We start from the raw sequence: 56,236 nt of genomic DNA, 5'->3' as shown, positions 1-56,236 counted from the left end.
TACGGGCCGCGCAGCAGCACCGATTCCAGCGCCTCCACCTCCCGGCCGCCGGCCGCCGGGGCGGGGTTGTCGACGCGTACCCCGGGTAGTGGGTCGCGCAGGCTGGTCAGGGTGCCCGCCGCCACGTTGCCGGTGGGTCCGCCACCGGCGCGGTACCAGAGCCGGATCTGTCGTCCGGTCGGCGGCACCGCCGCGACTGTCACAGTGCTCGCCGGCGTGGCCGTGTCGGCGGTGACCTCGCCGGGCGGGGTCGCCCCGGCGGGGGCCCGCAGGTCGAGGGCCGGGGCGAAGATGACAGTGCCCGAGCAGCGGTCGACCAGGTACGCCTTGGCCTGCGGGCCGAGCCCGGCGAAGCTCTCCACCGGCTGCCAGATCTCGAACGTGCGACCGTCGTGCTCGCGGGCCGCCGCGCCCAGCTCGACAGTGCCGGCCGGCACCTCCACCCCGAGCAGCAGGTCCAGTGCCTCGGCGGTGTGCGTCAGCGGCGCGTGCGCCGCGCGCAGCACCTGCCCCGGCTGGCCGGTGCCCACCCCGAGCAGCTCCGCCTCGACCGGTTCGCAGTGGTGCATCCGTACCGTCACCGACGTCTCGTCGGCGGGCAGCAGCGTCGGTTCGGTGGTGACGAACACGACCGGCCGGGGGTCCGCGCCCCGGGCCGCCGCGACCCGCAGCCCGGCCGGGATCCGGACCGCGCCGCGGTCGGTGCCGGTACGGGTGAACCGGACGTCCGCCCAGGCCGCTGTCGGCGCGTGCCGGGTGACCCCGAGCAGGTTCAGGAACGAGACGTACGCCTTCTCCGGCAACTGGTTCAACCGGTAGATCATCACCTCGGTGAGGTGCGCGAACGTCTCCACCAGCGCCATGCCGGGGTCGTGCGCGGACAGGTCGGTCCACGCCGGGCAGGACTGCCGGATCCGTTCCCGGGCCTCGGTGACCAGGTCGAGGAAGCCGCGATCGTCCAGGTGCGGCACGGGCAGCGTCATGAGGGTCCTCCCTGGGCGGGCTCGTCGGCCGGGAGCAGGTCCACGGAGAAGACCAGTTGCCCGGGTGTCAGGCTGGCCCGCACCCGGTAGTCCAACCGGATCACCAACCGCCACGCGTCGTCCGGGTCCGGCCCGGCGTCCACGTCGATCACCTCGACCCGGGGCTCCCACCGGGCGATGGCCTGCCGGACGTAGTGGATGGCCAGACCGGCCGTGGTGTCGTCGTTGGGCGCGAAGACCAACCGGTGCAGCCGGGAGCCGTACCCGGGTCGCATCAGCCGCTCGCCCGGCGTGGTCGACAGGAGCAGGAACAGCGCCTGCCGTACGCTCTCGTCGCCCTCGGTCATCGCCAGGCCGCCGGCCGCGGTGAGCGCCAACCCGCCGGTACGGCCGGCGTCGAAGCCGGCGCCGACGAAGCGGAACGCCCTCATCGGTCCGCCCCCAGGAACTGCTGGCGGGGGTCGCGCACCGTGTGCTTGACCAGCCCCGGCGGTGTGCCGTTGGTGAACCCCTCCAGGTGCGACAGCACCACCCGGTGCCCGTCGATCCGGAGCCAGTCGCTGTAGCCGACCCGGACGGTCAGCGTCGTCGTGCACGGCTTGATGGTCGGGCCGTAGTTCGGGCAGGCGGTGATCGTGCGTCCCTCCGGGTCGTCGTCGACGAGCACGGGCACGCCGGTGACCGTCACCCACTGCCGCGAGGGTCGGTTCTCGACCCGGCCGTCGTGATCGCAGGTGATCACGGAGTCACTGTGGATCCAGCGCATCAGCCGCCTCCTTGGTGGTGGGCGCGGGCGAGCGAACGGGCCTGCTCCGCCGCGGTGGTCGGGTCCTCGGTCGAGTCGGCGTGCAGGAAGTCCACGCTGCGGGCGCGTACCACCATGGCCCGGCCGGGTGCGGAGATCACCAGGTCGGACGCCGCGTGAAGGGTGGCCAGGTCGGGGGTCAACTCCAGGAAGCTGCCGCCCTCGGTGGCCAGCCGCAGGCTGCGCCGCACGTCGTCGACGACTATCGACTGCCCGCCGGCGGTGCGCATCGTCCAGCGGCGGGCCTTTCCGTCGTCGATGCCCGCGTCGTACGGCTCGACGGCGCCGAACAGCGAACCGAGCACGATGCCCGAGGCCGGCTCGCCGCCGGGCAGCACCACCAGCACGGTGTCACCCGGATCGGGCAGCGCCACCAGGCCCTTGCCCGGCCCCGCCCCGGGGCAGAGCACGGCGAGCCAACCGGCGTCCAGGTCCCCGTACGCCGGCAGGGTCAATCGGACCCGGCCCAGCCCGTCCGGGTCGGCGACGTCGGTGACGGTGCCGAGGGTGACCACCGCCCCGCCGGTCGGGGTGGCCGCTGTGGCCGGCGGCACCGTGGAGAAACGGGTCAGGTGCCCGTTGCCGTCCACCGTGTGCACCACCTCGGTCAGCACGTACGTCCCGGAGACCGGGTCGGGCACCCCGCCGATGTCGACGCGGCGGCCTGGCCGGAGCGCCGGATCGCCCTCGGTCACCCCCTCGGCCGTGACCAGCGTCGCCGCCCGGGTGTCCAGGCGGGCCTGGGCCAGCGCGGCCAACTCGTCGTCGCTGCGTCCGGGCTGGTCCACGGCGGTGCGAACGCCGTCGGCACCCACGTCGGCCGGGTCCGGGCGGTCCTCGGCGGGCCGGCCGCAGCGCGCCTCGTCGACCTGCTGGCTGATCACCTCGGCCCGCTGCGGGTGCCAGCCCAGGGCCGCGCTGGCGCCGCTGGCCTGGTCGGTGTTGGTGGACAGCCGCAGGGTGTGCACCTCCGCGCCGAGCGTCAACGCGACAGGCTCCCCGTAGCCGGCGAGCGTGACCAGCCGGACGCCGTCGCCGTCGGCGACCAGGTGCAGCCCGGCCCGGCCGGCCACCTCGCGCAGCAACTCCAGATCGCTGTGCCGGTGCTGGAGCAGCCGCTCCAACCGAGGGCCGTCGGCCTCGGCGGTCACCGCCAGCCCCACCGCGCCGCACAGCTCCCGGGCCAGCTCGACGGCGGTCACCGAGGTGAAGACCCGCAGCCCCTGCCGCTTGCGCAGCCGGTGCAGCGGGTCGTACGCCCGCAGCCGCAGCACCGCCGCCCCGTCGGCGGCGTACTCCACCTCCACGCAGGTGACCTCACCGGTGAACAGGGCGTCCGCGTGGTCGGCGAGCCGTACGTCGAGCGTCGTGCCGGGGCGTACCGCCGGGTCGAGCGCGCCGGGCCCGACCGTGGTGGCGAGCACCAGCTCGGCCTGGGTGGGCTGGTCGAGGCGGGCCGCCACCCGCAGCGAGCGGACCCGCTGACGGGCCGCGCCGACCAGTTCGGCACCGTCGAGTGCGACGATCAACGCCCGGGGCGCGATGCTGGTCACGGCGTACCGCCGGGGTTTCCGAAACCACTCGCGGTCGGGCCGACGGCCGCGTCCCGCGGCGTGCCGGCGATCGAGGCGCCCACGGACGACGCTCCCGCGCCCACTGCACCGGCCACCGCCCGCGCCAGCCCGGTCACCGCTCCGCCGATGGTCGACCCGCCGCCGGTGCCGGCAGCCGGTGGGACGGCGAGGGTGGTGCCGGCCGGCACGGCGAGGGGATCGGTGATCCGGTTGTGTTCGGCCAGCAGTCGCCACCGCAGCGGCGAGCCGAGCGCGTCGTTGGCCAGCAGGTCGAAGCGCACACCCGAACGACCCGGCTCGGCCGCCCCGTCACCGGCGGCGATCACCGCGCTGCCCGGCGCGGCGGTCGGTGTGCTCGCGGCGGCCAACTCCTCGGCGAAGCCGGCCTCGGCCTGATCGGCCGTCTCTGCCGCGCGGATCAGTTTGAGCCGCAGCCAGGACCGTCGCGGCGACCCGGTGCCGGTGAACGCGTCGAACCGTTCCGCCACCGCGATGATCACACCGGGCACGTTCCAGGTCTTGCCCCAGACCAACCGGACCAGCGGCGGTCGCAGCCAACCGTGCTCGGCGGTGGAGTTCTCCGCCAACATCCACAATGGACGGGTGAGCACCCGGACGTCGGCCGGACGCAGTTGCGCCTCCACGAAGTCGACATCGAAGAGCAGGTCGAGCACCAGTTCGGTGCGGCCACCGCCGGTGAAGACCAGCGGGTCGTCGGCCAGGCCGGCCCCGGTGAGCTGCCCGCCACCGGCACCGCGTTGGCGTACGCCGGCGAGCCGGGTCACCTGAACGGTCTCCGGGTTGAGCAGGCAGTCCACCCTCTCGCCGGAGGAGTCGATGAGGAAGGCGACGCGTTCCATCAGTCGCCCGCCTGTTCCCGGTCCAGCCGGGTCAGCTGGGCGGTGTCCACCGCCGCACCGGCGACCGACCAGAGTGCGGTGTCGTCGGGCAGCGCCGGCCACGGGTCGAGCGCCGTCGTGTCGGCCTGGAACGCCGCGCTCTCCGGCCCTCGCCCGACGCCCGGATCGCGGTGCGCCCAGCCAGTCCAGGTGACACCTGCGGCCCTCGCGGCTGACCCGTTCCGGTCTCTGGCGCCTGGTCCACATCGCTCGCCGACCCGCTGCCCCGACCGTGCCCGATCGTCCGGAAGGGCCGGCCACAGGCCGTCGCCGGTCACCGCCACGCCGCCGGCCGCCGTCATTCCGCCCTCGGTCGACCCCCAGCCTGTGTCTGCCTCGCCGACAGTTGACCGCCCGTGCCGACCCACCCCCCGGTCGGGACTCGCCCCGGCGACGCCGGCGGAGTCAGTCGTGGACCTTGGAAGGTAAGTGCCCCTGGAAGGGCCGAAATCTTCCAAGATCTCGACAGGGGCGGTATGGGCGGTGGGGGTCGGAGGGCTCGCCGGGGAGGTTGGCTCCCCGATTCGGGGCAGCCCTCTCGAGTCGGCGGCCGGGGTGCCGTCCCGCGCCGGTCCTGTCGCGGCGACCCGTCCGAATGGCGGGCGCAGACGCCAACCGTCCAGCAGCCGGCCCGGCGAACGTCGGTCCCCATCCGACGCGAGCGGTACCTCGGCGGTCAGCGCGACGGCGAAGGCGTCGCTGCTGCCCCGTGGGGGGCCGGCACCGCTCATGCCTGGGCCGCCGGGCCGGTCGGCTGCGCTCGACGCGTGCGCCGACCTCCCGGTTCCGCTCGTCGAGTGTGACCCGTCCGGCCCTCCACCCCCGGTCGCCATCTCCGGCCCGTCGACGCCGTACGCCGTGTCCACCGTTGCGCCGTCACCCACCGTGGCGCGCGTGGCGGACGCCGCGCGGCCACGCCCGTCGGGGTGTCCGGCCAGGTCAGTCCCACTCGTGCTGGTTGCGCGGCCGGGCCGACTACCTACGGTGCCGGGGGCACGACGACCCACGGTGCCGGGGGCACGACGACCCACGGTGCCGGGGGCACGACCATCCATCGAGTCGGCGGGGAACCCGGCGTCCTCCCCGACGGGATGCGCCGGTCGGGTCGCCGCGGTCCACCGGTCCGGACCGTCCTGATCGAGCCGATCGCCGAAGCCGGGGCCGCCGGCGGGTTCATCGCGCCCCTCCGCCGGTTCCGCACCGGGCGGGTCGAGGTCCAGGTCGTGCAGGAGGCCGGGCGCGTGGGCGGCGACCAGGTCCAGCCAGTGCTGCGGAGGCTCCCCGAAACGGCGTGGTGTCGCCACGGGCGCCTGTGACGGCGTCGGAAGGTGGCCGGCGGGCTCGACCCGCCCGGCGAGGCGCTGCACCACCCCGGCCGCCGAGCGCAGCCGGCCGGCCAGCCAGCTACGCGGGCGTCGGCGCGGTGGCACCGCCGGTCTCCAGCTCCAGGCCCTCGTAGCGCAGGGTCAGCGAGGCGATGGCGATCTCGTGGCTGAGGGTGTTGAGGTGCGCGCCGCGCCACCGGGTCGGCCAGGCGTCGATCAGGTTCCAGCGCAGCACCTCGGCGGTGCCGACAGAGTCGAGCAGCACCACTGAGACGTTGCGACGGTTGAGGGTGCCCTGGGCGGTGGCGTTCACCCAGTCCCACAACTCGCGGGAGGCGGTGAGGCCGAAGTGCAGCGTCACCGGCTCGTACTCGGCCTGACCGGGCACCATCCGCATCCGACCCAGGCCGTGCTCCCGGTACGGCTGCCCGGGGATGTTCACCTCCAGGCCGGTCATCTCGGTGAAGTGGCCGTTGGTGACGCCGTTGATGAGCAGCCGGAAGTTGTACGCCCGGTACGGGTCGACCGGGGCCCCTGGTTGCGGGGTGGCGGTGGTGGGCATGTCAGCCTCCGATCGTCTCGGTCTCGGTGCCGCCGGCCCACTGGCTCAGCTTGAACACCACGAATTCGGCGGGCTTGACGACCGCGATGCCGATGTGGGCGATCACCATGCCCGCGTCGCGGACGTCCACCGGGTTGGTCTCCTCGTCGCACTTGACGAAGAACGCCTCCTCGGGGCTGCGTCCCAGCAGCGCGCCGTCCCGCCACACCCGGGTGAGGAACGCCCCGATGTCGCGCCGGATCGAACGCCAGAGAGTGAAGTCGTTGGGCTCGAAGACCATCCACCGGGTGCCGTTGGCGATGGCCTGCTCGATGGCGATGCTGAGGCGTCGGACGTTGAGGTAGCGCCACTCGCTGGCCTCGGCGGCGAGCGTACGGGCGCCCCAGACGCGGATGCCCTCGCCGGCGAAGTAGCGGATCACGTTGACGCCCTTGGGGTTGAGCACGTCGTGTTCCGGTCGGGTGACCAGGTAACCCAGGTCGACGGCGCCGCGCACGGGTTCGTTGGCCGGGGCCTTGTGCACCCCGCGCAGGGCGTCGGTGCGGGCCCAGATGCCCGCCAGGTGCCCGCTCGGCGGGGTGAGTTCCAACTCGCCGCTGATCGGGTCGCGGACCCGCAGCCACGGGTAGTAGAAGGCGCCGAACTCGGACTGTCGCGGCCGGTACGCGGCCCCCTCGTGGCCGCCGGAGCCGCCCGGCTGGGCCGCGCCGCCACCGGGGCCGGCCGCGCCGCTGCCCGTACCCTCGGCGGGCTTTGGGGGTTTGCCGGAGGACGGCGTGGCGACCCGGGTCAACGCGGAGATGTCGTCGATGTCCGGTGCCGGGTCGCAGATCGCGACCATGGTGCGGGTGCGCTCGGCCATGCTGAGCAGCGCCTCGTGGGACACCACGTCGTGGAAGCCGGGCGCGGCGATGATGGAGATCTCGTCGACGGCCTCCAGCAGTTGCAGGCCGCCGCGCCGCTGCCCGGTGCCGGTGATCGCGCCACCCTCGCCGACGTTGACCACCCAGCAGCGGGCACCTCCGTTGTCCAGGAAGCCGAAGACCGCCCGGGCCAGCGGGGTGCTCTCCACCCGCTCCCCACCGGCGAAGAGCCGCAGGAACTCCGTCCAGTTGTTGACCGGCACCGCCTTGCCCAGGTGGGCGGAGCGGTCCGGGGCGACGCCGACGAAGGCGGCGATGCTGGTGCTCGCCGGCCCGATCGGTCGGGCGCCGCTGGGGACCTCCTCGACATAGATGCCGGGGGAGAAGTAACTGGGCATCGGTCCTCCTGTGCCTGTGGGTGTCAGTGGGTCGGTGGCGCGCAGACGATGACGATGTCGTCCTCGGCCGGGTCGACGTCGGCGGTGAGGACGAGCCCGCGTCCGGTCAGCCGCAGCCGTACCGGGCTCGGGTGCTCGGGGTCGTGCGGGACGCCGACGATCAGGAACCGGCCCTCGGTGTCGGTGCGGGTGGCGGACCCGGTGGCGGGCAGCTCGACCCGCATCGCGGCCAGTGGCTGCTCCTGGGGGCCGACCACCCGCCCACCGAGACTGCGCACGTCGAGCTGCCGCAACCGCAGCGGTTGCAGCACCGGCGGCGCGGCCGGAGTCGGGTGGTCCACCTGCGCCGCCACGTCGATCAGCAGCGCCGGTCGGGGTGCCGTGCCGAAGGCCGTCCACAGTGGGTGGTCGCCGGCCTCCAGTACGACCGGGTAACTGCCGTCGCTGGTCGCGGCGGTGAGCACCCGGTCCAGCCGGGGCAACCCGGCCGGCCCGGTCACGCAGAGCAGGTGGCGGACCGTGAACCGGTACGGTTCGCGGACCGCGCCGCTGGAGCGGGTCTGGCGGGCCGGGCGCAGCTCCATCGGCCAGAGGGTGAGCCCGTCGGCGTCGTCGCACGGGCGGGGCGGACCGACCGGGACGGGTTCCCCCGCCGCGCTGGTCACCCAGGCGACCAGTTCGGCGGTGGCGGTCTCGATCGGTCCGCGCCCGTGGGTGCTCATCGCGGCGGCGTCCCCTGGATCCGGTACGCGATGGCCTCGTTCCACACGTGCGGGTAGACGCCGATCTCGAAGTACCGGGTGAAGCGGTTGATCGGCGCGTTGGTGTGGTCGTGGTAGAGCAGCCACACCGGCGCGATGGTGAACAGGACGTAGTTGGCGAGCACCAGCGGGATGTAGAGCGGCCCGAGCAGGCGACCCTGGAAGATGTGCACGTCCTCGTGCCGCTGGATGCCCGAGCTGGAGCCGGCGCAGACGGTGCCGATGGTGGTGGCGTACCGGGGGGAGACCCCCTCCACCACGCTGACCCGACCGCTGTTCAGTGACGTGGGCCGGTCCAGTGAGTGCCCGAAGATCAGGTGCACGGTCAGGTAGATGGCGCCGACGACCGTGTTGAGCAGACTCCAGGTGTGGTCGACGACGAAGAGGAAGATGCCGCGGGCGTCCGAGCCGTACACCCCGGCGGAGGCCACCGACCAGCCGAAGACCGCGCCGACCACCAGGCCCACGACGGCGCCGATCAGCAGCCCGATGGGGCCACCGGCGAGGAAGCCGAGCAGGGCGCCGAAGCCGACCTGAACGGCCGCGCTGAGAATTCCGAAGACCATGACGACACCCCTCAGACCCAGGAACGGAAGACTCGGGGTTCACGACCCTGTGCGACCTGGGTCGGCGACGGTTGGGTCGCCTGCCGGTTGCCGGGCGGGAACTGGTTGACGCCGAGCGCGGCGGAGAAGATGACCAGCGCGTTGAAGAACGCGATGACCCACTTCTCGCCGCCGGCGTCGTCGGCGAACGCCGCGGTCAGGTAGGACAGCAGCAGCGCGATGGCGATGGCGATCCACTTGCGGAGCTTGTCGCCGCTCGGGCCGATCAGCCCGCCGATGACGTTGGTGGCCAGCAGGGTGGCGGCGCTCGCGCCGGCGATGGTCCCCAGGGCTGCCCAGGTGAAGAGATCGTTCATGACGATCCCCCTTCTGCGATGGTGCGACCGGGATGTGGTGGTGGTGAGGTCCGGTGCCCCGCGGGGGAGCACCGGGACCGGTCGCCGTCGTTTCGGGGGCGGCCGGGGCCGGGCGTGGCCGGCTGAGCCGGCCACCAGATGGATCAGCCGGGCCCCGGGGCGCCGGCGGGTGGGCCCGGCGGCGGGGTCGGACCGGGCGCAGCCGGCGCCGCGGGGTGACGGCGGCGAACCAGGAGTACGCCCACCGCGGCGAGCACCAGCAGGAGGAGGACACCGCCGACGAGCAGCAGCCAGGGGAACCCGTCGTCCTCCTCGCCGGCGGCAACCGGCGAGGTGGACGGTCGAGGTGGCGCCTCGGCCACGGCCCGCAGTTCGGCCGGCTTCTCCTGGTTAGGGTCGACCTTCCAACTGACCGAACGGCCGTTGACGGTGCCATTGCTGTCGATCACCCGGCCGGGAAATGTCACCGAGATCTCGAACGACATGAGCTTGAGGAACGCCTGTTGGTTTTGCGGATTCTGCTCCGCGACCTTTCCGCCATATTTTTTCGGGTCGAGCGGCAACGTGAAGCGGTACAGATCGCCATCCCTGACCAGTTTCACGCTCTCGGTGTCGAAACCGGCCAGCGGCGCCTTGCGGTAACTGATCTGGGAGCCGTAGAAAGTGTCGTCCTGGTAGAGGGTCTCCTCGCCCGCCGGTAGGGCGGGGATGTTCTGCCGCAACTCCGCGAAGGCCAGCGGGATGTTCTTGTTCCGGGCGGTCAGCACGGACTTCTGGGCCGTCAGCAGGAGCTGACCGTCGACCGTGTCGTCGGCGTTGACCGTCAACCCCATGTTGAGTTGCATGCAGCCGCTCAGCGCGGCGAGAAGAAGGAGGCACACCGCGACGCGGAGTGCCCTACCGCGGTTGACTCTCCTGTTCATGGGCTCAGTGTGTGTGATCGCTTTCACCATCAGCAGTCAGCGATCGGTCACAACGAAGTCGCCGATTGTACCGGCGCACTGTCGCCTTTGATTAGCCCCGACGACGACCAGAATGACTATTCTGGAGCTTTGGGGCCACGACGGTTCCTCGTCGGCCGTAGTCTGGTCGGATGAGAATTGTCGCGTGCGTCATGCTGGTGGATCCCGACGGGCAACTGCTGTTGCAACTGCGTGACGGCGACGCGACGCACCACCCGAACGTGTGGGGGCTGCCCGGCGGCCACGGCGAGCCGGGGGAGACGCCGGAGCAGACCGCCGAACGGGAGCTGTGGGAGGAGACCGGCCTGCGGGCCGACGGGCCACTGCACCCGGTCGCCGTGCAGACGCTGCCCGAGCTGGACCGGGTGAAGCACTACTTCCTCGGCAGCACCCGGGCCCGGCAGGAGGACGTGGTGCTCGGCGAGGGCGCCGCGATGCTCTTCGTTCCCGGTGCCGAGGTGCTCGACGGTCGTCAGTGGACGCCGGGCACCGTGGAGGTGTTGACCGAGTTCCTCGCCTCAGCGGAGTACGCCGCCCTGGCCAGCGGCCGGATCGCCGGGCCGGCTCAGCCCGCCGGCGGTCGCCAGTCCGCGTAGCGGGCCATGCTGCGCAGGGCCACCCGGCCCGGGATGAGTCGCAACGCGATGGTCCGCATCGCGAAGGCGATCGGGTTGTGCAGCTGCTGTCCGAACCGCCCGGCGACGTAGGAGGCACGGGCAACGGACTGACTGCGTGGTCGACGCTGCTCGTCGTACGCGGCCAGGGCGGCGGGCACTCCCTCGGCGCCGCCGGCGCAGACCGCGCCGAGCACCACCGCGTCCTCGATCGCCTGCCCGGCGCCCTGCCCGAGGTTGGGTGTCATCGGATGAGCGGCGTCGCCGAGCAGCGCCACCCGACCCCGCACGTACGAGGGCAGCGGCTCGGCCAGGTAGTGGATGTCGTTGCGCAGCACGACGTCGGGTGGGGTTGCCGCGAGAAGCGCCGGGATGGGGTCGTGCCATTCGCCGAAGTGCTCCCGCACGGCCGCCAGCTCGTCGGGGGCTTGGCCGCCGGGCGGGGCGTTCAGCGCGCCGTACCAGTAGAGCTGGCCGTCGCCGATCGGCACCATGCCGAACTCGGCTCCCGGCCCCCAGGTGATGGCGGCCGGGATCGGATCGGGAAACGCGATGGCCGCCCGCCACGTCGTCGAACCGGCGTACACCGGGCCGGGGTGTTGCGGCCAGAGCTGGGCGCGAACCTGGCTGCGCAGGCCGTCGGCCCCGACCACCAGATCGGCGGTGAGGGTGTGCGGGCCGTCAGGCCCCTGGTAGCGCACCTCGGCGCGGTCCGGGCCGGACTCGACGTGCTGCACAGTGGCGTTGGTGTGCAGTGACGAGGCGGGCAGGGCCTCGCGCAGGGTGCGGTGCAGCGTGGCCCGGTGCACGCCGAGCGCCGTGGTGCCCAGCTGCCGGATCATCTCCGAGGCGTCCACCCGGGACAACCACCGCCCGTGCCGGTTGCGGATTCCACCGGGCGCCTCGCCGTGTCCACCCCGGCGCAGGGCCGGGCCGAGGCCGAGGGCGTCCACCCCGCGTACGGCGTTGGCCATCAGGCTCAGGCCGGCGCCGACCTCACGCAGCTCCGAGGCGCGCTCCAGCACGGTGACCCGCCAGCCGTGCCGGTGCAGGGCGAGCGCCGCGCTCAACCCGCCGATGCCGGCGCCCACCACCACCGCGTGTGAGTCGTCCATGGCGATCCTCCTTCTACATCTGTAGAAGAGCGATACTACCTGCGGACCCCGGAAAGGAGGAGTGCCATGACGGCGCGGGCGAACCGGATCGCGACGCTGACCGACGCGGCCATCGAACTGATCGCCGACGGTGGCATGAGGGCCCTGACCCACCGGGCGGTCGACGCCCGCGCCGGGATGCCGCCGGGCACCACCTCCGCGTACCTGCGGACCCGTCAGGCCCTGATCGAGGCGGTGGTGGGTCGGCTCGCCGAGCGGGACCGGGCCGACCTGGCGGCGTACGACCTGCCGACCGGCCCGCCACCCCCGACGCCGGCCCCCCGGCTCGACGGCGACGACCTCGACGCGCTCGCCGCCGGCGTCGCCGAGGTGCTCGACCGCTGGTTGAGCGTCGGACGCAGCCGGAGCCTCGCCCGCTACGCCTGCCTGCTGGAGGCGGTGCACCGGCCCGAGCTGCGCGGCATCCTGCAGCACGGCACCGGCCTGCGGGTGCAGGCCAGGGACCTGCTGACGCGGGCCGGGGCGACCGACCCCGAGCGGCAGGGCGACCAGTTCGTCGCGTTCGTGGACGGGCTGCTCTTCGACCGACTGGCCGGCGCGGGCGCGCTCAGCGCCCCACAGCCCGGCAGCGCGGCCAGCCGCGCCGACCTGAGCGCTGCCGTCCGTACGCTGCTGCGCGCCCTCACCGGAACCTGACCCGACCGCCGCTGGTCGTCGTCGAGCAGGGGCGGGGAGCGGCCCGGTGATCAGGTCCGGCGCGTGATGGGAGACGATCGCCCAGGGATGCCGTGGGCCGCGGCATGGTGCCATGGGCCGGCCCTTTGGAGCTGAATCGTTTACGACATCGAGCCTGATGCGTCTACGGCATCAGCTCGAAAGGGGGAGCGGACCCCATGCTGCCGTAGACCTGCGGCGCGGTGTCGCGTTGGCGGTGTGCCGCCGTGAGCGAGTGTCTGTTGCGACCTGACGGTGCCGTGCGTGATGCGGCGGCGGCGGTGCGGTGGTGTGGTGTCGCGGGTCGGCGGTGTGCCGGCGTGAGCGGGTGGCGAGTGTGGTGAGCTGGCGGCTTGGTGTCGGGCCGGGGCGGGCCGGCCGGCGGGGGCGGGAGAGGTTGGGCGATGGTGCGGTTCAGCGGCCTGCGGACGGCCGGCGGGCGGTTGCGGCACGGCTGGCGGCCGGTGCTGGAGGCGACCGTCGCGGCTACCGTGGCCTGGCTGCTGGCCACCCGGCTGCTCGGGCACCCGCAGCCGTTCTTCGCGCCGGCCGCCGCGCTGATCGTCCTCGGTCAGGCCCGGGGGCAGCGCATCCGCCGAGCCGTCGAGGTCGTCCTCGGGGTCGCCGCCGGGGTGCTCGTCGCGGACCTTGTGGTGCAGGCGCTCGGCCCGGGCAGCACCTGGACGGTCTTCACCGTCATCCTGCTCACCGTCCTTCTCGCGGTGGCCTTCGGCGCCACCGGCGTGACGCTGGTGCAGGCGGCGGTCTCCGCGCTCTACCTGGTGGTGGTCGCACCGCCGGACGGGTCGTTGGTGCCGTTCCGCTTCGTCGACGCGCTGGTCGGCGGCGCTGTCGCGCTCGCGGCCAGTCTGCTGGTCGACGCCCGGCATCCGCTGGCCCCGCTGGTCGCCGAGGTGCGGCGGACCTTCGACGAGTTGGCCGGGCTGCTGGGCGGGATCGCCGACGCGCTGGACGACCGCGACGAGCCGGCGGCGGTCGCCGCGCTGAGGCAGGCCCGGGGGATGGACGCCCGGGTGGACGGGCTGCGCGACGGAGTGCTGGCCGCCGGTGAGGCGCTGCGGCTCAACGTCCGTCGACGCCGGCACATCGGTCGCCTGCGCTCGGTGGACGAGTCGATCCGGCAGATCGACTACGCGGTCCGCAACGTCCGGGTGCTGGCCCGTGCGGGCGTGACCCTCAGCCGGCTGCACACCCCGGCGCCGGCGGAGCTGGGCGCCGCCCTGCGGTCACTGGCCGAGGCGGTCCGTCAGGCCGGTGCCGCACTCGCCGCCGACCTGAACGGGCAGGAGGAGACCGCCGACCAGCATGCCACCCGGGCCGACGAGTCGGCGTTGGCCGCGGTGCACACCGCCGGGCAGCTCTTCGGCTCCACGCAGACCCTCCCCCTGGCGATGATCATCGGTCAGGTCCGGGCCACTGCCATCGACCTGCTGCGCGGGGTCAACCCGGAGGACGACGCCGCCGTCCTCGCCCGCGTCGACGACGCCCTCGGCCTCCCGCCGGTCTGACGTCCGCACCGCTCAGGGGTGGTCCGCTGCCCGTGGGGGATGGGCGGTGAGCCAGGCGATGGCGGAATCGCGGATCGGGGTGGGAATGTCGTGGCCGCCGGGGAACTCCTGGTAGGTCACGTCGTAGCCGAGGTCGTGCAGGCGGGGGACGAGGCGGCGGCTGCACACGTCGATGGGCAGCACCCGGTCGTCGACGCCGTGCGAGATGAAGATCCGTGGCTGGCCGTGGGTGACCGGTGGCGCGGCGAAACCGGGGGAGAAGGCCAGCACCGCGTCGACCAGATCCCCGTTCGCCAGGCCCAGCGACAGCGCGTACGAGGCGCCGTCGGAGAAGCCACCGACCGTCACGTCGGACACCGGATAGGTGTCGAAGACGGTCGCCAACAGCCCGTCGATGCGTCCCACGTCCGCCCCGAAGCCGCCGGCGATCAGGTCCCAACTGGCCGCCGACGAATCCGGGGCGACCAGCAGCAGGTGCTGCGCGTCCGCGACCGGCAACAGCAGGTCCAGCCCCTGTCGCGCCGAACCGCCCGCACCGTGCAGGAGCACCACCAACCGGTACGCCGAACCGTCGCTCGCCGACTCCGGGGCGTACCCCAGGGCCAGCCGGTCCCCGGCGGGGCCGGTCATCGGCACCAGCCCGGTGCGGCCCGGCGCCACCGGCGGGTGGCGGCGGGCGGTCAACCGGCCGTCCCGGGGGCTCGGCGCCGGGTCCCAGTGCGACGGCGCGGAGTCGGACACGGGTCGGCGCTCCTCGCTGTGGACGAAAGGTCCGACGCGGTTACCCGGCCGGTGCGGGGTTAACCGTCGGCGTGCCCAACTGGGCGTCGACTCAGGCGCTGGCCCGCGCCACCAGAGCGGAGGGGAAGAGGGTCACCGGTGCCGCCGGGCGACCGTCCAGCAGAGCGGAGGCCGCAGCGACGGCGATCCGCCCCACCGGATGACTCGCCGTGGTCAGCGCCGGTGCGGTCATCCCGGCCAGCGGAATGTCGTCGAAGCCGGCCACCGCGACGTCGCCGGGCACCCGCGCGCCGACGTCCCGCAGGCCCGCGATCACCCCGAGCGCGGTGTCGTCGCTGATCGCGTAGATCGCGTCGATGTCCGGCCAGCGGCGCAGCGCCTCGCCGGCCGCCGTCCGGCCGCGCGCCGCCCTGAAGTCCCCGGGCAGTATCCGCTCCGGTAGACCGGCCTCGGCCATGAGCCGGCGGTACGTCTGCACCGGGCGTTGTGCGCAGGGCAGCCACCGGGGGCCGGTCACCATGGCGATCCGGCGGCGACCCGAGGCGTACAGGTGGCGCAGCACCGCTTCGGAGCCGGCGGCGTTGTCGACGTCGAACGACGGCACTGTCGCCGAGCCGACGCCGATCGAGACGACCCGACCGCGTAGTGACGGGGGCACCGCCTCCAGCAGATCCTCGGTCGTGTTGACCAGGATCACCCCGCACACGCTGCGATCGCCGTCGAGTTGGTCGAGGCTGCGGGGGTCGCCGAACGGCAGCCAGTGCAGCGCCACCCCGACACCGGCGGGCGTGCACACCCGGGCGGCCGAGCCGACCACCTGGTGCACGTACGGGTCGTCCAGCACCGCGGCGCTGGTCCCCTGGACGGCCACGACAAGGCGTACGCCGACGCCGCGGACCAGCGCCCGGGCGGCCGGATTGGGCACGTAGCCGAGCTGGTCGACGGCTGCCGTGACCTGTTTCCGGGCGGCCGGCGAGGCGAACCCGGTGCCGGCGATCACGCGCGACGCCGTGGACCGGGACACCCCGGCGACCCGGGCCACGTCCTCGAGGGTGGCCGCTCGGTGTGCCGCTGTCGTCATCGTCGCCTCCTGCGGCGGCCCGTCCGGTCGGACCAACGCCTGCTCACATCATGCCCCGGCCGCACCAACAGCGGTAAGGGGCGGTTGCCGGTTGCGGTGGTAGCGCTCTCAGGTGTGCGATCGTGCCAGGAGATCACCCCGAGAAAGAGGACCCACCCCCGTGAGCGCCCCCACCAGTCGACCGGTAGCCCCGGACATCGCAACGCCGACCCTGCGGACGGTGCGGCTCGCCCGCAACGGCGTCGCCGTCACCTTCACCCTCAACGGGCTGGCCGTCGGCAGCTGGTTCTCCCGCGTCCCGGCGGTCCGTGAGGCGTTGGACCTCTCCGCCGGCCGACTCGGGTTGCTGCTGCTGGCGATGAGCGTCGGCGCGCTGCTCGCCATGCCCACCTCCGGCCTGCTCGCCCAGCGATTCGGTGCGGCCCGCACCGTCACCATGGCCACCGTGCTGGTCGCGGTCGGCCTGACCGTGGCGGGGCTGGGCGCCACGATGACCGGGTCGTTCGCCATCGTCGCCCTGGGACTGGTCGCCCTCGGCTACGGCTCCGGCGCCTGCGACGTGGCGATGAACGTCGAGGGCGCGGCGGTGGAACGACGGCTGGGCCGTACGATCATGCCCCGTTTCCACGCCGGGTGGAGCCTCGGTTCGGTGGCCGGAGCGGCGCTCGGCGCCGGGGCGGCCCGGTTCGACGTGTCGGTCGGCGCGCATCTCGTCGCGGTGGCGGTGGTCGTGTTGACCGGCACCGCGCTCGCCGCCCGGACGTTCCTGCCCGTGGGCAGCGATCACACCGGCGACCCGGCGGACGCCACCCCGGCCGCCCGTCGCCGGGCGCAACTCGCCGCCTGGCGGGAGCCGCGCACCCTGCTGATCGGGCTGTTCGTGCTGGTGGCGGCGTTCACCGAGGGTGCCGCCAACGACTGGCTGGCCGTCGCGTTCATCGACGGACGGAACCTCAGCGAGGCGGCCGGAGCGGCGGTCTTCGCCGTCTTCGTGGTGGGCATGACCGTCGGGCGCACCGCCGGCACCATCGCGCTGGACCGGTGGGGTCGAGTCCCGGTGCTCAGCGGCACCATCGGCCTCGCCGTGGTCGGCGCCGGCCTGGCCGTGCTGGCGGGCTCCGGGCCGGTGGCCATCATCGGCGTCGCTCTGTGGGGCCTCGGCGCGTCGCTGGGCTTCCCGGTCGGGATGAGCGCGGCGGCCGACGACGAGGCGCACGCGGCGGTGCGGGTGAGCGTGGTCGCGGTGATCGGCTACACCGCGTTCCTCGGTGGCCCGCCGTTGCTGGGGCTGATCGGCGATGAGGTCGGCACCCTGCGCGCGCTGCTGGCGGTGCCGCTGCTGCTGCTGCCGACCCTGCTGCTGGTGCCGGTGCTGCGCCCGCCGCACCCCGCTGAAACTGCTCCGTCGGTAGATAAAAACTAACCCATTTCGCCGCCGGGCGGTATCGGGTGCGCGGCCGACTGCGCCGCGCGCCCGTGCTGGTTACGGTCGCCCGATGCCAACCGACGAGATCACCGCCGCCGCAGCGGGTAGCTGGACCCTGGGCGACCGCACCGTGCACCGGATGGGCTTCGGCTCGATGCGGATCACCGCCAACCCCGACAGTGACCAGGCAGGGGCCCTGCTGCGCCGCGCCGTGGAGTTGGGCGTCAACCACATCGACACGGCCGCGTTCTACGTCTCGCCCGGCGGCACCCTGCGCGTCGGCACCGGCCCGGCCCGCTACGCCACCGAGCTGATCCGCGCGGCGCTCGCCCCGTACCCGGAGGATCTGGTGATCGCCACCAAGGTCGGTTTCGGGTACGACCCGGAGGCGGGTTTCACCGAGGCGTTCACCCCGGCGCAGTTGCGGGCCCAGGTGGAGGAGAACCTTCGCCGGCTCGGCCGCGACCAGCTCGACGTGGTGAACCTGCGCCTCGGCCGGGGGCCGGGTGCGGTGCCGGTGGCCGACCGGTTCGGCGCGCTCGCCGAGTTGCGGGCCGCCGGGCTGATTCGGCACCTCGGGCTCTCCAACGTCCGGCCGGAGCAGCTGGACGAGGTGGCGGGCATCGCGCCGGTGGTCTGCGTGCAGAACAACTACGGGGTGGACGCCTACCGGGAGCAGGACGCGCTCGTCCGGCTCTGCGGTGAGCGGGGCATCGCCTACGTGCCGTTCTTCGCGCTGGCCGGCACCGGTCGGGAGGCGGGCGCGAGCACCGCGTCGAGCGAGGCCGTCGAGGCGGTCGCCCGCCAGCACGGCGTCACCCCGCAGCAGGTACGCCTCGCCTGGACCCTGCACCAGGGCCCCCACGTGCTCGCCATCCCCGGCACCTCGGACCCGGAGCACCTGGCGCAGAACATCGCCGCTGGAGCCCTACGCCTGACCCCGGAAGACCTGACCCGTCTGCACTGATCGTCCACCCGTCACCGCTCAGGCCCGCACGACGTGCACCACAATCTCCTGACCGTCGCCCACAGTGCCGGAGAACCCCTCCGACAACGCGTCCGCAACCGTCAACTGGAGCGCGAGGGTCTCGTGCGCGATGAGCTTCTGATGCGTGGAGATCGCCGCCGCGACGTCAGCGGAGGCGGCGATCGACACCGTGATCCGGTCGGAGACCTCGAAGTCTGCGTCGCGGCGGGCCTGCTGGATGATCCGTACGACGTCGCGTGCGACGCCCTCGGCTGCCAGTTCGGGGGTGATCTCGGTGTCCAACGCGATCGTCACGCCGCGCTGGGACTCCACTACCCAACCGCTGCGCGGCACCTCCGTGATCAGGATGTCGTCCAGGCCCACCTCGACCTGCGCACCGTCGACCGACAGCGGGTACGTCCCGTTCGCCCGGAGGCCGTCGACCAGGTCCCGGGGGGCCACGGCGGCGATGGCCTTCGCGACGTGCTGGGTGCGGTTGCCGAACCGGCGGCCCAGGGTCCGGAAGTTCGCCTTGACCTGCACGTCGATGACCCCGCTCTGCGGATCGAGCGGCTGGAGGACCTTCACGTTCAACTCGTCGCCGATGTCGTCCAGCAACGCCTGCGGGAGAACCGTGCCGGCCGGCAGCCCCACGAGCGCCCGGCTCAACGGCTGACGGATCCGCAAGCTACTCGCCTTACGCGCGGACCGGCCCGCCTCAGCCAACGCCCGCGCCATGGCCACCTGGGCCGACAACTCAGTGCTGATCACCGTGGTGTCGGGTGTCGGCCAGGTCGCCAGGTGCACCGACTCCGGAGCCGACGCGGACCCCCGCCGGACGACCTGCTGCCACACCTCCTCCGTCACGAAGGGAATGAACGGCGCGAGCAGCCGCGTGAGGATGTCGAGGCACTCGTACAGGGTGGTGAGCGCATCGGGGTCGCCCTCCCAGAAACGCTGCCGCGACCGCCGTACGTACCAGTTCGACAGGTCGTCGATGAAGTCGGCGAGCAGTCGGCCGGCGCGCGCCGTGTCGTAGTTCTGCATCCGTTCGTCAACGGCTGCCGCGAGGGCGTGGACCTCGCCGGCGATCCACCGGTCCAACACCGGTCGCTGGGCGACCGGCTGCGCCAGATGCGGCGCCCACGTCGAGTTCGCCGCGTAGAGGGAGAAGAACGCCGCGGTGTTCCAGTAGGTCATCAACACCTTGCGGACGATCTCGTCGAGCGGGCCGGGCCCGATCCGGCGCGGCGACCACGGTGAGCCGGAGCACGCCATGAACCAGCGCACCGCGTCGGCGCCGTGGGTGTCCATCAACGGGATCGGCAGCAGGATGTTGCCCAGGTGTTTGCTCATCTTGCGGCCGTCCTCCGCCAGGATGTGCCCGAGGCAGACGACGTTCTCGTACGGGGACCGGTCGAAGACCAGCGTGCCCACCGCCATCAGCGTGTAGAACCACCCCCGCGTCTGATCGATCGCCTCGCAGATGTACTGGGCCGGGTAGGTGCGCTCGAAGATCTCCCTGCTACCCGGCACGTGGGGGTAGCCCACCGACGCGAACGGCATCGCTCCCGAGTCGTACCAGGCGTCGATCACCTCGGGGACCCGGGTGGCGACCTGACCGCAGTCCGGGCAGGCGACGGTGATCTCGTCGACGTACGGGCGGTGCGGATCCAGCTCGGACAGGTCGGCGCCGGCCAGCACTCCGAGCTCCGCACGGGAACCGACAGCTGTCACGTGGTTGTCCGGGCATCGCCACAGCGGCAGCGGGGTGCCCCAGTACCGGGAGCGGGACACCGCCCAGTCGATGTTGTTCTTCAGCCAGTCGCCGTAGCGGCCGTGTTTGATGTGCTCCGGGAACCAGTTGGTGTTCTCGTTCTCCCGCGTCAGTTCGTCACGGACCTCGGTCGTCCGGATGTACCAGGATGGCTGCGCGTAGTACATCAGCGGGGTGTGGCACCGCCAGCAATGCGGGTAGGGGTGCTCGAACGGTTCGTGCCGGAACAACCGGCCAGACGTCCGGAGACGGTCGATGAGCAACGCGTCGGCGTCCTTGAAGAACACCCCACCGACCAGGTCGATGCCGTCGTTGAACCGCCCGTTCGGGGCGACCGGGTTGACCAGCGGCAACCCGTAGGCGCGGCAGACGGCGAGGTCGTCCGCGCCGAAGGCCGGCGCCTGGTGCACCAGGCCGGTGCCGTCCTCGGTCGTGACGTACTCCGCGAGGACCACCCGGTGCGCGTCCGGGATGTCCACCAGGTCGAACGGCCGCTCGTACCGCAAACCCTCGAGGGCCGACCCCGGTACGGTCGCCAGGATCTCCGCCTCGTCGCCGAGGACCCGCCGGGTCAGCGGTTCGGCGACGACGAACGTGCCCTGCTCGGTGCGGGCGAGGGCGTACGTCACGGTGGGGTGTACGGCGACGGCGGTGTTGGACACCAGGGTCCACGGGGTGGTGGTCCAGATCAGCAGGTCGACACCGCTGTGTCCGGCTACCGCCCCGCGCACCGGAAACCGCACGTACACGGAGGGGTCGGTGACGGTCTCGTACCCCTGCGCCACCTCGTGGTCGGAGAGGGTCGTGCCGTCGCGGGTGCAGTACGGCGCGACTCGGAAGTCCTCCACCAGACGCCCGCCGTCGTGGATCTGCTTCAGTGACCACCAGACGCTGTCCACGTATTCTGCGGACATGGTCTGGTACGGGTGCTCCAGGTCGATCCAGTAACCCATACGTTCGCTGAGCTGGACGAACTCGTCCACATGCCGCAGCACCGAGGTGCGGCACCGGGCGTTGAACTCCGCGACGCCCAGTTTTTCGATGTCGGGCTTGCCACTCAGCCCCAGTTCCTTCTCCACAGCGAGCTCAACCGGCAGGCCGTGGCAGTCCCACCCGGCACGGCGCGGCACCGAGAAGCCCCGCATCGTCCGGTATCGGGGAAAGAGGTCCTTGAAGACCCTCGCCTCGATGTGGTGGGTGCCCGGCGTGCCGTTGGCGGTCGGCGGCCCCTCGTAGAACACCCACGGCGGACCGTCGGCCGTCTGCTCCAGACTCCGGTTGAAGACGTTGTTGGTCTGCCACCACTCGATGACCGCACGGTCCATCCCGCCGAGGTCGATCTTGGTGGGCAGTGGCACGAATGGCGACTTCGATGGACCGTCCGGCACCGACGTTCTCCCTACACTTCACATCCGCTCGCAAGGGCATCAGCTCACTGCCCATGCGGGGACGAAGCGCCGGGCGTATGGCCAGGACTCCGCGGTACCACCCCGCTTGCGCCTCGACGGTGCAGGCGCCGCTCACTTTCGCGACGTGACGTGCCGCTACGTCCGGTTCTACTGGGGCGGCGAACCGCCCGTTCTTCCGGAGGCTCCCCGGTGATGGCCGGATCGGTGCCGATGCCGCCCAGCATAGCTGTCCGCGCGCAGAGCCAGTGGCCGGAACACTAGGCGTGCAACCAGACGCGGAGAGGGCCGGTGGCGGTGAAGCCAGCGGAGAGCGCCGACGGCAGGTCAGCGCTGGTTTCATAGCCGACCAGCGGCGCGTTGGGCACTGTGGCACACACCGCCCGCCAGATGTCCCGGGAGTCGTCGGTGCGGGTGAACAGGTTGGAGACGCCGTACGGGCCGCAGCCGCTGAGCACCGCTCCACCGGTGAGCACACCCCGGTCGTCGTGGCGGGCGAGGATCCGTACCCGGGGGTCGGTCAGGAGCGCGGGGCGGAACAGCTCCCCACCGCCGTGCGCCGCCGCCCAGGCCGCCAACTCGTCGGGTGTGCTGACCGGGGTGAGCGGCGGGACGGGCGGCGGGGCCGACGCCGGCCGGTGGATCCACTGGGCGTCGAAGAGCACCCGAAACCCGTACCCGGACAGGTCGACGTCGGCGAAGCTGTCCTTCACCGACGCGCCGGGACCCACGTCGATCCGGGCCAGCAGGGCCTCGGCGTCGACGCCCGGCCGCACTGTGACAGCGTCCGGGTACCACCGTGGCGAACGGTGGGGGACCGACCAGGCGGCGGCGTCGGTACGGCCGGCCAGTCCATGGCTGCCGCAGACGATGTCGCACCATTCGGCGTTGTTGCGGGCCGCCGCCACCCGCTCGTCCTCCAGCACGCCAGGCAGTCTAGACAGCCGGGGCGCCGGCTCAGGGGGCGTAGACCAGGTCCATCGTGTCGGTGTGCCCGGACCAGCGCAGGTCGAGGCGCCAGCAACCGGCCTCGGGCAGGTCGATGATCGACGGGCCGGGGCCGCCGGCGACCTCCCGGGTCACCCGGGTGTCGGTGCCGTCCAGCCTCGCGGTGATCACCAGGGTCGCCGGCGCCGTCGGGTCGGGCGAGGTAGTGGCGGCGCGGGCCACCCAGAGGATCTTGTTGTTCGACCCGTCCTTGCGAACCTGGCGCAGCGGATGGGCGAACAGCACCGCCACGATGTCACCCTTCGCGCCGAAGACGTGCGGAACCCGCGCGTCCCCACTGAACCCGGCGTCCGCCCAGTCGGGCAGGGACCCCGTCTCGACCCGCGCCGCGCAGGCGGTCGCGGTGCTCGCCGTGGTGGCCGTGGTGGCCGTACCCGCCGCCGGCGAGGCGCTGCCGGTCGTGGGCGTGCACCCCGCCAGCACGATCATCGAGGATGCCAACATCAACCTGCCCCAGGAACCCATCTCGCCCCTTCCGGTACGCGTCGACGACTCGTCGCACCCTTCCGACACCGCCCGCGCCCGCCAGGTTCCTAGCCCAGTGAACGCGCGATCTCGATCGCCTCGGCCTTGGTGAAGGTGCCCTCCAGCCGGTAGCTCACGTCGTCGTCCTGCCAGATCAGGGTCGAGGCGGCCAGCCGGGCGGTCTCCCTGCGGATCTCGCCCGCCCGGTCCACGTAGGACAGGGCGTGTGGGCCGTCGACCCAGACGGCGAAGTGGTCGTTGACCTGGACCCAGTTCGCGCCTGGTGGGGTGACCTCCTTGTGGAAGGCCAGGTCGAGGTGACCGTCGAACGCGTCGACGCGCAACGTGCCTCCGTCGTAGAGCAGCGTCGCCACCCGGTACCGGCCCGTGGCGTCCGGGTCGGCGACCAGCACCTGCTCGGGCGGGCCGAGCCTCGCCGGCAGGCGGATCGGGAACCGCACCGCCCGTTGGGCCTCGTCCAGGGCGACGGTCCGCTGCCCGGGCAACGGTGACGCGGTGCCGGCGGGCGGCATCGGGGTGGGTGAGGTGGCGATGCTGACCCCGGCGAAACGCAGCAGCCCCGTGACGACGTCGGCGATCGCGGCCCGCGTCGGCGGCAACAGCGCCACCAGCAGGGTGACGAGCGCCACCGCGGCGAGCGACCGCCACCGGCGCCGCCGGGGCGCGGGCGTGCTGAGTCGTACGCGGACGCGGGCGGTCACGTCGGGCGGATCGGGGGTGTCCAGCCAGGCGGAGAGGTCACGCAGTTCCCGTTCGAGGTCACCCATGCCGGACCTCCTCACGGTCGAGCAGGCTGCGAAGCTTCGCCAACGCCCGGGAGGTACGCGACTTCACAGTGCCCCGGGGCCAGCCCAGAGCCGCCACCGTCTCCTCCTCGGTGAGATCGAGGAAGTACCGGCAGACGATCACCTCGCGGTCCCGTACCGGCAGTTGCCGCAGCGCCTGCACCAGCGACGCCCGGCGCTCTCCGGCGAGGACCGCGCCGACCGCGTCGTCCTCGACGATCTCGGACGCCGGGTCCGCTGCCGCCGCCCGCAGGACGAGCCCGTCCCGCCGGCCCCGGGAGCGGTGCAGGTTGCGGGTTTCGTTGGCGACGATCGTGAGCAGCCACGATCGGAAGGACGCGTCGCCGCGAAAACGGGACAACTTCCGGTACGCCTTCACGAACGCCTCCTGGATGACGTCCTCGGAGTCCGAGCCCGCGCCGAGCAGCACCGCCGTCCGGTACGCGGACGCGGTGTGCCGGGCGACCAGGAGGTTGTACGCCTCCAGGTCACCTGCCCGAGCGCGGATAACGAGCGCCTGGTCGTCCAGGGGAAAGACCTCCGTTCGGATCACTGTCATGACACCGCTCACCCGCCGCGGGTTCCACAGGACTTTTCGGGGCAGGTCAGCTGTCTCCCATCCGGCGTGCAGCGTATTGCCAGGAATCGGTGCTGCACTGGAGGGGCGTCGAGGAGAGGGGTGGGGCATGAGCTGGTTCAATCGGCGGTCACGGGGTGCCGAGGCGACCCCGACGAAGCTGGACCGGGAGGCGACCCGCGACGACCTCGCGGCGCTGGAGGCGTTCGTGGCCACCCGGCGCGGGGTGGAGTTCTACCTCGAGCCGGAGACGACCGCGACGGACACCACGGTGGTGGCGATTGCCCACGACGGCGAGTGGATCCGTCGTCGTACCGGAACGCCCCGCGCGGCCGGGACCATCGCCCGTAAGCACGCGGTGCCGCTCTACGAGGCGGCGCGCACCGGCTACCCGCAACGGATGCGGACCTGGAGCCGCGCCCACCCGGAACGCCACGCCCGCTGAGGCTCGTCCGCTCAGGCAGCCTCGACGGCTGAGCGGGCCTGCTCGAGCGTCATCGGCTCGGCGTGACTGGAGACGTACCAGTGGTAGGTGTCGTCCAGCAGCCGCCGGACCAGGTCGAGATCGAGGCCGTCCTCCGGCCGGCGCAGATGTGCCGGCGGCGGGTAGAAGCAGTCGCCCAGAAGCATGACCCCCGAGTCGGGCACCAGCACCACTGTCGAATCCGGCGCGTGCCCCCCGCCGACGTGGCGTAGCCGGACCCCGACCGGCAGCTCGTCCACGTCGGTGAAGGTCCGGGTCGGCGGCAGGATGGCGAAGCCCTCCCAGGACGCCATGGCGCGCGCGCGTGCCCGAAAGCTCGGGCGGAGGCGGGGATCGGCGCGTACCTGCTCCTGCAGGTAGTGGTGGCTCCACGGCCGGGTGGCCTCGGCGCGCAGCAGCGACACGGCCGTCTCGTGCCCGACGATCTCCACCCCGGGCCAGGCGCAGGCGCCCCACACGTGGTCCCAGTGATGGTGGGTGTAGACCAGCCAGCGCGGCTCGGGTAGCCCGGCGGCGGCCAGCGCGGCCTGGATGTCGCCGGCGTGCGCGGGGCTCTGCCCGGCGTCGATCATCACACTGCCGCGTTCGTCGGCGACGACGGCGACGCCGGCCTGGACCGCCTCCGGGTCCGGATCGCCCGGACAGAGCCAGACCCGACCGGCGAGGTGGTGGAACTGCGGGGCGACCATGGTGATCGACCTCCGAGATTGATCACGGACACTGGTGTGGCGATCGCCGATCCTATGTGAGGGTGTCGGCCGGCAACGCGCCGCCGGACGATCGGCGCAGGCCAGGGTAGGTGCAACCTCCCTTTGCTCTGCTTACCTATACGCACCGGTGACGCTCCGTGTGTGGTGCACATAGGTAAGCAGAGCAAAGGATGTCGAGCATTGATCTGGGGCATTGCGGCGCGCGGACTCGCGCTCGCACCAATCGCTGAATCTCGATGAGTTCCGTGCGCCTGGTCGAGCCGGACCGGCGTTGACCGGCGGCGCGGCGGTGTGGCAGCATTCGCGGCCTGACGGCAGTGAAGGAAGTCGGTGTGAATCCGACGCGGTCCCGCCACTGTCACCGGGGAGCGATCCCCCCTCGTGAGTCACGGCCGTGTGTCTGCGGTTGGAAGGCCGGGGGAGAGCGTCGATCCGGAAGCCAGGATACTTCGGCCGTCGGGACGTACCCCAGGGCGTGGACACCCGAGGAGGACCCGATGACGCACGGCGTCTCATTCATCGACGAGCATCGTCACAATCTGTGTGCAGGGCGCCGCACCGCGCCCGGAACCGGTCGCGCCCGCACGCCTCGGGCCGGCCGCTGCGGCGTGCGCCAGGCCGCTGGCTTCCGGTACCGCTGAGCCGAGCGCCCGCCGCTGACCGGCCCCGACGCCCGCGTCGGCGCGCCGTTCGCTAGGGCCGTCGTACCGGCTGACGCCGTACCCATCCGCACCGTCCCGGTCGCCCCCCTCGTGGGGGCCCAGGGCGTCACTTTCCGGAGCCAACCGTGCGCATCCTGCTGCTGTCCACCGCCGACACCGACCTGCTGGCCGCCCGCGCCAGCGGCGCCGACTACCGGTTGGCCAACCCCGCGCGGGTCACCGTCGAGGAGGTGCCCGCCCTGCTCGACGGGGTCGCCCTCGTCGTCGTACGCCTGCTCGGCGGTCGGCAGGCCTGGTCGGACGGCCTCGCCGCGGTGCTCGCCACCGGCGTGCCGACGGTCGTGCTCGGCGGTGAGGCGCTACCCGACGCGGAGCTGATGGCCGTCTCCACAGTGCCGTCCGGGGTCGTCACCCAGGCACTGGCCTACCTGGTGGAGGGCGGCCCTGACAACCTGGGGCAGTTGGCCCGGTTCCTGTCCGACACGGTGCTGCTCACCGGCGAGGGGTTCGCCCCGCCCGCGCCCACCCCGGCGTACGGCGTGCACGGCGAACACCCCGCCGACCCGGACCGGCCCACAGTGGGGATCGTCTTCTACCGGGCGCACGCGCTCGCCGGCAACACCGACTTCGTCGACGTGCTCGCGGACGCGGTCCACAAAGCCGGCGGCAACCCCCTGCCGATCTTCTGCGGCTCGCTGCGCGGCCTGACCGCGGGTGCCGGCCCTCTCGGACTCTTCGCCCGCTGTGACGCGCTGCTGGTCACGGTGCTCGCGGCCGGCGGTGCGGTCGCCGCTGACGCCTCCGGTGGCGGCGACGAGGACGCCTGGGACGTCGGTGCACTGGCCGCCCTGGACGTGCCGGTCATCCAGGCACTCTGCCTCACCAGCACCCGCGCGCAGTGGGCCGACAGCGACGCCGGGCTGTCCCCGCTGGACGCCGCCATGCAGGTGGCCATCCCCGAGTTCGACGGCCGGATCGTCACAGTGCCGTTCTCGTTCAAGCAGATCGACGCCGACGGGCTGTCGGTCTACGCCGCCGACGCCGAGCGGGCCGCCCGGGTCGCCGGGATCGCGGTGCGCCACGCCCGACTGCGGTACGTGCCGCACGCCGACAAGCGGGTCGCCGTGGTGCTCAGCTCGTACCCCACCAAGCACTCCCGGGTCGGTAACGCCGTCGGGTTGGACACCCCGGCCTCGGCGGTCCGGCTGTTCGCCGCGCTGGCCGAGGCCGGCTACGACCTGGGTGACACGCCACCGCCCGACGACGGCGACGCGCTGATCCACGCGCTGATCGCCGCCGGTGGTCACGACGTGGAGTGGCTCACCCCGGAGCAGTTGGCCGCCGCCGAGGCCCGGATACCGGGGCCGACGTACCGGCGTTGGTTCGACCAGGTCCCGGCCGAGCTGCGCGAGCGGATGCGGGAGCACTGGGGTGAGCCGCCGGGCGAGCTGTACACCGAGGGCGGCGACATCGTGCTCGCCGGGCTGCGCTTCGGCAACGTGGTGCTGCTGATCCAACCGCCTCGCGGTTTCGGGGAGAACCCCATCGCCATCTACCACGACCCGGACCTGCCGCCCAGCCACCACTACCTGGCCGCGTACCGCTGGCTGACAGCGCCGGTCGCGGACGGCGGCTTCGGCGCGGACGCCGTGGTGCACCTGGGCAAGCACGGCACCCTGGAGTGGCTGCCCGGCAAGGGCCTCGGCCTGGCCGCCGACTGCGCGCCCGACGCGGTCCTCGGCGACCTGCCGCTGGTGTACCCGTTCATCGTCAACGACCCCGGCGAGGGCACCCAGGCCAAGCGGCGGGCGCACGCCGTGGTCGTCGACCACCTGGTCCCGCCGATGGCCCGCGCCGAGACCTACGGCGACCTGGCCAAACTGGAGCAACTGCTCGACGAGTACGCGACAGTGCAGGCCCTCGACCCGGCCAAGGTGCCCACCGTGCGCGCCCAGATCTGGGACCTGGTGCGCGCCGCCGAGCTGCACCACGACCTGCACGCCGAGGCCATGCCGGACGCGGACGACTTCGACGACTTCGTGCTGCACCTCGACGGGTACCTGTGCGAGGTCAAGGACGTGCAGATTCGCGACGGCCTGCACATCCTCGCCGACGCGCCCACCGGCGAGCCCCGGGTCAACCTGGTCCTGGCGGTGTTGCGCGCCCCGCAGATCTGGGGCGGCGCCCGGGCCCTGCCCGGCCTGCGCCAGGCCCTCGCCGTCGCATACGGGCTTGACGAGCAGGAACTGCTCGCGTCGCCGGGACAGCGGCTGGCGCTGCCCGCGGCGCTGACCGACGTGGTGGAGGGGCCGGCCGGCACCGCCGCCGACGCGATCGACCTGATCGAGGCCCTCGCGCGACGGCTGGTCGTTGGCATGGAGACGCTGGGCTGGGCCGTGGACACTGTCGACGCCGTGGTGACGGAGGTGACCGGTCGGTCGATTCCGGACGTGGCCGCGGTGCTGCACTTCGCCGCCACCGAGCTGGTGCCCCGACTGGACCGGACCACCGACGAGCTGACCCACACGCTCGGCGCGCTGGACGGGAGGTTCGTGCCGCCCGGCCCGTCTGGCTCACCCACCCGGGGCCTGGTCAACGTGCTGCCCACCGGCCGCAACTTCTACTCCGTCGACCCGAAGGCCATCCCGAGCCGCAACGCCTGGGACGTCGGCGTGGCCCTCGCCGACTCGCTGCTGGCCCGGCACCTCGCCGACACCGGCGGGTACCCCCGCTCGGTGGGGTTGACCGTCTGGGGCACCAGCGCCATGCGCACCCAGGGCGACGACATCGCCGAGGTGCTCGCGCTGCTGGGCTGCCGACCGGTCTGGGACGACCGGTCCCGGCGGGTCACCGGCATCGAGGTGGTGCCGACCGCCGAGCTGGGCCGGCCCCGCGTCGACGTCACAGTGCGCATCTCCGGTTTCTTCCGCGACGCGTTCCCGCACGTCGTGGCGCTGCTCGACGACGCCGTCCGGCGGGTCGCCGCCCTCGATGAGCCGGACGAGGAGAACTACCTGCGGGCGCACGTCGCCGCCGACCTCGCCGAGCACGGCGACGAGCGGCGGGCCACCGCCCGGATCTTCGGCTCCAAGCCCGGCGCGTACGGCGCGGGGCTGCTGCCCCTGATCGACGCCCGGACCTGGCGCAGCGACGCCGATTTGGCCGAGGTGTACGCGGTGTGGGGCGGCTACGCGTACGGCCGGGGCCTGGACGGGCGGGAGGCGCGCGCCGACATGGAGCGTTCCTTCGCCCGGATCGCGGTGGCGGTGAAGAACCAGGACACCCGCGAGCACGACATCGTCGACTCCGACGATTACTTCCAGTACCACGGCGGGATGGTGGCGATGGTCCGCCACCTCACCGGCACGTCACCGCAGGCGTACGTGGGTGACTCGGCGATGCCGCACGACGTGCGCACCCGCACGCTGGGTGAGGAGACCCGGCGGGTGTTCCGGGCCCGGGTGGTCAACCCGAAGTGGATCGCCGCGATGCGCCGGCACGGCTACAAGGGCGCGTTCGAGCTGGCGGCCACAGTGGACTACCTGTTCGGCTACGACGCCACCGCCGGTGTCGTCGACGACTGGATGTACGAGCACCTGGCCGCCGCGTACCTCTTCGACGAGACCACCCGGGAGTTCCTGGAGCAGTCCAACCCGTGGGCGCTGCGCGGCATCACGGAGCGGCTGTTGGAGGCCGCCGACCGGGGGCTGTGGGCCAAGCCGGAACCGGCCACCCTCGACCGGCTGCGCGACACGTACCTGGCCAGTGAGGGTGACCTGGAGGACCGGGTGTGAGCGCGAGGAGTGAGCCGGTTTTGCGAGCCCCGCAGTCGCGAACGAAAGAAGGCGCAGTGACGATCTACCCGTTCAGTGCGGTGCTCGGCATGGCCGACATGCGGCTGGCGTTGCTGCTCAACGCGGTGTCCCCGGCGATCGGCGGGGTGCTGGTGCGCGGTGAGAAGGGGACCGCCAAGTCCACAGCGGTGCGGGCCCTCGCCGCTCTGCTTCCCCCGGTGCGCCGGGTGGCCGGCTGCCGCTTCGGCTGTGACCCGGCCGAACCCGACCCGGCCTGCCCGGACGGCCCGCACCCGGCCGACGCCGCCGCCGAGATCCGCCCGGCCCGTCTCGTCGAGCTGCCGGTGGGCGCCGCCGAGGACCGGGTGGTCGGGGCACTCGATCTGGAGAAGGCACTCGGCGAGGGGGTACGCGCCTTCGAGCCGGGCCTGCTGGCCGCCGCGCACCGGGGGGTGCTCTACGTCGACGAGGTCAACCTGCTGCACGACCACCTCGTCGACCTGCTGCTCGACGCCGCGGCGATGGGTCGCAGCCACGTGGAGCGGGAGGGCGTCTCGGTCAGCCACGCGGCCCGGTTCCTGTTGGTCGGCACGATGAACCCGGAGGAGGGCGAGCTGCGCCCGCAGTTGCTCGACCGGTTCGGGCTGACAGTGGAGGTGGGCGCTAGCAGGGACCCGGAGATCCGGGTCGAGGTGGTCCGCCGCCGGCTGGCCGCCGACGCGGACCCGGTCGGCTTCGCCGCCCGCTGGGCCGACGCCGACGCGGAGATCGCCGGCCAGGTGGCCGCCGCCCGCCGCCGACTTCCCGGGGTACGACTGCCGGACGCCGCGTTGCGGCAGATCGCCGAGGTGTGCGCGGCGTTCGACGTGGACGGGATGCGGGCCGACATCGTCACCGCCCGTACCGCCCTCGCCCACGCTGCCTGGCACGGCCGGGACCGGGTCACCATCGACGACGTCCGGGTGGCCGCCCGGTTGGCCCTGCCGCACCGCCGCCGCCGCGACCCGTTCGACACCCCGGGATTGGACGAGAAGCGCCTCGACGAGGCGTTGCAGCGCGCCCAGGACGCCCACCCCGACGACCCGGACGACGACGGCCCCGACGGCGGCCCCGAGGATCGTGGTCCGGACGGCGGCGGCCCGGAGGGTGGCGGCCCGGCCGGCGGTGGCGGCCCGGCCGGCGGTGGCGGCCCGAACGGGGGCGGCCCGGCCGGCAGTGGCCCGCAGGGCAGTGGCGATGGCGCCGACCAGGGCGAACCCGAGTCGGTCGGGCACTCGACGGCTCGGGACGGCACCGGCCCGGACGGGCGTGCCGACGGGCCGGACCGTGCCGACGGCTGGCCGCAGCACCCGACGGGCGAGCGGGGCGACGACGACGGCTGGTCGCAGCGCTCGGCGGACGATCGGGGTGGTGACGGCCGGGACGCGCGCCCGCGCGGTGGCCGGGAATCGCGGGCGGGTGACGACGACCCGACCCGCGGCGGCGAGTCCCAGCCGGTGGCCGTACCCCGGGGTGGGCTGAAGGCGCGGGTGCTGACCGCGCCGGGCCTGGGAGACGGAGTGCCGGGCCGACGGTCGCGGGCCCGCACCGGGCGGGGCCGCACCACCGGGGCAAGGGTGCCGGCGGGCCGGGTCGGCGCACTGCACCTGCCGGCCACGATCCGCGCCGCCGCGCCGCACCAGGCGGCCCGGGGCCGGCTCACCGGTCCGCTGCGACTGCGCCGGGACGACGTCCGCGAGGCGGTTCGCGAGGGGCGCGAGGGCAACCTGGTGCTGTTCGTGGTGGATGCGAGCGGCTCGATGGGCGCCCGGCAGCGGATGGCCACGGTGAAGGACGCGGTGCTCGCCCTGCTCACCGACGCGTACCAGCGGCGGGACAAGGTCGCCGTGATCGCGTTCCGGGGTGCCGGTGCCCGGACCCTGCTGCCGGCGACCTCGTCGGTGCTGGCCGCCTCGACCCGGCTGGCCGAGTTGCCCACCGGCGGGCGTACGCCGCTGGCCGAGGGCCTGCTCGCCGCCGCGGACCTGTTGCGGGTGGAGCGCCTGCGGGACCCGAAGCGCCGCCCATTGGTTCTCATCGTCACCGACGGTCGGGCCACCGCCGGCACCCGCCCGCTCGACCGGGCGGCAGCAGCCGCACAGGTCCTGGTCGCGACGAACGCCCCCTGCGTCGTTGTGGACTGCGAATCCGGCCCGATCCGCCTGCACCTGGCGAACCGCCTGGCCACCCAGCTAAAAGCCCCCCGTCACCAACTAGAAGACCTCACCCACGCCCACGCCCCCGCCCGAGGAGATCTTGGAACGAAACGGCCCCTGGAAGGGCGGCTTCCTTCCAAGATCTCGACCGGCACCACCCTCACGCCCGACAGGAGCGTTGCCTGATGCCGCAGGGACAGCCGAGCAACGTGCCCGCTGACGGGTTGACCACCCGGCAGCGGCGGCACCGACCACTGCTGATCGTGCACACCGGACAGATGAAGGGGAAGTCGACGGCGGCCTTCGGGCTGGCGTTGCGGGCCTGGACGGCCGGGCTGCCGGTCGGGGTGTTCCAGTTCGTCAAGAGCGCCAAGTGGCGGGTGGGGGAGGAGAACGCCTTCCGGGCGCTCGGCGAGGTGCACGAGCGCACCGGCCAGGGCGCGCCGGTGGCCTGGCACAAGATGGGCGAGGGCTGGTCCTGGATCCGGCGCGGCGGCGACGCCGACCACGCCGCCGACGCCCTGGAGGGTTGGCGGCAGATCCAGCGCGACCTGGCCGCCGAGCGGTACGGGCTGTACGTGCTGGACGAGTTCACCTACCCGATGAAGTGGGGCTGGGTGGACGTCGACGAGGTGGTCGCCACCCTGGCCGACCGGCCCGGCTTCCAACACGTCGTGATCACCGGACGGGACGCCGACCCGCGCCTGGTCGCCGCCGCCGACCTGGTCGCCGAGCTGACCAAGGTCAAGCACCCGATGGACGCCGGCCAGAAGGGCCAGAAGGGCATCGAGTGGTGAGCGCGCACCTGTCGCTGCCCCGGGTGGTGGTCGCCGCCCCGGCCAGTGGCCACGGCAAGACCACAGTGGCCACCGGACTGCTCGCCGCGCTGCGCCGTCGGGGCCTGACGGTCAGCCCGCACAAGGTCGGCCCCGACTACATCGACCCCGGCTACCACGCCCTCGCCGCCGGGCGACCCGGGCGCAACCTCGACCCGTTCCTGGTCGGCGCCGACCGGATCGCGCCCCTGCTGCGACACGGCGCGAGCGTCCCCACTCCCGCCGACATCGCCGTGGTCGAGGGCGTCATGGGCCTGCACGACGGCGCGGTGGGCCGGCGCGACTACGCCTCCACCGCGCACGTGGCCCGGCTGATCGAGGCACCCGTGCTGCTGGTGCTGGACACCACAGCGCAGGGCCGGTCGGCCGCCGCGCTCACCCTCGGCATGGCCGCGTTCGATCCGGCGGTCCGGATCGGCGGGGTGATCCTCAACCGGGTCGGCTCGCCCCGGCACGAGACGCTGCTGCGCGACGCCCTCGCCGAGGTGGGCGTACCGGTCCTCGGGGCGGTCACCCGCGCCGCCGAGGTGGCCGCGCCGGCCCGGCACCTCGGGTTGGTGCCGGTCGCCGAGCGGGCACCCGAATCGGTAGCGATCGTCACCGCGCTCGCCGAGCTGGTCGAGGCCACGGTGGACCTCGACGCCGTGCTCGACCTGGCCCGGACCGCCCCGCCGCTGACCGCCCCGGCGTGGGACCCGGTCGCCGCCGTCGGCGGGCCCGCCGACGTCGAGCGGCCACGGGTCGCCCTCGCCGGTGGCCCGGCTTTCACCTTCTCGTACGCGGAGACCGCCGAACTGCTCACCGCGGCCGGCGCGGAGGTCGTCACCGTCGACCCGCTGCGGGACCCGGCGCTGCCCACCGGCACCCGGGCGGTGGTGATCGGCGGCGGTTTCCCCGAGGCGTACGCCCAGACGTTGGCCGGCAACACGGCGCTCCGTGCCGAACTGGCCGACTTCGACGGGCCGGTCGTGGCCGAGTGCGCCGGGCTGCTCTACCTCGGGCGGTCCCTGGACGGCCTGCCGATGTGCGGTCGACTGGACCTGACCGCCCGGATGACCGACCGGCTCACCCTCGGCTACCGGGAGGCGGTGGCCGTCACCGACTCCCCGGTGGCGCGCGCCGGCGAGCCCGTACGCGGCCACGAGTTCCACCGCACCACCACCGACCCGGGGCACGGCGACGCGCCGGCGTGGCGCTGGAACGACGCCGAGCACGGCTTCGTCGCCGGCCGGGTGCACGCCTCCTACCTGCACACCCACTGGGCCGGCCACCCGGAGGCGGCCCGTCGACTGGTCGAGGCGTGCCGATGAACGCCGACGCCACGCTCACCGGGGTCGGCGTCGGCCCGGGCGACCCGGAACTGCTCACCGTCAAGGCGGTGCGTCTGCTGCGCGAGGCCGACCTGGTCTTCGTACCCGTGATGGCGGACCGGGTGGCGCCCACCGCGACCGCCGGTCCGACGCCGCCGGACGCGGACCCCGGGCGGGCCGAGGCGACAGTGCGCTCCCACGTCGCGGCGGACCGGCTGCGCCGGCTGCCGTTCGCGCTCGACGACCGGGGTGGAGTCACCGCGCGCCGGGCGGCGGCCTGGGACGACGCCGCCCGGGTAGTGGTCGAGGCGATCGACGCGGGCGCGCGGTCCCTCGCGTTCGCCACCATCGGCGACCCCAACGTCTACTCCACCTTCGGTTACCTGGCCCAGAGCGTCCGCGCGCTGCGCCCCACGGTGCGGGTGGCGACAGTCCCCGGCATCACCGCCATGCAGGAGTTGGCGGCCCGCAGCGGCACCCCGCTCTGCGAGGGACGCGAACCGCTCACCCTGCTGCCGGCGACCGCGGGCCTGGCGCTCTTCGCCGACGCCCTCGCCGGCCCGGGCACCGTGGTCGCCTACAAGGGCTGGCGGCGGCACCCGGAGCTGCTCGCCGAACTGCGCCGGCAGGGCCGCCTCGCCGACGCCGTGCTCGGACGCAGCCTGGGGCTGCCCGGCGAACGCATCGGGCCGGTCGACGACACCGAGCACGACCTGCCCTACCTGTCGACGCTGCTGGTTCCGGCCCGCCGCGAGCACCGAGGAGGAAAGCTGTGACCAGCGACGGCACTGTGTGGTTCGTCGGAGCCGGCCCGGGGGCGGCGGATCTGCTGACACTGCGGGCCGCCCGGGTCATTGCCGATGCGGACATCGTCATCTGGGCGGCCAGCCTGGTGCACGCCGACGTGCTCGAGCACGCGCGCCCCGACGTGGAGATCGTCGACTCGTCGCAGCTACCCATCGAGGGGGTGCTGCCGCTCTACCAGCGCGCCGCCGAACAGGGGCTGACAGTGGCCCGGATCCACTCCGGAGACCCGGCGCTGTGGGGCGCGGTGCAGGAGCAACTGGACGTGTGCCGGGCGCTCGGCCTGGCCGTCGAGATCGTGCCCGGGGTGTCCTCGTTCACCGCCGTCGCGGCGATCGTCGGACGGGAGCTGACAGTGCCCGAGGTGGCCCAGTCGGTCATCCTCACCCGCCTCGAAGGCGGCAAGACCCCGATGCCGCCCGGCGAACGGGTCCGCGACTTCGCCCGGCACGGCACCACAATGGCGCTGTTCCTCTCCGCCGCCCGCTCCGGGCAGGTGCAGGCCGAGCTGCTGGCCGGCGGCTACCCGGACGACACCCCGGCCGTGGTGGCGTACCAGGCGACCTGGCCCGACGAACTGGTGGTGCGCTGCACGGTCGGCACCCTGGAGGCGACTGTCAAGCAGCACAAGCTGTGGAAGCACACCCTCTTCCTGGTCGGGCCGGCCCTCGCCGCCGAGGGCACCCGCTCGCACCTCTACCACCCTGGGCACTTCCACACCTTCCGGCGAGCGGAGCCGGCCGCCCGCGCCGAGCTGCGCCGTCAGGCCAGCGCCCGCACCGGGGGGAACGCCACACCATGACGTACGCCGAGCCGCCGCTGCGCGAGCCGGACCTGCCGCGCACCGCGAAGGTCCGGCCTACCGCGCTGCGCACCGGCTGGACCACCGGCGCGTGCGCGACGGCGGCGGCCAAGGCCGCGGTCACCGCGCTGGTCACCGGCACCACCCAGCAGGAGGTGGAGATCGGGCTGCCCGCCGGGCGCCGGGTGCGCTTCCCGGTGGAGCGCTGCGAGGTGACCGGCACCCCACCGGTCCGGGCCGAGGCGGTGGTGGTCAAGGACGCCGGGGACGACCCGGACGTCACCCACGGCGCCGAACTGACCGCCACGGTGGACTGGACCGACGTCCCAGGCCTGCGGCTGGCCGGTGGTGCCGGCGTCGGCACGGTCACCAAGCCCGGTCTCGGGCTCGCTGTCGGCGGCCCGGCGATCAACGACACCCCCCGCCGGATGATCGGCGAGGCGGTGGCCGAGGTGGTCGACCTCAGCGAGGTCGGTGTCCGCGTGGTGATCAGCGTGCCCCGGGGCGAGATCATGGCCCGCAAGACCACCAACCGTCGCCTCGGCATCCTGGGCGGCATCTCGATCCTCGGCACCACCGGGATCGTCCGCCCGTTCTCCACCGCGTCGTGGCGGGCCAGCGTCGTGCAGGCCGTGCACGTGATGGCCGCCCAGGGCGAGCCGACAGTGGTGCTGTGCACCGGTGGGCGTACCGAGCGGGCCGCCCGCGCACTCCTGCCCGACCTGCCCGAGGTCTGTTTCGTCGAGGTCGGCGACTTCACCGGGGCGGCCGTGACCGCCGCCGTGGGTGACGCGATGACCGGAGTGGTCTTCGTCGGCATGGCTGGCAAGCTCGCCAAACTCGCGGCCGGCATCCTGATGACCCACTACACCCGCTCCACTGTGGACCTTTCCCTGCTCGGCGCGGTGACCGCCGAGGCCGGCGGTGACCCGTCGCTGGTCGCCGCCGTGACCGAGGCGAACACCGGTCGGCACGCGTACGAGCTGTGGGAGGCCGCCGGTCTGCTCACCCCGGCCGGCGACCTGCTCTGCCAGCGGGTCCGCCAGGTGCTGCGGCGCTTCGCCGGGCCGACGGTAACGGTGGACGTGGCGATGGTCGACTTCGCCGGAGCGCACGTCGTCGCCTCGTCCGGCCGGTGGCCCCGATGACGCCGATGGCCCCGGTGACCGCCGTGACGGTGGTCGGGCTGGACGCGGCGGGCGCGCCGCCGCACCCCGCGCTCGCCCCGGTGCTGGCCACCGCCGGGCTGGTGGTCGGGGCCGCCCGGCACCTGGCCGCGGTGCCCGTACCGGCTGGCGCGGACACCATCGTCCTCGGGCCGCTCGCCCCCGCCCTGCGCCGCCTCGCCGAGGCCGTCGACGCCGGAGTGCCGGCCGTGGTGCTGGCCAGCGGCGATCCCGGTCTGTTCGGCATCGTCCGGCGGCTGCGCGCGGCCGGACTGCCACTGCGGGTGGTGCCGGCGGTGTCCAGTGTGGCCGCCGCGTTCGCCCGCGCCGGGCTGCCCTGGGACGGTGCCGCAGTGGTCACCGCGCACGGGCGCGACCCCCGAGCCGCAGTGAACGCCTGCCGGGCGCTGCCGTTGGTCGCGGTGCTCACCGCGCCCGGCGCCGGTGCGGCCGAGCTGGGCGCCGGCCTGATCGGCTGGTCCCGGCGCCTGCTGGTCGCCGAGCACCTGGGCGCCGCCGCCGAACGGATCCGCGCGGTGACCCCGGAGCAGGCCGCCACCGAGACCTGGGCCGAGCCGCACGTCCTGCTCAGCCTCGCCGACGGGGCACCCGCCGCGCCCAGCGACGCCGTGCCCACCGACGCCGCGCCCGATCGGGTCGCGCCCGGCGGGATGCGCGCCGACAACCAACCCGCCGCCGCACCGGCCGGTGGCTGGGCGCTGCCGGAGGACCGGTACGCCCACCGCGACTCCATGATCACAAAGTCGGAGGTGCGCGCCCTCGTCGTCGCCCGGCTGCGCCCCCGACTGGGCCGGCTGATCTGGGACGTCGGCGCGGGCAGCGGCTCGGTCGGCATCGAGTGCGCGCTCCTCGGCGCGGCCGTCCTCGCCGTCGAACAGGACCCCGAGGCCGGCGCGACCATCCGGGCCAACGCCGCCGCGCACGCCGTGCACGTCCGGTTGGTCACCGGACGCGCCCCGGCGGCGCTGGCCGACCTCCCCGAGCCCGACGCGGTCTTCGTCGGCGGTGGCGGCGTCGACGTCCTCCCCGCCGTGGTGGCCCGCCGGCCCGAGCGGGTGGTGCTCACCCTGGCCGCACTGGACCGGGTCGCACCGGCCGTGGGCCTCCTGCGCGCCGCCGGCTACACGGTCGAGGGCAGCCAGCTCTCCGCCGCCCGCCTCGCCGACCTGCCCGGCGGGTCGATCCGCCTCGCGGCCACCAACCCGGTGGTCGTCCTCACCGGGGAGCGCCAGTGACCGACCAGAACCCGCCCGCCCGGATCGGCCTGGTGGCGGCCACCGCCGCCGGCCGCCGGCACGCCGACACAGTGACCGCCGCCTGGCCGCACGCCCGGCTGGTCGAGGGGGAGACCGTCGCCGACGCGCTGCGGACCGCCTGGGCCGACTGTGACGCGGTGATCGCGTTCCTGGCCACCGGGGCGGTGGTGCGGATCGTCGCGCCGCTGCTCGACGACAAGCGCACCGACCCGGCAGTGGTGGTCGTCGACGAGGCGGCCCGCCACGCCGTGGCGCTGCTCGGCGGGCACGCCGGCGGGGCCAACGCCCTCGCCGAGCAGGTCGCCGCCCTGCTGGACGCCCGCCCGGTCATCACCACCGCCACCGACGCTGTCGACCTGCCAGGGTTGGACACCCTCGGCTGGCCCGTCCAGGGCGCGGTCGCCGCCGTGTCCCGGGCCATCCTGGACGGCGAGCCGGTCCGGCTGATCGCCGACGCCGACTGGCCGCTGCCCGCCCTGCCCCCGAACGTGCGCGCCGCCGCCGAGGACCCGACGGACCACGGGTACCGGCTGCTGGTCACCGATCGCGTGGTGCCACCCGACGAGCGGACCGCAGTGCTGCGGCCGCCGTCGCTGGTCGCCGGCGTGGGCGCGAGTCGGGGCGTACCCGCCGCCGAGGTGGCGGAACTGCTGCAGCGGGCGCTGGCCGACGCCGGCCTCGACCCGGCGAGCCTGCGCTGCCTGGCCACCGCCGACATCAAGGCCGACGAGGCGGGCATCCGCAACACCGCCGACGCGCTCGGCGTACCCCTGGTGACCTGGCCGGCGACGCGGCTGGCGGCGGTCGACGTGCCGCACCCCAGCGAGGTGGTCCGGGCCGCCGTCGGCACGCCGAGCGTGGCGGAGGCCGCGGCCCTGCTCGGCCCGGACGGCCGGGCCGACGAGGCGACGCTGCTGGTGGGCAAGACCGCGACGGCGATGGCCACAGTGGCGGTGGCCCGGCACGCGCCCCGCGGCCGGCTGGCCGTCGTCGGCCTCGGGCCGGGTGCCACCGACCTGCGCACCCCGCGCGCGGTGGCCGAGCTGCGTCGCGCCGCCGTGGTGGTCGGCCTCGACCAGTACCTCGACCAGGTCCGTGACGTGCTCCGCCCGGGAACCCGGGTGCTCTCCAGCGGGCTGGGCGCGGAGGAGGCGCGGGCACGCGCCGCCGTCGCCGAGGCCGCCGCCGGCCGGGCGGTCGCGCTGATCGGCTCCGGCGACGCCGGGGTGTACGCGATGGCCAGCCCGGCCCTGGAGTACGCCGACGAGCGCATCGACGTGGTGGGCGTGCCCGGCGTCACCGCCGCCCTCGCTGCCGGGGCGCTGCTCGGCGCGCCGCTCGGCCACGACCACGCCTACCTGAGCCTGTCCGATCTGCACACCCCGTGGGACGTCATCGAGCGGCGGGTGACCGCCGCCGCCGAGGGTGACTTCGTGACGCTCTTCTACAACCCGCGCAGCCGGGCCCGCGACTGGCAGCTCGGCAAGGCACTCGGCATCCTCGCCGCGCACCGTCCACCGGACACCCCGGTGGGCGTGGTGCGCAACGCCAGCCGCCCCGGCGAACGGGTGCACCTCGCCACAGTGGCCACGCTCGACCCGGCCGTCGTCGACATGTACAGCGTGGTGGTCGTCGGCAGCAGCGACACCCGGCTGGTCGCCGGCCGGATGGTCACACCCCGGGGGTACCGGTGGCGCTCGTGACCATCGACGCCTGCCAGGGCTGCGGCGCCTGCCTGCTCACCTGCCCGACGCACGCGATCCGACCCGTCGCCGGTGGCCTCACCGTCCGCGCCGACCGGTGCACCGGCTGCCTGGAGTGCCTGGAGATCTGCCCGGTCGACGCCATCCGCGTCGTCGAGCCCGACCCCTGTGAAGGAGCCCGATGAGCCGGGTCGTGCACCCCATCGAGGCCGAGTCGTACCGCATCCTGCGCGAGCGCGTCGACCTGACGCACCTGCCGCCGCTGAGCCGCGCCGTGACCGAGCGGGTGGTGCACGCCAGCGCCGACCTCGCGTACGTCGACGAGCTGGTCTGCGACGAGGTCGCCCTGGAAGCGGGGCTGGCCGCGCTGCGCGCCGGGGCGCCGGTGGTCACCGACGTGGCGATGGTCGCCGCCGGCATCACCCGGGCCGGCCTGGAACTGGTCTGTCCGGTCGCCGAGCCGGCCGCCGCCGCCCTGGGCCGCTCGGCCGGCATCACCCGCTCGGCGGCGGCCGTGCGGATCGCACTGGACCGGGTCGGAACCGGAGCGGTCTGGGTGGTCGGCTGCGCGCCCACCGCGCTCGTCGAACTGCTCACAGTGGACGCCGCACCGGCGCTCGTCGTCGGCCTGCCGGTCGGCTTCGTGGGCGCCGCCGAGTCGAAGGCGGCGCTACGGGCCAGCGGCCTGCCCGCAGTGTCCAACGTGGGGGAGAAGGGTGGCTCGGCGGTCGCCGCGGCCGCCCTCAACGCCCTGCTCTACGTCGAGGAGAAGTCATGACCGGATTGGTCATCGTCGGGCACGGCACGCGCAGCGCGGCCGGGGTCGAGCAGTTCGCCGCTCTCGTCGAGCGGGTCCGCGGTCGCGGGGACATCGGCGACGTCGAGGGCGGCTTCATCGAGCTGTCCCGCCCACCGCTGACCGACGCGGTCGGCGCGCTCGTCGCCAGTGGGCACCGGGCGCTGGTGGCGCTCCCACTGGTGCTCACCGGCGCCGGTCACGGCAAGGGCGACATCCCCGCCGCGATGGCCCGGGAACAGCAGCGCCACCCCGGGCTCAGCTACCGCTACGGCCGCCCGCTCGGCCCCCACCCGCTGCTGCACGAAGCCCTCGAACAGCGCATCGACGCCGCACTGGCCGGTGCCGACCGGGCCGGCACGGAGCTGACCGGTGCCGACCGGGCCGGCACGTGGGTGGCGTTGATCGGGCGGGGGTCCACCGACCCGGACGCCAACGCCGAGGTCGCCAAGGTCGCCCGGCTGCTCTGGGAGGGGCGCGGCTACGCGGGCGTGGAGCCGGGGTTCATCTCGCTGGCGCAGCCGTCGGTGCCGGCCGTGCTGGAACGGCTGCGCCGCCTCGGCGCGCGCCGGATCGTGGTGGCGCCCTACTTCCTGTTCGCCGGGGTGCTGCCGGACCGGATCGTCGCCCAGTCGGCGGAGTTCGCCGCCGCCCACCCCGACCTGGACGTCCGCGTCGCCGAGGTGATCGGCGACTGTGACGCCCTCGCCGACCTCGTCCTGGAGCGCTACGCCGAGGCGCTGGGCGGGGACATCCGGATGAACTGCGACACCTGCGCGTACCGGGTGTTGATGCCCGGCTTCGCCGACAAGGTGGGTCGCCCGCAACGCCCGCACGACCACCCCGATGACCCGGTCGGCCACCACCACCACGGGCACGACCACCACGACCATGACCACGGCTCGGTCGCCGTGGTCGGCGGCGGCCCGGGGCCGGACGACCTGATCACGGTACGCGCGAAGGCGCTGCTCGATGCGGCGGACGTCGTGGTGGTCGACCGACTCGCCCCGCAGGGGCTGCTCGCCGGGCTGCGCCCCGACGTGCTGGTGGTCGACGCCGCGAAGGTGCCCCGTGGCCCGTCGATGGCCCAGGAGGCGATCAACGAGGCCCTGGTGTCGCACGCCCGCGCCGGTCGCCGGGTGGTCCGGCTCAAGGGTGGTGACCCGTACGTCTTCGGGCGTGGCCACGAGGAGGTGCAGGCCTGCGTGGCGGCCGGGGTGCCGGTGACGGTGGTCCCGGGGGTGAGCAGCGCGCTCGCCGCCCCGGCCCTCGCCGGTGTGCCGGTTACGCACCGGGGCGTGGCACACGACGTCACAGTCGTGTCCGGGCACCTGCCGCCCGGGCACCCCGACTCGCTCGTCGACTGGGCGGCGCTGGCCCGGGCCCGGGGCACCGTCGTGCTGCTGATGGCCGTCGACACCATCGGCAAGATTGCCAGCGTGCTGATCGAGCACGGTCGCGCCCCGGAGACCCCGGTGCTGGCCGTGCAGGACGCCGGGCTGCCCGACCAGCGATCGGTACCCGCCCGACTGGACGAGATCGGCGCGGTCGCCGCCCGGGAGGGCGTCGGTCCGCCCGCTGTCTTCGTCCTCGGCCCGGTGGTCGCCCTCACCACCACCGGGCCGACGGCCTGACGGCTACTCGCTGCGGGCGGTCTCCGGCCCGGTGATGCGTTCCAGCAACGGCAGGGTGGAGGCGATGACGCCCAGGCAGGCTGCCAACCCGACCACGACGATCACGTAGAAGCGTGGCTCCGGCGCGATCAGCGTGTAGCCCATCTGCGCCCGTAGGAACAGGTGGGCGGCGAGGAGGCCCATGCCGATGGCGACGGCGGCGACGGCGAGCATCGGCACGGCGCTCTCCAGCGCCACCACCCGACGCAGGACCCGCACCGGAGCGCCGCTGAGGCGCAGCAGGCTGAACGGGCGTCGGCGTTCGGTGAGACCGCCGATGACGCTGACCGCGAGGCTGCACCCGCCGAGCGCGAGGCTGGCGATGATGATGACGTTGGCCAGTTGTTCCCAGCCGCGCAGCGTGTTGGCGAAGTCCGACTCGAAGTCGCCGGGCACGTTCGGCCCGACCCAGAAGGTCGGGAAGGCGACTTCCAGCACGGTGCGGGTGCGCTCGATGGCGGCGGCGGAGCCGTCGGTGCCGACGACCATCGACACCACGGGTAGCCGCTGGAGTTCGTCGAGGGTGAGCGACGCGGCGGGCCAGACCGTCGCGGGCGATGCCGATTCCCGCCAACGGCTGAGGCCCATCGGCACCTCGATGACGCTCGCGCCGTCGGCGCACCGGCCGTACGCGCTCGGCAGGTCGGCGCACGCGATCATCCCGCCCTCGCCACCGTTCATCATGTCCGGGTCTTCCCGGATGGCGGTCGCGGAGCGCACCCCGGTGATCGCCCGCAGCTCGGCGAAGAGCGCGTCGGGCACCGACGGCACCTTCTCGTCGAAGACGGTGGTCACCGTGCCCGCATCGGTCGAACCGACCGGTGCCGGGCCGCGGTTGGCGACGATCGTGGTGATGACGCCGACGGACACGCTCGTGACGAAGAGCGCGAGCATGATGCCGCTGATCGCCCGGAAGCCGGCCTTCGGGTTGTCGGCGAGGCGTCGCGCGGCGATGAGGGTGGCCGGGCGGTTGGCGTACCGGGCCATCACCCGGGCACCGACCATCGTCAACCACGGGCCGGCGAAGACCAGACCGGCCATGATGAGCAGCAGACCGGGCAGGAACACCGCAGTCTGGCCGTCGGACGTTTCCGGTTTGAAGCCGATGGCGAAGACCAGCACGGCGACACCGAGCAGGGCCGGGATCAGCCGGTACGCGCGCGGCGCCCGGGGGGTGACCCGCCGGGTGACGCCCAGCGGCGAGATCCGTACCCGGCGCAGCGAGACCTGGGCGGCCACCGCCGCCCCGGCCGGTACGCCGAGCGCCACCAGCAGGACGTTCAGCACGCCCAGCGACATGTCGCCGGGGAAGAACGGCATGCCGGTGAACGGGATGCTCGCGAGCGGATCGCGGAAGGCGTAGAACAGCCCGAAGCCGACGGCAGTGCCGGCGACCGCCGCGGCGCTCGCCTCCACGGCGGCGACCATCGAGATCTGCCGGGGTGTCGCGCCGACCAGGCGCATCGCGGCGAAGCGTTGCTCGCGGCGGGCCGCGCTGAGCCGGGTGGCGGTGCCGATGAAGATCAGCACCGGGAACAGCAGCCCGCCGGCGATGACGCCCAGGATGAGGTTCACAGTGGTCTCGGGGAGGGCGGGGGTGTCGCCGACGCTGGTGACCTGCTTCGCAGCGGGTAGCTTGGCGACCTGGTCGGGGGCGCCGCCGGCGATGACGAGCAGGGTGTCCGGCGAGGTCAGCGCGGCGGGTCCAACGGTACCGAGGTCGCGCCCCGGGTAGCGGTCGCCCAGTTGGTCGGAGGGGTGGGCGGCCAGCAGCTCCCGCAACGCGGGCGAGGCGTAGTACTCGCCGGGACCCGGGGTGGTCGGGATGCCGACCGGGGTGGGAGCACTCGGACCGGTCGCGGCGACGTCGATCCGGATGATCTGCTTGCCAAGAAAGTAGTCCTGCCGGGTGGACCACCACAGCGGGTCGGTTCCGCCGGCCGAGGCACTGGGATACATCGACGCGTACCGGGTGAGCTGGGCGTTTACCGCGTTGACCCCGGCGAGAGTGGTCAGCAGCAGCCCGCTGCCGACCGCGACGGCGGCGGCGATGGCGATCAGGCGGGTGAGCGCCTCACGGCCGCCGGCCACGGCGAGGCGGAGCCCGAAGCGGATCATGAGGCGATCCGGTCCGGCGCGTTGACGCGCCCGTCACGGACCATGACCTCGCGGTCGGCGTACGCCGCGATCCTGGGCTCGTGGGTCACCAGGATGACAGTGGTGCCCTGCTCGCGGGCGGCGCTGACCAGCAGGTCCATCACCTGCTCCCCGGTGAGCGAGTCGAGCGCGCCGGTCGGCTCGTCGGCGAAGAGCACCTGCGGCTCGGCGACCAGGCCGCGGGCCAGGGCGACGCGTTGCGCCTGCCCGCCGGAGAGCTCACCCGAGCGGCGCTGCTCCAGGCCGTCCAGGCCGAGGCGCGCGAACCAGGCTCGCGCCCTGGGGAGCGCCTGCTTGCGGTGTACGCCGCTGAGCAGCAGCGGCAGCGCGACGTTCTCCACAGCGGTCAGCTCGGGAACGAGCTGGCCGAACTGGAACACGAAGCCGAAGCGGTCCCGGCGCAGGCTGCTGCGCTGGGTCTCGGCCATGGCGTCGACCCGCGCCCCGTCGAAGAGGATCTCTCCGGAGTCGGGCACCAGGATGCCGGCCAGACAGTGCAACAGGGTGGACTTGCCGGAGCCGCTGGGGCCCATCACGGCGAGGATCTCGCCCGCCTCCACGGCGACGCTCGCGCCGCGCAGGGCGGGGGTCTGACCGAAGGAGAACTCCACGTCGCGCGCTTCGATCACGACACTCACGGCCGCACCTCTTTCCGCAGGGCGTCCAGTCGGGCACCGGTCATCTCGATCCATCGGAGGTCCGCCTCCAGGTGGTAGAGGCCGTGGTCGGCGAGCAGCGCGTCGACCAGACCGCCGGCGCGCTTGATCTCGGTCAGCTCACGCATCCGGTGCAGGTGCGCGCTGCGCTGGGTGTCGAGGTATTCGGCGGCCGGCCGGTCCAGCATCAGCGCGAGCACGACCTTGGCGAAGAGCACCGTCTGCAGGTGTGGTTCCGGGTCGACCGGTTGGGTCAGCCACTGCTCGACCTCGGTCGCGCCGACGTCGGTGATGATGTAGCGCTTGCGGTCGGGGCCGGAGCCGGGGGCGACGTCGCTGATCACCACCTTGCCGTCGCGGGCCAGTCGGCTGAGGGTGGAGTAGACCTGGCCGAACGGCAGTGGCTTGCCCCGGCCGAAGAAGGCGTCGTAGTCGCGCTTCAGGTCGTAACCGTGGCTGGGCTCCCGTTCGAGGAGGCCGAGAAGAGTCAGTGGCACGCTCATGCCAGCAGACTACACCGAGGGTATACCTCTCGTATATACCCTCGGTGTGTTGCCGACCGATGCCTGGTCCAGGCGTTGGTGCCGGGTGGAAACGGGTGGGGCGCGGCGGGCGTGCGGTCAGCCGGTCAGGGCGCGGGCCAGGGCGTAGCCGGCGGTGGCAGCGGCGAGCCCGGCGGTCACGCTGCCCAGCACGTTGGTCAGCGCGAGGAGCCGATGGCCGCCAGTGGTCAGCCGCAGCGTCTCGTAGCTGAAGGTGGAGTAGGTGGTCAGCGCGCCGCAGAAACCGGTGCCGAGCAACGCGCTGACCGCCGGGCCGGCCGGCCACCCGACCACGATGCCGAGCAGCAGCGACCCGGCCACGTTGACGAGCAACGTGCCCCAGGGGAACGCCGAGCCGTGCCGGGACTGCACGGCCCGGTCGGTGAGGTAGCGCAGCGGCGCGCCGACGGCCGCACCCAGGGCGATGAGCAGGACGGTCACCGGGTCGCCTGCCGCAGCAGCCCGGTGGTTGCGGCGTCGCCCACCCCGACCGCGACGAGCGCCCCGAGCACCGTCGCGGCGAGATACGCCAGTGCGGTGCCCGGCGCGCCCACGACGATCGCCTGCTGGACGTCGACCGCGTAGGTGGAGAAGGTGGTGAAACCGCCGAGCACCCCGACCCCGAGGAACGGGCGAGCCAGCGGGGGTCCGCCGTCGAGGTGCCCGAGCACCGCCATCAGCACGCCGATCAGCAGGCAGCCGGACGTGTTGATGGTGAACGTCGCCCACGGGAAGCCGGTCGGTGGGTGCGGAACGGCGTGTTGCAGGCCGGCCCGGGCCAGCGCGCCGAGCACCCCACCGGCCGCGATCGCGGCGAGGATCGTCGCGGGACGCGCGGTCAGTTCGCGGCGGTCGGCGGGGACTCGCAGGTCGACGTCGGGGTCGGTACGCGGTTCGAAAGGCTCTGGCACGGCTCCTCAGCGTAGTGCCGGCGACGGCGGCGTCGGTCACCTCCCGACGAGGGCGCGTCAGTCACCTCCCGGCGAGGGTGGCGTCAGCGCACCGCCGCGACGACGGCGTCCGGGCCGCCTCGCCAGACCGTGCCGACCTCGCTGAAGCCGGCCGCGGTGAGCGCGGCCAGGTGCCAGGAGACCGGCGGGTTCCACTCGGGGCTGTGCCCGGTCGGGTAGATGGCGTGCCGCTGGGCGACCAGCGGGGCGAGCGTCGGGTCGGCGCCGGCCCGCTCCCACCAGTCCGACCAGGACAGCGTCGAGCCGGCGGCGTACCGGGCGTTGCGCCGGTCCCGGGCGCGGTCCATCAGCCGCTTGGTCAGCTCCGGCAGGGTGTCGTCGGGCATGTGGTCGGCGTTGACGAAGACGCCGCCCGGTCGCAGCACGTCACGCAGTTCGGCGTAGAGCTGCCCGAGCCGGTCGGCCGGCAGCCAGTGCAGGGCGGTGGCGGTGAGGACGGCGTCGAACTCCTGGTGGGGGAGCGCGGAGCGCCACTCGGGGGTGCCGAGGTCGGCCGTGACGATGGTGGCCCGGTCGGCCAGCGAGGCGGCGGCGATGGCGAGCAGCGCCGGGTCGAGGTCGACCAGTGTCGGCTCCGCGGCGGGAAAGCGAGCGAGGGTCCGCAGCGAGATGCTGCCGGTGCCGCCGGCCAGGTCGAGCACCCGCGGCGGCCGGCCGTCGAGGACCGCGTCGACGGTGTCGAGCATGGCGGTGAACCGGTGTTCCCGGTCGGGGAGGTAAGCCTCCTGCTGACGGTCCCAGCTCTCCTGCCAGGCCCAGGGATCCACAATGTAAGGACTCATGGCGATCAGGCTAGTTACGGCACGCGGGCGTTGTCCAGACCTTGTTGCACATCTTTTGCAATTGCGAGACGATGGCAGAGCGATGATCAGAGCGACGCCGGGCCGGGCAACCGCCCGGCCCGGCGTCCTCCTCCCGGCGGGGTCAGACCGTGCTGTCCACCAGGCTCGCGTCGGCCCGGGCCGGCTCGTCGCGCCGGGCCAGCCGCAGCGCCCCGAGGAGCACACCCAGCCCGATGAGGGTGAGTGCGGCCCCGGCCCAGATCGGCGAGGTGTAGCCGAGTCCGGCGGCGATGGTCACCCCGCCGATCCACGCGCCCAACGCGTTGCCGAGGTTGAACGCGGCGATGTTCGCCCCGGACGCCAGGGTCGGCGCCTGGTGGGCGTACCGCATGATCCGCATCTGTAGCGGCGGCACTGTGGCGAAGCCGAACCCACCCATCAGCACCAGCGCGATGATGGTCAACACCGGATTCGTGGCGGTCAGCGCGAAGCCGACGAGCACCACTGTGAGCACCGCCAGGACGGTGACCAGGGTGCGCGACAGTGACCTGTCCGCGGCCCGACCGCCGAGCAGGTTGCCCGCGAAGAGCCCCACGCCGAAGAGGACGAGCAGCCACGGCACGGTGCTCGTGGCGAAGCCGCTCACCTCGGTCAGCGTGTAGGCGATGTAGGTGAACGCGCCGAACATCCCACCGAAGCCCAGGACGGTGATCACCAGGGAGAGCCAGACCTGCGGGTGGGTGAAGGCCCGCAACTCGCCGCGCAGCCCGCCGGCCGGGCGGTCGGCGTTGGCGGTCGCGCCGGCCGGGATGAGCAGGGCCAGCCCGATCAGGGCGACCACCCCGATGGCGGTGATCGCCCAGAACGTCGACCGCCAGCCGAAGTGCTGCCCGAGGAAGGTGCCGAACGGCACGCCGAGCACGTTGGCGATGGTCAGGCCGGCGAACATCATGGCGATGGCGCCCGCCCGGCGGGCCGGTGCGACCAGGCCGGCGGCGACCACGGCCCCGATGCCGAAGAACGCGCCGTGGCAGAGCGCGGCGACGATCCGGCCGGCCATCATCACGGCGTAGTCGCCGGCGACGGCGGAGAGCAGGTTGCCGATGATGAAGAGCACCATCAGGCCGAGCAGCACCGGTTTGCGCGGCAGTCGGGTGACAGCCGCGGTGAGGGCGACCCCGCCCACGGCCACGCTGAGCGCGTAGCCGGAGATCAACCAGCCGGCCACCGGCTCGGTGACCGCGAAGTCGGCGGCCACCTCGGGCAACAGCCCCATGATCACGAACTCGGTGAGCCCGATGCCGAAGGCGCCGATGGCCAGCGCGATCAGGCCGGGCGGCAGGGACTTTTGGCGTACGGACATGGTCTTCCCATCGGGAGGGGGCAGTTATGCGGCGCGTGCAACTACGCGCGCCGGCAACGAAATACTTGCACGCGCTTCATATCGGCGCAAGCGTGGTAATCTGGGGTCCGTTCAGATCACACCAAGGAGGCCGGCATGGGCATCGCCGACGACGCGGTCGAGATCCGCGCGCAGGGCTGGCGCACCCTCGCCGCCCTGCACGGGCTGATCGAGACGTCCCTGGAGCGGGCCCTGCAGGCCGGCCACGGGCTCTCCGTCGTCGAATACACGGTGCTCGACGCGCTCTCCCGCCAGGACGGCTGGCACATGCGGATGAGCCAGCTCGCCCGCGCCGCCGCGCTCTCCGGCAGCGCCACCACCCGGCTGGTCACCCGCCTCGAACAGCGGGGGCTGCTCACCCGCATCCTCTGCGCCGACGACCGGCGCGGCATCTACACCGAGCTCACCCCGGCCGGCTCCGAGCTGCTCGCCCAGACCCGCCCGACCCACGACCGGGTGCTCACCGACGCGCTCGCCCAGGCGGAGGCCACCCCCGAGCTGGCCCCGCTGGTCGACGCCCTGCACCGGCTGCCAGCCGCCCGCTGACCGCCCCGCCGGCCCCGGCGAGGGCGGGCGTACGGTACCCGCAGCCCCACCGGGACCGCCGCGCCAAGGAGGCAGCCGATGCAGGACCGCACCCCTCGTCCCGAGGAGCTGGAGCCGATCGAGCGGGCCGGCATCGACGAGCTGCGCGCCCTGCAACGCGAGAGACTGCGCTGGTCGTTGCGGCACGCGTACGACAACGTGCCGCACTACCGACGGGCGTTCGACGCGGTCGGGGTGCACCCCGACGACTGCCGGGACCTCGACGACCTGGCGCGCTTCCCGTTCACCGGGAAGGCGGAGCTGCGGGAGAACTACCCGTTCGGCATGTTCGCCGTACCCCGGGAGCGGGTCGCCCGCCTGCACGCCTCCTCCGGCACCACCGGCCGGCCGACGGTGGTCGGCTACACCCGCGACGACCTGCGCACCTGGGCGCGTCTGATGGCCCGCTCGATCCGCGCCTCCGGCGGCCGTCCCGGCGACCGGGTGCACGTCGCGTACGGCTATGGGCTCTTCACCGGTGGTCTGGGCGCGCACTACGGGGCCGAGGAGCTGGGCTGCACTGTCATCCCGGTCTCCGGGGGGATGACCGAGCGTCAGGTCATGCTGATCCGCGACTTCGAGCCCGAGGTCATCATGGTCACGCCCAGCTACCTGTTGGCCATCGTCGACGAGATGCGCCGCCAGGGCATCGACCCGCGCGCCACCTCACTGCGGGTCGGCATCTTCGGGGCCGAGCCGTGGACCGAGGACATGCGCCGCGAGATCGAGCAGCAGTTGGACATCCACGCCGTCGACATCTACGGGCTCTCCGAGGTGATGGGTCCTGGCGTGGCGACCGAGTGCGTCGAGACCAAGGACGGGCTGCACCTCTGGGAGGACCACTTCTACCCGGAGATCATCGACCCGGTCACCGGGGCGGTGCTGCCCGACGGCGAGCGAGGTGAGCTGGTGCTGACCTCCCTGACCAAGGAGGCGATGCCGGTCGTGCGCTACCGCACCCGGGATCTGACCCGGCTGCTGCCCGGCACCGCCCGGCCGATGCGCCGGATCGAGAAGATCACCGGCCGCACCGACGACATGATGATCCTGCGCGGGGTGAACATCTTCCCCACCCAGATCGAGGAGCTGATCCTGCGCACCCCGCAGCTGTCACCGCACTTCCAGTGCGTCCTCGGTCGGCGCGGTCGGCTGGACACCCTGACGGTGCGGGTGGAGCGACGGGCCGGCGTCGACGTGGACGCCGCCGAGCGGGCCGGCGCCACGCTGGTTCAGCTGGTGAAGAACACCATCGGCGTCAGCGTGGCGGTGGACGTCCTCGCCCCGGACACTGTGGAACGGTCGATGGGCAAGATGCGCCGCATCGTCGACCAGCGGCCCACCTCGATGCCGTCGTCGACATAGGATCGTGCCCATGCGCGTGCTGGTGGTCTCCGCTCCGCTCGTCGGGCACGTCTTCCCGCTGGTCCCACTCGCTGTCGCGTTGCGTGACGCCGGCCACGACGTGCTGGTCGCCACCGGCGGTGGGGGACTGGCCGCCGCCGACGCCGGTCTGCCGGTGCACGACATCGCGCCAGGCTTCGACTTCGGCCGGATCGCGCGGAGGGTCTTAACCCGCCATCCGCTGATCGCACGGGCGGAAATGGCCGGCACCGCCGGCACCCGGGGCGCCGGCCTGCTGTTCGGCGCGCTCAACGACCAGCTCACCGACCCGGTGGTCGCGCTGGCGGATCGATGGCGACCGGATCTGGTGCTTCACGAGCCGTTCGCGGTCGCCGGTGCGGTGGCCGCCGCGCGGCGCGACGTGCCGGCCGTACGCCAGGAGAACGCCCTCTTCGACGGCCGGGACCTGGTCCGCGCCACCGTCGCCCGCCTCGGCGCCGCACTGCGCCGGCACGGCCTCACCGAGCTGCCGCCGCCGGCCGCCGCCCTCGCCGTGGCCCCGCCCAGCGTAGCCACGCAGGGCGGTTGGCCGATGCGCTACACGTCCTACGTGGGCGGCGGTGAGCTGCCTGCGTGGCTGCGCGAGCCGGGTGAGCGTCCCCGGATCCTGGTCACCCGCAGCACCCTGACCGGCCCCGGCGACCGGGGGCCGATGCCCGCAGTGGTCGCCGCCGCCGCCGAGGTGGACGCGGAGATCGTGCTGGTCCGCCCCGACGAGCGGTCGGTCCGTTCGTTGCCCGGCAACGTGCGGGTGGTCGACTGGATCCCGCTCGACGAGGCGTTGCCGGCGAGCGCGGCGCTGGTGCACCACGGCGGGGCGGGCAGTGCCCTCGGTGCCCTCGCCGCCGGCCTGCCCCAACTGGCCACCACGGGGCCGGGGGACCGGCGGCACAACGCCGAGCTGGTGGCCCGCCGGGGCGCCGGTCTGGCGCTGCGACCCCGGGACATCACCGCGCGGGCGCTGACCCAGCTGATCACCGACGAGCGCCTCCGTACCGCTGCCGGGCAGGTCAGCCGCGAGATCGCCGGGATGCCGGCACCGACCGAGCTGGTCGGGCGGCTGGAGGCACTGGTCTGACGCCGACCCCGCGTGGCCACCCTGGATGCGTTGTCGGCTGCGGCAGGATGACCGGATGCGACACGTCGTGTTGTTCCACTCCGTGTACGGGCTGCGGCCCGCCGTGCGCGCCGCCGCCGACCGGTTGCGCGCCGCCGGGCACCAGGTCAGCACGCCCGACCTGTACGGCGTCCCGGCCACCGACACCGTCGAGGAGGGCTTCGCGCTCCTCGACAAGATCGGCCAGGAGGTGGTGCTGGACCGGGCCCGCGACGCGCTGCGTGACCTGCCACCGGAGACGGTGCTCGCCGGCTTCTCGATGGGCGCCGGTGTGGCCGGGGCGCTGCTGGCAGAACGCCCCGACGCCGCCGGTCTGCTCCTGCTGCACGGCACCAGTGGCGCCCCGGACGCGGTCCGATCCGGGTTGCCGGTGCAGCTGCACCTCGCCGACCCCGACCCGTACGACGCGCCGGACGAGGTCGACGAGTGGCAGCAGGCGCTGACCGACGCCGGTGCCGACCTGACGGTCTTCCGCTATCCCGGTGTGGGTCACCTGTTCAGCGACCCGGAACTGGCCGAGTACTCCCCGGACGCCACCGCGGCGGCCTGGCCACGCGTGCTGGCCTTCCTGGCCGCCCGCTGAGCACCCGTCCCACGGACCGCGCCTGCGTGGCGCTCGCCCACCACGCCGGATGGTCGGCCGCGCGTGCTCGGGTCAGGTGGACAGATGTTGGGTGGGGCACCTACGGCTTCAGCACGATCTTGCCTCGCGCATGGCGGGACTCACTCAACTCGTGGGCGGCGGCCGCCTCTTCCAGAGAGAACACGGCCGCGACCGGCACTGTGAAACGACTCCGCTCGGCGAGTTCGCTGGCGGCGGCGATTCCTTCGAGAGCCGGTGTGTCCGCGCCGGGGCCAGAGCCGCGCGACAGGTGCACGCCGTAGGCCGCGGCGTTGATGTCGGCGATGCTCACCACCCTGTCCGGGCTCGCGACCAGGCCGACCAGGTCTGGCATGGAGCCAGAGCCGGCACAGTCGAGTACGACATCCACCCCGCCGGGCACCAGTGTGTGGACACGCTCGGCCAGCCTGGGGCCGTAGGTGGTCGGGATCGCCCCGAGCGAGGCGACGAACTCATGGTTGCGGTCGCTGGCCGTGCCGATGACGGCCGCCCCGCGAGCGACAGCGAGCTGGATCGCGGTCGTACCGACCCCGCCGGCCGCGCCCTCGATCAACAGCGTGGTGCCGTCCTTGACGCCCAACCGGTCGAGCACTCGGGTGGCCGTCTCGATGTTGCCCGCCGCGCCCCCGGCCTGCTCCCAGGTCAGGGTGGCCGGCTTCCGTGCCCACGCGGCCAGGACGGCGTATTCGGCGTTCGCTCCGCCCATCTGGGCGTAGTCCGTGATCCCGAAAACCTCATCGCCTACCCGAGCCGTGGTCACCCCGTCACCGATCTCATCCACCACGCCGGCAGCGTCGACACCGGGCACGTGCGGCAGGCGGAGCGGAATCCACTCCTGGAATCGACCGGCGCGAACGTACGTGTCGGCCGGATTGACACCCGACGCCCGAACCGCCACCCGTATCTGGCCGGGTCCGGCGTGGGGTTCCGGTGCCTCCGATACCTCAAGGACACTCGCGGGACCGTACTTCGAAAATTGCAAAGCCCTCATGCATCCGGACGCTAACGCACGCCGCTGTCCGCCTCGCTAAAGTGAGAGTGGTGACCGATCGTTTGCCTCACGCTCTTCGCTCCGACGCCCTGGACAACCGCGAGCGCATCCTCGAGGCCGCCCGCGCTGTCTTCGCCGTTGACGGCCTGGACGTGCCGATGCGGGAGGTTGCCCGGCGCGCCGGGGTTGCACCCGCCACCCTGTACCGCCGGTTCCCGAGCAAGGAGACGCTGGTCACCGAGGCATTCGCAGAACAGATGTACGCGTGTCGCGGCGTTGTCGACGAGGGCCTTGCCGATCCGGATCCATGGCACGGTTTCTGTCTCGTGATCGAGAAAATGTGTGAACTGCACGCACGCGACCGAGGCTTTACCGCAGCTCTCATGTCGACCTTTCCCCATGCAGTTGATTTCGAGGCGCGCCGTGAATACGCGCTCAGAGCGATCGACGAACTGGCCCGCCGCGCCAAGGAAGCGGGTCGGCTTCGCCCCGACTTCGTCCTGGACGACGTCATCCTCGTGCTCATGGCCAACAGCGGTATCCGCGTGACCTCGCCGACTGCTCAGGTCAGCGCCTCACGGCGCTTCGCCGCGCTCGCCATCGCGGCCTTCCAAGCCTCCCCGGATGTCTCGCCGCTCCCGCCCGTGGCGCGGTTGGCGCCCCCGGCATCGGTATCCAGAGGCAGCCAAATGGGCTAGCACTCCCGGCGGCCCAGCCGGGTCGGGCGAGTCGTCGACTCGGCTGGGTCGGGCGGGTTGCGGACCTCGCTCAGCGGACGCTGGCGCCGATGCGCGGGGGCGTGGCGGTGCCGTGCACCCGCTTCGCGTGCCTGGCGAACAGCCGGGGTGCGATGATCGGCATGAGCAGCCGGGCCGGCAGCGGAGCGTGCGCCAGCACCGCCTTGACCACCTCCGGGTCGCCCTCGTACATGGCCAGACCGAAGGCCAGCGGCAACTGCTTCTTCGGCGACTTGCTCATGCCGTGCTCGCCGAGCTGCATCCACTCCCGGGCGGTGACGTGCCGTTCCGCCAGCGGCAGGATCTCGTTCTCCTCCAGGGCCATGTGCTCGATCAGCGCGGCACGTAGCTGCTCCAGGGCGTCCGCTAGCTGCTCACCGCCGCGTCCGGTGCGCCGCCACTGGGGGAGGAGGGCGACCACCGCCGCGTGGGCGTCCTCGATGGCGTGGTGCTGGGCCTCCATGGTGGGGACGATCGCCGCGGCCTCCGCGCCGCCGCGCTCCAACAGCCGGGGCCACAGCAGGAGATCCTCGCCCTCGTGGTGCATGTGCAGGATGTGGCAGAGCATCTCGGCGTGGGCGCCGACGACCTCCGCGCGCGTGGCGTCGCCCGGTGTGACGTCGCGGACGAGCTGCGGCAGCAGGCTGAACTCGCGACGGAGCGCCGAGTGCGCCATGTACATGTCGCGCACGTCGGCCATGGCTTCGCGGTGGTTCTGGTTCACGGTGACCTTTCCGAGGGATCAACTGGCACAGATGTGTTGATCATGCTCGGTGTCGCTTGGAACCGACTTGGAATCCACCAACCGTGACGGTCAGTCGGCCAGGGCCGCCGTCGCCTCGGCCAGCCAGTGCGGCGACTCCCACCGGCGGGCCACCCGGGCGGCGAGGGTGAAGTGCCGGGTCGCCTCCTCGGCGCGGCCCACCAGCCGGAACAGCTCCCCGAGCGTCAACGCGACCGGCCGCACCACGGCCGCGGTGGTGGAGAAACCGGCCAACTGGTCATGTACCGGGAGCAGCGCGTCGATCACCGGCTGGGCCAGGTCCCGTCGACCCAGCGCCACGACGACCATCCCGCGTACGGTGAGCAGCGCCGACTCGAAGTAGTCCGGGCGGTAGGTGTGCCGCCCGATCGGCATGGCCCGCGCCTCGTCCAGGTGTCCGCTTCCGATCAGTGCCAGCGCCAGCAGGTCGTCGACGATCGGGCCCAACGACCCCCGGATCCGCAGGGTCGCCTCCAGGTGCTCGCCGAACCGCCCCTGGCTGATCAGCAGGGTGCCGATGGAGAAGTAGTGGAAGGCCTCGGCGTGCAGGGAGCCCTGCCGCCGCATCTGCACGGCTACCTGGTCGTAGTGCCGCCGCGCGGCGGCGAAGTCGCCGGCGACGTGTGCGAGGGCGCCCAGCGAGCACAGGTTGATCGTCTGCGCCTCGTTCAGCTGGTACGTCTCGGCCAGCCACCCCTGCCGGGCGACGCTGAGGCGCAGTTCGTCCGGCTCGTTGAGCGCGGCAGCGCAGTGGCCCAGCGCCTGCTCGGCGACCGAACGGTAGGTCACCAGCCCGTGCTCGTCGGCGAGGTCGCGCAGCTCCAGGGCGAAGGTCCGGCGCTCCGGCGCCTCCCGCTCGTAGCTCATGGTGCGCAACCGTGCGGCCAGCCCGAGGGCGCGCAGCTCGGGGTCGCCCAGCCGTCGTGAGAGGGCCAGCGCCTCCCGTCCGGCCGCCACGCCTCGCGGATCGGACTCGCCGTCCAACTCCGTGGCCAGCGCCTCCAGCAGCCGACAGCGG

54 protein-coding genes and 1 riboswitch (2 of these 55 cut by a window edge) are annotated in these 56,236 nt (G+C 73.3%); of the genes, 23 read left to right on the top strand and 31 right to left on the bottom strand.

Annotated features, from left to right (window positions below; translation table 11 throughout):
* The 12 genes from IW249_RS26595 to IW249_RS26540 form a co-directional block, all read right to left on the bottom strand.
* Window positions 1-983 carry the 5' end (the start) of a putative baseplate assembly protein gene (locus IW249_RS26595; RefSeq protein WP_196923252.1) on the bottom strand. The gene continues 1,696 nt to the left of window position 1, outside the view, so 983 of the gene's 2,679 nt are visible here — the first part of the coding sequence; its start codon is at window positions 981-983; the stop codon falls past the left edge of the window.
* Window positions 980-1,414, bottom strand: coding sequence for a GPW/gp25 family protein (locus IW249_RS26590; RefSeq protein ID WP_124823053.1), 435 nt, complete (start codon window positions 1,412-1,414; stop codon window positions 980-982). The genes IW249_RS26595 and IW249_RS26590 overlap by 4 nt, the downstream gene beginning before the upstream one ends.
* Window positions 1,411-1,749, bottom strand: coding sequence for a hypothetical protein (locus IW249_RS26585; protein WP_196923251.1), 339 nt, complete (start codon window positions 1,747-1,749; stop codon window positions 1,411-1,413). The genes IW249_RS26590 and IW249_RS26585 overlap by 4 nt, the downstream gene beginning before the upstream one ends.
* Window positions 1,749-3,341: a contractile injection system protein, VgrG/Pvc8 family gene (locus IW249_RS26580; protein ID WP_196923250.1), complete on the bottom strand. Its 1,593-nt coding sequence runs from the start codon at window positions 3,339-3,341 to the stop codon at window positions 1,749-1,751. The genes IW249_RS26585 and IW249_RS26580 overlap by 1 nt, the downstream gene beginning before the upstream one ends.
* Window positions 3,338-4,222, bottom strand: coding sequence for a CIS tube protein (locus IW249_RS26575; protein ID WP_196923249.1), 885 nt, complete (start codon window positions 4,220-4,222; stop codon window positions 3,338-3,340). The genes IW249_RS26580 and IW249_RS26575 overlap by 4 nt, the downstream gene beginning before the upstream one ends.
* Window positions 4,222-4,563, bottom strand: coding sequence for a hypothetical protein (locus IW249_RS26570; RefSeq protein ID WP_196923248.1), 342 nt, complete (start codon window positions 4,561-4,563; stop codon window positions 4,222-4,224). The genes IW249_RS26575 and IW249_RS26570 overlap by 1 nt, the downstream gene beginning before the upstream one ends.
* Before the next feature lie 1,102 nt (window positions 4,564-5,665).
* On the bottom strand, window positions 5,666-6,148 hold the full coding sequence (locus IW249_RS26565; RefSeq protein ID WP_030327509.1) for a phage tail protein: 483 nt from the start codon (window positions 6,146-6,148) through the stop codon (window positions 5,666-5,668).
* A gap of 1 nt (window position 6,149) precedes the next feature.
* Window positions 6,150-7,409 (bottom strand): phage tail sheath family protein, encoded by a 1,260-nt coding sequence (locus IW249_RS26560; RefSeq protein ID WP_196923247.1) that lies wholly within the window; start codon window positions 7,407-7,409, stop codon window positions 6,150-6,152.
* A 23-nt stretch (window positions 7,410-7,432) separates the two neighbouring features.
* Entirely contained in the window at window positions 7,433-8,131 is a 699-nt protein-coding gene (locus tag IW249_RS26555) for a carboxypeptidase regulatory-like domain-containing protein (RefSeq protein ID WP_196923246.1), read from the bottom strand.
* Complete coding sequence (locus tag IW249_RS26550; RefSeq protein ID WP_196923245.1) at window positions 8,128-8,736, bottom strand: glycine zipper family protein; 609 nt, start codon at window positions 8,734-8,736, stop codon at window positions 8,128-8,130. Before IW249_RS26550 ends, IW249_RS26555 begins: the two co-directional genes overlap by 4 nt.
* A gap of 11 nt (window positions 8,737-8,747) precedes the next feature.
* Complete coding sequence (locus tag IW249_RS26545; RefSeq protein ID WP_196923244.1) at window positions 8,748-9,092, bottom strand: hypothetical protein; 345 nt, start codon at window positions 9,090-9,092, stop codon at window positions 8,748-8,750.
* A 143-nt stretch (window positions 9,093-9,235) separates the two neighbouring features.
* Window positions 9,236-10,015, bottom strand: coding sequence for an LppM family (lipo)protein (locus IW249_RS26540; RefSeq protein WP_196923243.1), 780 nt, complete (start codon window positions 10,013-10,015; stop codon window positions 9,236-9,238).
* A gap of 170 nt (window positions 10,016-10,185) precedes the next feature.
* Between IW249_RS26540 and IW249_RS26535 the strand changes: the two genes are divergently transcribed.
* Window positions 10,186-10,650: an NUDIX hydrolase gene (locus IW249_RS26535; protein ID WP_196923242.1), complete on the top strand. Its 465-nt coding sequence runs from the start codon at window positions 10,186-10,188 to the stop codon at window positions 10,648-10,650.
* Here the strand turns inward: IW249_RS26535 and IW249_RS26530 are convergent.
* A complete protein-coding gene (locus IW249_RS26530; protein ID WP_196923241.1) occupies window positions 10,620-11,783 on the bottom strand; it encodes an FAD-dependent oxidoreductase in 1,164 nt (387 codons plus the stop codon). The genes IW249_RS26535 and IW249_RS26530 overlap by 31 nt on opposite strands.
* A 66-nt stretch (window positions 11,784-11,849) precedes the next feature.
* On the opposite strand from IW249_RS26530, the gene IW249_RS26525 reads away from it, so the two are divergent.
* Together IW249_RS26525 and IW249_RS26520 are read left to right on the top strand one after the other, a co-directional pair.
* Window positions 11,850-12,479 (top strand): TetR/AcrR family transcriptional regulator, encoded by a 630-nt coding sequence (locus tag IW249_RS26525; RefSeq protein WP_196923240.1) that lies wholly within the window; start codon window positions 11,850-11,852, stop codon window positions 12,477-12,479.
* A 422-nt stretch (window positions 12,480-12,901) separates the two neighbouring features.
* Window positions 12,902-14,026: an FUSC family protein gene (locus IW249_RS26520; protein ID WP_196923239.1), complete on the top strand. Its 1,125-nt coding sequence runs from the start codon at window positions 12,902-12,904 to the stop codon at window positions 14,024-14,026.
* A 12-nt stretch (window positions 14,027-14,038) separates the two neighbouring features.
* Here the strand turns inward: IW249_RS26520 and IW249_RS26515 are convergent, their stop codons facing one another.
* Window positions 14,039-14,767: an alpha/beta hydrolase gene (locus IW249_RS26515; protein WP_307788714.1), complete on the bottom strand. Its 729-nt coding sequence runs from the start codon at window positions 14,765-14,767 to the stop codon at window positions 14,039-14,041.
* Window positions 14,768-14,858: 91 nt separating this feature from the next.
* Entirely contained in the window at window positions 14,859-15,848 is a 990-nt protein-coding gene (locus IW249_RS26510; RefSeq protein ID WP_196923238.1) for a LacI family DNA-binding transcriptional regulator, read from the bottom strand.
* A gap of 160 nt (window positions 15,849-16,008) precedes the next feature.
* Between IW249_RS26510 and IW249_RS26505 the strand changes: the two genes are divergently transcribed.
* Window positions 16,009-17,271 carry an MFS transporter gene (locus IW249_RS26505; protein ID WP_196923237.1) on the top strand — a complete coding sequence of 421 codons (1,263 nt, stop codon included), beginning with the start codon at window positions 16,009-16,011 and terminating at the stop codon, window positions 17,269-17,271.
* 73 nt (window positions 17,272-17,344) lie between these two features.
* Window positions 17,345-18,241: an aldo/keto reductase gene (locus tag IW249_RS26500; protein ID WP_196923236.1), complete on the top strand. Its 897-nt coding sequence runs from the start codon at window positions 17,345-17,347 to the stop codon at window positions 18,239-18,241.
* Between the two features lie 18 nt (window positions 18,242-18,259).
* On the opposite strand, the gene ileS is transcribed toward IW249_RS26500, so the two are convergent.
* The 5 genes from ileS to IW249_RS26475 all read right to left on the bottom strand — a co-directional run bounded on the left by ileS (window position 18,260) and on the right by IW249_RS26475 (window position 24,262).
* Complete coding sequence (ileS, locus tag IW249_RS26495) at window positions 18,260-21,406, bottom strand: isoleucine--tRNA ligase (protein ID WP_307788713.1); 3,147 nt, start codon at window positions 21,404-21,406, stop codon at window positions 18,260-18,262.
* A gap of 278 nt (window positions 21,407-21,684) precedes the next feature.
* Window positions 21,685-22,350, bottom strand: a complete 666-nt coding sequence (locus IW249_RS26490) for a hypothetical protein (RefSeq protein ID WP_196923235.1) — start codon at window positions 22,348-22,350, stop codon at window positions 21,685-21,687.
* Between the two features lie 31 nt (window positions 22,351-22,381).
* Entirely contained in the window at window positions 22,382-22,876 is a 495-nt protein-coding gene (locus IW249_RS26485) for a hypothetical protein (RefSeq protein WP_231392661.1), read from the bottom strand.
* Between the two features lie 89 nt (window positions 22,877-22,965).
* Window positions 22,966-23,685 (bottom strand): hypothetical protein, encoded by a 720-nt coding sequence (locus IW249_RS26480; protein WP_196923233.1) that lies wholly within the window; start codon window positions 23,683-23,685, stop codon window positions 22,966-22,968.
* Window positions 23,678-24,262 carry an RNA polymerase sigma factor gene (locus IW249_RS26475; protein WP_196923232.1) on the bottom strand — a complete coding sequence of 195 codons (585 nt, stop codon included), beginning with the start codon at window positions 24,260-24,262 and terminating at the stop codon, window positions 23,678-23,680. Before IW249_RS26475 ends, IW249_RS26480 begins: the two co-directional genes overlap by 8 nt.
* Before the next feature lie 127 nt (window positions 24,263-24,389).
* Here IW249_RS26475 and IW249_RS26470 point away from each other — a divergent pair, with 127 nt between their 5' ends.
* A complete protein-coding gene (locus tag IW249_RS26470; protein ID WP_196923231.1) occupies window positions 24,390-24,725 on the top strand; it encodes a hypothetical protein in 336 nt (111 codons plus the stop codon).
* Between the two features lie 11 nt (window positions 24,726-24,736).
* Here IW249_RS26470 and IW249_RS26465 read toward each other — a convergent pair whose 3' ends face one another.
* Entirely contained in the window at window positions 24,737-25,453 is a 717-nt protein-coding gene (locus IW249_RS26465) for an MBL fold metallo-hydrolase (protein ID WP_196923230.1), read from the bottom strand.
* Between the two features lie 316 nt (window positions 25,454-25,769).
* Window positions 25,770-25,946: riboswitch (cobalamin riboswitch) on the top strand.
* A gap of 315 nt (window positions 25,947-26,261) precedes the next feature.
* On the opposite strand from IW249_RS26465, the gene cobN reads away from it, so the two are divergent.
* Genes cobN through cobA form a run of 12 tightly spaced genes read left to right on the top strand, consistent with a single transcriptional unit; the run spans window position 26,262 to window position 42,453 of the window.
* The gene (gene cobN / locus IW249_RS26460; RefSeq protein ID WP_196923229.1) at window positions 26,262-29,930 is read left to right on the top strand and encodes a cobaltochelatase subunit CobN; all 3,669 of its coding nucleotides are present in this window, start codon (window positions 26,262-26,264) and stop codon (window positions 29,928-29,930) included.
* A complete protein-coding gene (locus IW249_RS26455; protein ID WP_372433003.1) occupies window positions 29,927-32,311 on the top strand; it encodes a magnesium chelatase subunit D family protein in 2,385 nt (794 codons plus the stop codon). The genes cobN and IW249_RS26455 overlap by 4 nt, the downstream gene beginning before the upstream one ends.
* On the top strand, window positions 32,311-32,922 hold the full coding sequence (gene cobO / locus IW249_RS26450; protein WP_196923228.1) for a cob(I)yrinic acid a,c-diamide adenosyltransferase: 612 nt from the start codon (window positions 32,311-32,313) through the stop codon (window positions 32,920-32,922). Before IW249_RS26455 ends, cobO begins: the two co-directional genes overlap by 1 nt.
* A complete protein-coding gene (locus IW249_RS26445; protein ID WP_196923227.1) occupies window positions 32,916-34,271 on the top strand; it encodes a cobyrinic acid a,c-diamide synthase CobB in 1,356 nt (451 codons plus the stop codon). Before cobO ends, IW249_RS26445 begins: the two co-directional genes overlap by 7 nt.
* A complete protein-coding gene (cobI, locus tag IW249_RS26440) occupies window positions 34,268-35,047 on the top strand; it encodes a precorrin-2 C(20)-methyltransferase (protein ID WP_196923226.1) in 780 nt (259 codons plus the stop codon). Before IW249_RS26445 ends, cobI begins: the two co-directional genes overlap by 4 nt.
* A complete protein-coding gene (gene cobM / locus IW249_RS26435) occupies window positions 35,044-35,877 on the top strand; it encodes a precorrin-4 C(11)-methyltransferase (protein ID WP_196923225.1) in 834 nt (277 codons plus the stop codon). Before cobI ends, cobM begins: the two co-directional genes overlap by 4 nt.
* Entirely contained in the window at window positions 35,874-37,025 is a 1,152-nt protein-coding gene (locus IW249_RS26430; protein WP_196923224.1) for a cobalt-precorrin-5B (C(1))-methyltransferase, read from the top strand. The genes cobM and IW249_RS26430 overlap by 4 nt, the downstream gene beginning before the upstream one ends.
* Entirely contained in the window at window positions 37,022-38,299 is a 1,278-nt protein-coding gene (gene cbiE / locus IW249_RS26425; RefSeq protein ID WP_196923223.1) for a precorrin-6y C5,15-methyltransferase (decarboxylating) subunit CbiE, read from the top strand. Before IW249_RS26430 ends, cbiE begins: the two co-directional genes overlap by 4 nt.
* Window positions 38,296-40,023, top strand: a complete 1,728-nt coding sequence (gene cobJ, locus IW249_RS26420) for a precorrin-3B C(17)-methyltransferase (RefSeq protein ID WP_196923222.1) — start codon at window positions 38,296-38,298, stop codon at window positions 40,021-40,023. The genes cbiE and cobJ overlap by 4 nt, the downstream gene beginning before the upstream one ends.
* Complete coding sequence (locus IW249_RS26415) at window positions 40,011-40,208, top strand: DUF362 domain-containing protein (RefSeq protein WP_112588067.1); 198 nt, start codon at window positions 40,011-40,013, stop codon at window positions 40,206-40,208. Before cobJ ends, IW249_RS26415 begins: the two co-directional genes overlap by 13 nt.
* Entirely contained in the window at window positions 40,205-40,801 is a 597-nt protein-coding gene (locus IW249_RS26410) for a precorrin-8X methylmutase (protein WP_196923221.1), read from the top strand. The genes IW249_RS26415 and IW249_RS26410 overlap by 4 nt, the downstream gene beginning before the upstream one ends.
* Window positions 40,798-42,453, top strand: coding sequence for a uroporphyrinogen-III C-methyltransferase (gene cobA / locus IW249_RS26405; protein WP_196923220.1), 1,656 nt, complete (start codon window positions 40,798-40,800; stop codon window positions 42,451-42,453). Before IW249_RS26410 ends, cobA begins: the two co-directional genes overlap by 4 nt.
* A 3-nt stretch (window positions 42,454-42,456) precedes the next feature.
* Here the strand turns inward: cobA and IW249_RS26400 are convergent, their stop codons facing one another.
* The 7 genes from IW249_RS26400 to IW249_RS26370 form a co-directional block, all read right to left on the bottom strand.
* Entirely contained in the window at window positions 42,457-44,610 is a 2,154-nt protein-coding gene (locus IW249_RS26400; protein WP_196923219.1) for an FtsX-like permease family protein, read from the bottom strand.
* A complete protein-coding gene (locus IW249_RS26395; RefSeq protein WP_196923218.1) occupies window positions 44,607-45,287 on the bottom strand; it encodes an ABC transporter ATP-binding protein in 681 nt (226 codons plus the stop codon). Before IW249_RS26395 ends, IW249_RS26400 begins: the two co-directional genes overlap by 4 nt.
* Window positions 45,284-45,808 carry a PadR family transcriptional regulator gene (locus tag IW249_RS26390; RefSeq protein ID WP_099853936.1) on the bottom strand — a complete coding sequence of 175 codons (525 nt, stop codon included), beginning with the start codon at window positions 45,806-45,808 and terminating at the stop codon, window positions 45,284-45,286. Before IW249_RS26390 ends, IW249_RS26395 begins: the two co-directional genes overlap by 4 nt.
* Window positions 45,809-45,925: 117 nt before the next feature.
* A complete protein-coding gene (gene crcB / locus IW249_RS26385) occupies window positions 45,926-46,288 on the bottom strand; it encodes a fluoride efflux transporter CrcB (protein WP_196923217.1) in 363 nt (120 codons plus the stop codon).
* The gene (locus IW249_RS26380; protein WP_196923216.1) at window positions 46,285-46,758 is read right to left on the bottom strand and encodes a fluoride efflux transporter FluC; all 474 of its coding nucleotides are present in this window, start codon (window positions 46,756-46,758) and stop codon (window positions 46,285-46,287) included. The genes crcB and IW249_RS26380 overlap by 4 nt, the downstream gene beginning before the upstream one ends.
* Before the next feature lie 83 nt (window positions 46,759-46,841).
* The gene (locus tag IW249_RS26375) at window positions 46,842-47,600 is read right to left on the bottom strand and encodes a class I SAM-dependent methyltransferase (RefSeq protein WP_196923215.1); all 759 of its coding nucleotides are present in this window, start codon (window positions 47,598-47,600) and stop codon (window positions 46,842-46,844) included.
* 142 nt (window positions 47,601-47,742) lie between these two features.
* Window positions 47,743-48,963 carry an MFS transporter gene (locus tag IW249_RS26370; RefSeq protein WP_231392659.1) on the bottom strand — a complete coding sequence of 407 codons (1,221 nt, stop codon included), beginning with the start codon at window positions 48,961-48,963 and terminating at the stop codon, window positions 47,743-47,745.
* A gap of 135 nt (window positions 48,964-49,098) precedes the next feature.
* Between IW249_RS26370 and IW249_RS26365 the strand changes: the two genes are divergently transcribed.
* The 4 genes from IW249_RS26365 (at window position 49,099) to IW249_RS26350 (ending at window position 52,688) form a co-directional block, all read left to right on the top strand.
* A complete protein-coding gene (locus tag IW249_RS26365) occupies window positions 49,099-49,548 on the top strand; it encodes a MarR family winged helix-turn-helix transcriptional regulator (RefSeq protein ID WP_145788570.1) in 450 nt (149 codons plus the stop codon).
* A gap of 78 nt (window positions 49,549-49,626) precedes the next feature.
* Window positions 49,627-50,949 carry a phenylacetate--CoA ligase PaaK gene (gene paaK, locus IW249_RS26360; protein WP_196923214.1) on the top strand — a complete coding sequence of 441 codons (1,323 nt, stop codon included), beginning with the start codon at window positions 49,627-49,629 and terminating at the stop codon, window positions 50,947-50,949.
* A gap of 10 nt (window positions 50,950-50,959) precedes the next feature.
* On the top strand, window positions 50,960-52,066 hold the full coding sequence (locus IW249_RS26355; protein ID WP_196923213.1) for a nucleotide disphospho-sugar-binding domain-containing protein: 1,107 nt from the start codon (window positions 50,960-50,962) through the stop codon (window positions 52,064-52,066).
* Window positions 52,067-52,121: 55 nt separating this feature from the next.
* A complete protein-coding gene (locus tag IW249_RS26350) occupies window positions 52,122-52,688 on the top strand; it encodes a dienelactone hydrolase family protein (RefSeq protein ID WP_196923212.1) in 567 nt (188 codons plus the stop codon).
* A gap of 100 nt (window positions 52,689-52,788) precedes the next feature.
* On the opposite strand, the gene IW249_RS26345 is transcribed toward IW249_RS26350, so the two are convergent.
* Complete coding sequence (locus IW249_RS26345) at window positions 52,789-53,718, bottom strand: NADP-dependent oxidoreductase (protein ID WP_196923211.1); 930 nt, start codon at window positions 53,716-53,718, stop codon at window positions 52,789-52,791.
* Window positions 53,719-53,768: 50 nt separating this feature from the next.
* On the opposite strand from IW249_RS26345, the gene IW249_RS26340 reads away from it, so the two are divergent.
* Window positions 53,769-54,416, top strand: a complete 648-nt coding sequence (locus tag IW249_RS26340) for a TetR/AcrR family transcriptional regulator (RefSeq protein ID WP_196923210.1) — start codon at window positions 53,769-53,771, stop codon at window positions 54,414-54,416.
* A 70-nt stretch (window positions 54,417-54,486) separates the two neighbouring features.
* Here the strand turns inward: IW249_RS26340 and IW249_RS26335 are convergent, their stop codons facing one another.
* Both IW249_RS26335 and IW249_RS26330 read right to left on the bottom strand, forming a co-directional pair.
* The gene (locus tag IW249_RS26335; protein WP_231392658.1) at window positions 54,487-55,155 is read right to left on the bottom strand and encodes a hemerythrin domain-containing protein; all 669 of its coding nucleotides are present in this window, start codon (window positions 55,153-55,155) and stop codon (window positions 54,487-54,489) included.
* 114 nt (window positions 55,156-55,269) lie between these two features.
* Window positions 55,270-56,236, bottom strand: the end of a protein-coding gene (locus tag IW249_RS26330) for an ATP-binding protein (protein ID WP_196923208.1). It continues 2,318 nt past the right edge of the window; 967 of the gene's 3,285 nt are visible here — the last part of the coding sequence; its start codon lies beyond the right edge, outside the window — the gene reads right to left on this strand; its stop codon occupies window positions 55,270-55,272.

It is taken from the genome of Micromonospora vinacea (assembly GCF_015751785.1).
Taxonomy (GTDB): domain Bacteria; phylum Actinomycetota; class Actinomycetes; order Mycobacteriales; family Micromonosporaceae; genus Micromonospora; species Micromonospora vinacea.
This window is presented reverse-complemented; position numbering and strand designations above follow the sequence as displayed.

Coding starts and splice junctions, on each gene's coding strand:
- paaK (WP_196923214.1), top strand. CDS start 49,627: ATGCAGGACCGCACCCCTCGTCCCGAGGAGCTGGAGCCGATCGAGCGG.
- IW249_RS26550 (WP_196923245.1), bottom strand. CDS start 8,736: ATGGTCTTCGGAATTCTCAGCGCGGCCGTTCAGGTCGGCTTCGGCGCC.
- IW249_RS26365 (WP_145788570.1), top strand. CDS start 49,099: ATGGGCATCGCCGACGACGCGGTCGAGATCCGCGCGCAGGGCTGGCGC.
- cobO (WP_196923228.1), top strand. CDS start 32,311: ATGCCGCAGGGACAGCCGAGCAACGTGCCCGCTGACGGGTTGACCACC.
- IW249_RS26475 (WP_196923232.1), bottom strand. CDS start 24,262: ATGACAGTGATCCGAACGGAGGTCTTTCCCCTGGACGACCAGGCGCTC.
- IW249_RS26565 (WP_030327509.1), bottom strand. CDS start 6,148: ATGCCCACCACCGCCACCCCGCAACCAGGGGCCCCGGTCGACCCGTAC.
- IW249_RS26525 (WP_196923240.1), top strand. CDS start 11,850: ATGACGGCGCGGGCGAACCGGATCGCGACGCTGACCGACGCGGCCATC.
- IW249_RS26545 (WP_196923244.1), bottom strand. CDS start 9,092: ATGAACGATCTCTTCACCTGGGCAGCCCTGGGGACCATCGCCGGCGCG.
- IW249_RS26590 (WP_124823053.1), bottom strand. CDS start 1,414: ATGAGGGCGTTCCGCTTCGTCGGCGCCGGCTTCGACGCCGGCCGTACC.
- IW249_RS26390 (WP_099853936.1), bottom strand. CDS start 45,808: ATGAGCGTGCCACTGACTCTTCTCGGCCTCCTCGAACGGGAGCCCAGC.
- IW249_RS26570 (WP_196923248.1), bottom strand. CDS start 4,563: ATGACGGCGGCCGGCGGCGTGGCGGTGACCGGCGACGGCCTGTGGCCG.
- IW249_RS26485 (WP_231392661.1), bottom strand. CDS start 22,876: ATGTTGGCATCCTCGATGATCGTGCTGGCGGGGTGCACGCCCACGACC.
- IW249_RS26540 (WP_196923243.1), bottom strand. CDS start 10,015: ATGAACAGGAGAGTCAACCGCGGTAGGGCACTCCGCGTCGCGGTGTGC.
- IW249_RS26500 (WP_196923236.1), top strand. CDS start 17,345: ATGCCAACCGACGAGATCACCGCCGCCGCAGCGGGTAGCTGGACCCTG.
- IW249_RS26430 (WP_196923224.1), top strand. CDS start 35,874: ATGACGTACGCCGAGCCGCCGCTGCGCGAGCCGGACCTGCCGCGCACC.
- IW249_RS26535 (WP_196923242.1), top strand. CDS start 10,186: ATGAGAATTGTCGCGTGCGTCATGCTGGTGGATCCCGACGGGCAACTG.
- IW249_RS26350 (WP_196923212.1), top strand. CDS start 52,122: ATGCGACACGTCGTGTTGTTCCACTCCGTGTACGGGCTGCGGCCCGCC.
- IW249_RS26400 (WP_196923219.1), bottom strand. CDS start 44,610: ATGATCCGCTTCGGGCTCCGCCTCGCCGTGGCCGGCGGCCGTGAGGCG.
- IW249_RS26335 (WP_231392658.1), bottom strand. CDS start 55,155: ATGGCCGACGTGCGCGACATGTACATGGCGCACTCGGCGCTCCGTCGC.
- IW249_RS26410 (WP_196923221.1), top strand. CDS start 40,205: ATGAGCCGGGTCGTGCACCCCATCGAGGCCGAGTCGTACCGCATCCTG.
- IW249_RS26585 (WP_196923251.1), bottom strand. CDS start 1,749: ATGCGCTGGATCCACAGTGACTCCGTGATCACCTGCGATCACGACGGC.
- IW249_RS26345 (WP_196923211.1), bottom strand. CDS start 53,718: ATGAGGGCTTTGCAATTTTCGAAGTACGGTCCCGCGAGTGTCCTTGAG.
- IW249_RS26575 (WP_196923249.1), bottom strand. CDS start 4,222: ATGGAACGCGTCGCCTTCCTCATCGACTCCTCCGGCGAGAGGGTGGAC.
- IW249_RS26375 (WP_196923215.1), bottom strand. CDS start 47,600: ATGAGTCCTTACATTGTGGATCCCTGGGCCTGGCAGGAGAGCTGGGAC.
- IW249_RS26370 (WP_231392659.1), bottom strand. CDS start 48,963: ATGTCCGTACGCCAAAAGTCCCTGCCGCCCGGCCTGATCGCGCTGGCC.
- cbiE (WP_196923223.1), top strand. CDS start 37,022: ATGACGCCGATGGCCCCGGTGACCGCCGTGACGGTGGTCGGGCTGGAC.
- IW249_RS26355 (WP_196923213.1), top strand. CDS start 50,960: ATGCGCGTGCTGGTGGTCTCCGCTCCGCTCGTCGGGCACGTCTTCCCG.
- IW249_RS26465 (WP_196923230.1), bottom strand. CDS start 25,453: ATGGTCGCCCCGCAGTTCCACCACCTCGCCGGTCGGGTCTGGCTCTGT.
- IW249_RS26555 (WP_196923246.1), bottom strand. CDS start 8,131: ATGAGCACCCACGGGCGCGGACCGATCGAGACCGCCACCGCCGAACTG.
- IW249_RS26530 (WP_196923241.1), bottom strand. CDS start 11,783: ATGGACGACTCACACGCGGTGGTGGTGGGCGCCGGCATCGGCGGGTTG.
- cobA (WP_196923220.1), top strand. CDS start 40,798: ATGACCGGATTGGTCATCGTCGGGCACGGCACGCGCAGCGCGGCCGGG.
- IW249_RS26560 (WP_196923247.1), bottom strand. CDS start 7,409: ATGCCCAGTTACTTCTCCCCCGGCATCTATGTCGAGGAGGTCCCCAGC.
- IW249_RS26510 (WP_196923238.1), bottom strand. CDS start 15,848: ATGACGACAGCGGCACACCGAGCGGCCACCCTCGAGGACGTGGCCCGG.
- IW249_RS26520 (WP_196923239.1), top strand. CDS start 12,902: ATGGTGCGGTTCAGCGGCCTGCGGACGGCCGGCGGGCGGTTGCGGCAC.
- IW249_RS26480 (WP_196923233.1), bottom strand. CDS start 23,685: ATGGGTGACCTCGAACGGGAACTGCGTGACCTCTCCGCCTGGCTGGAC.
- cobI (WP_196923226.1), top strand. CDS start 34,268: ATGAACGCCGACGCCACGCTCACCGGGGTCGGCGTCGGCCCGGGCGAC.
- IW249_RS26470 (WP_196923231.1), top strand. CDS start 24,390: ATGAGCTGGTTCAATCGGCGGTCACGGGGTGCCGAGGCGACCCCGACG.